The organism is Desulfovibrio sp. GTC20076 (genome assembly GCF_055385905.1).
This window is the reverse complement of record NZ_AP039366.1, coordinates 1887739-1945409: the sequence shown is the minus strand read 5'-3', so window position 1 is coordinate 1945409 and position 57671 is coordinate 1887739. Positions and strand designations below refer to the sequence as shown.

Sequence of the window (57671 nt, the reverse complement as noted above, 5' to 3'; positions counted from 1 at the left end):
GGCATGCCCAGGATACCGGCCAGTACCTGCAAAAAACGCCCGGTGCCTGCCGCGCATTTGTCGTTCATTACAAAGTCCCGCACACCGCCGTTTTCATCCAGACTGATGGCCTTGCTGTCCTGGCCGCCGATATCGAGCACCACGCCGGAACCGGGAAAAAGCCACGAAGCGCCGCGGGCATGACAGGTGATTTCCGTCACGGTTTTATGGGCAAAGGGCAGGGCGATGCGCCCGTAGCCCGTGGCCACGATGCGGGCCAGGTCGGCCCGGTCCACCCCGGCCTGCCCGCAGGCGGCAGCCAGCGCGCGTTCGCCCGCTTCCCGCGTGTTCCAGCCTGTGGGCAGCACAGTGCCGCCCGCCATGCTGCGGCTTGCCGTATCAAAAATGACGGCCTTGGCGGCCACAGAGCCTACATCTATTCCGGCTGCAAACATCGTTTGTCCTCCTGGGCATTGGGCATGCCGTGCGTGAGCGCTTCACAAGGATTCTCATGACATCCTCGCCGCAAAACAGGCACGGGCAAGCTGTGCCTGCCGCTGTGCGGCTGTATCACCAGGTTTGCCCGGGGACGGGCGCGTTACCGTGTGAGCCATGCCGTCACGACACTGCGGATGTACCGGCGGCGGGCATAAAAAAGCCCCGCATTTTTTGCGGGGCTGCGCTATGAAGAGGAGGACCGGCGGAAAATCTGAACCGCCGCTGTCGAAACAGGAAGGGCGCCGTTCAGAATTTCAGGCGGGACAACCTGCCCCACAGCGCCATGCTTCAGGTTACGCCAACACGCGTGCGGCGTTGGGCGGCAGACAAGACGCGGGCTGCGAGAATGCGTCCTGTGATGGGAGGCGTTGCATCCGCCGCCCTCAGGAATGCACCTGTCTGCATGGCCTGCCTTGCTGTTGTTTTCATAGATGGACTATCATCAAAAGAAACAGGACTGTCAATCGGTGGCCCGGCGGTCCGCGCTCGTGGTGTTTCGCGAAAGGTCATCTGCGCGGCGTTTTTCGTCTGTCGCTGCCGCGAGACCTGTTTTTACCGGTGCTGCGCACTGGACGTCTTTGCCGCCAGGCGGGAGCGATATGCTCCGCACAGCAGTTGCGGCCTGTTCACTGTCTGCCTGCTGTATGCAATATCCTGCTTGCCGCGGGGCGGCAGTTGGTTCAAAAAGAGGCCCCCTGTCCTGCAAGGGACAGGGGGCCTCCGGGTAGGCAGGTTATGCGTGTTTATTACTTCGATTGCTCTTTTTCCGGAGCGGAGGCATTGTCTGCGTTTGCCCTTTCGGCTTCCGGGGCAGCGGGGGCTTCTGGCGTGGCTGCCACAGGCTCTTCGGGCTGCGCGCCCTGAACCTTGGCATCATCTTCGCCAGCAACGGCGGCCTGTTCGTCCTGTGCCGCGTTGTCGGGCGCTGCTTCGGTTGCCGCGCCTTCAGTGGCGGAAGGTTCGGCTATACCCGGCACTGCCGCAGGACCGGGCGTGGCGGCGTCTTCCGCATCCTGTGCGGGGGCAGCGTTGCGTTTTTCCATTTCTTCGGCTGCACGGGCGTCGTAAGCGGCTGCTTCAGAAGCGGCTTTTTCCAGCGCTTTTTCAACGGGGCTTGCCGTGTCAGCAGGGGCGGCATGAGTCTGCGGCACCGCTGTTTCCGGCGTTGCCGGTTCGTGCGCGCGCTCTTCCGGCGCAGGGGCCACCGCTTCGGGGCTTTCTATTGCGGGCACGGGTGCGGCCTGGGGCTGCAACAGTTCTTCAAGGTGGCGCAGTTGTGCCTGCGGTACGGCCTTTAACTGCGGACCAAGCAGCATGGTGCCGGGCTGGGCCAGCAGGATCACAATAACGGCGCAGATAAGCAGTGCCCCGCCCATGCCCCCATGCGCGCCCTTGCGCACCATGCGGCTTAGAAGGACGGCGGCCACTATGCATATGCTGCCGAGAATGGGCAGAGCCTTGAGGCCGAGCACCATTTCCCGCTGTTCGGGGCTGAGGCTGAACTTGAAGAAGCCGCCCATCCAGTCCAGGGTGGGGCCAAAGCCGGCTGCCGCCAGAGCCATGCCCGCATGCAGAAGGCACAGGGCCGCAAAAATGAAGAACAGGCGGCCGCCGAGGCCGGAAAGGCGCAGCAGGGCCTTGCCCAGCAGGGGCGAGGCCAGGCAGATGATGGTAAGGGCAGCGGAGGCCGGGTCATAGGCAGCCAGACTCAATACGCAGGCCACAGCCAGGCTGATCCACAAAAAGGCAATGCCCGAGCGCTCCTTGCGGGAGGCTGCCAGATCGGCGGGGGCGGTGCGCAGCACACGAACCCACGAAACGCAGGCCATAATGGCGGCCCAGGGCAGCAGGCCCGCTGCCGCCACAAGCAGAGGCAGCCACCATTGGGCACTGGGCCAGGGCCAGAGAATAAGGCGTTCGCCCAGAAATTTGAGGTAGCCTTCAGGCTGTTGCCACAGCATGACGCCGCCAAGCCAGCAGGCCAGCAGCAGCAGGAGCAGCACAAAACCGGTCACACCGTCCATGCCCTGCGCCCGGCGGAAGGTTCCGCGCCAGCTCAGGAAGAAAACACTGGTCACAAGAGGCAGCATTAACTGAAAAATTCCGCCCGTAAGTCCGGCCAGACCCGCCAGGATGAAACCGGCGGGCAGGCTTGCCCAGGCGTGAGGCTTTTGCCAACCGTGGCAGAGCAGCGCCAGAGAAAAGAGCGTAAGGGCCGTGGCGAGACTTTCAGGCCCGGTAAAATGGGCCATAGGAACAAAGAGCGGCGCGGAAAGAAGGATCATGCCGCCGGCCAGCGCTGCCTGGGCGCCAAGACCAGCAACGCGGGCCAGCGTCCAGACGCTCATGAGGCAAAGCAGAGCGCCCGCCAGGGCCGCCATGGGAAAGAGCAGATGCCCGAAGCCGGGTCCTGCCAGAGCCACGAGGCTTTGCATGCCCGCAAGATACCAGTGGTACACAGGCCAGTGTGCCAGACCCGGTGCGGCCGGGGTCAGCCACAGACCGTTCTGGCTGGTCTGGCTGAAGATGAAGATGCTCTCCGCTTCGCGCGGGCAGTACAGGGCGTTGCCCATAAAAGCGGGCCAGGCCTGGGCCAGGAGGAGCAAAAGCAGAAAGAACGGCCCCACGCGGCTGGCGGCTTCAAAAAACTTCTGTGCGGCGTTTGGTTCCGGGGGTGTCATTGCTGCCTTGATACCGGCTGCCACGGCGTTTTGGGGCGCGGCGGCCCCGGTGCTGCGGGCGCCTTTGCCGCGCCAGGATGAGAACATGCCCCGCTTTTTGGCTGTACCGGCAGCCTGGCTGTCGTCGGCCGGGGGGTGGCCTGCCTGCGCTTCTTCGGGGTGGCTGCAGGACTGTTCATGCATGCTGTTTGGCACTGCATCCGGCATTGCGCCGGTTCCGGCGTCTGGCCTGGAGTCTGGCCCGGCATGCGGCGCAGCACAGGGGCAGTCTGCCGCAGCGTGCTGTTCATCCGTGTCCGCACTGGGGGCCGGACAGGCTGTTTCCTGTTCCCGGCCGGTCGCGGCTGCCTGAGTTTCCTGCCCCGGCCCGGAAGAAAGGTGCTGGTCGGCATTGTCCATGCGCTTGGGCTGGCCGTCCTCGGGCAGGGTGGAGTTCTGGGTCATGGGTTCGCTCCTTCAGGTGTTGCCGCCTGCCCCGTGAGCAGAATATGCCGGGACTGGCGGGAGTCTAGGTCAAGTTCCACAGTGCGCCCTTGCACGGGCAGGTTTGGGCCGGATGGTACTTCGTGTGCCGCGCGGGCCGCTGCGGGCAGTGCGCAGGCCAGACGCTGCCGCTTGCCGGAAAAGTTGGCGGCCAGCAGCCAGTAACCGCCGCCGGGCAGGGTGCTCAGCACGCCGATACAGCCCGGCGGCCCTGAAAATATTTCTGTCACCCGGCCGCCAGCCAGGCCGGCATCGCGACGGGCGCGTAAAAGAGCCGCCAGTTCATGAAGAAAACTCTGCCTGTCGGCCCACTGTCTGTCCAGAGAGCCGAAAGCCAGCGGCAGCGGCGGTATGCTGCCGGCGTACCCTGTCTGTTCGTCCCACAGGGGAACACTGCCCATACTGGCGGGCAGACCCGCCGGGGGACGTGCCAGATTGAGCGCTCCGGTCATATCCTGCGGGCTTATAAAAGCAAGGCCGGGCAATCCCACGCGGAAGGAAAGCAGCAACAGTACAGCCTGCCGCAGTGTTTTCGCCTGCTCCGGCCGCACTGCTGCCGTATCCAGCCCCAGAGCCAGCGCCGCAAGGCCGGCCTGCGTGGTCCACAATTCTGTGGCATCGGCAGGGGCCTGGGCCTGCTCCTGCGCGCGGCGCGCCATGTTCCGCCCTTCGGGCAGGGGCAGCAGGGGCCGCCAGTCCACGCTCTGCCTGTCTTTCTGTCCACGGGCCAGACGGCTGTGGTCCACGCCTTCGGCCAGCGATGCCCGCAAAAGTCCGGCAAGGGGGGCGGCATCGCCGCTCAGCAGCGCATAGGCCGCCGCCGGTTCCGTAATGGTGTCGCGTGTAAAATCCACAGACGTATCCAGCACCGCCCGCGTCAGGGAGGGCGGCAGGGCATCGTCCTGCATGGCCCATCCGCCGTAGCGGTGGATTTCGCCCGACAGGGCGTCCAGTGCTTCCAGGCCGGGCGTCAGTTCCATCAGTCGTTGCGCGTTCGCCGTACTGCCCGGCGCATTGTGCCGGGCCGGGGCCGTCCGCCGGGGCGAGGCAGGGCTTCGGGCGGCAGGCGCCGCATCGCCGGATGGCGGAACATCCAGCCCCATAAGGGCCTCCATGCGCAATCCGGCCAGGGTCTGCTGCTGCAGCCCCGTATGGCGGATGACTGCTGCGGAAAATATGCGTCGTGCCTGACCGGAGGGGTCCTGCCACAGCAGTACTGGGCGCAGGGGATGCCCGCTGTAGCGGTAAACCCACCGCCGCGCCTGCCCGTCCGCACCGCGAACTTCACCCGTGACCGCCCAGCCGCCGGGCGTGGTCCAGGTCATGCCGTCACGCACGAGACGTTCTGGTAAAATGCCGCGCTGGGCCAGTGCCTGCACGGCTTGCGGGCGCAGGGGCAGGCAGTCCCATTCGTCGGCGGTGACAGGCAGGACATCCCAGTCTTTTTGCGGCACGGCCATCATGGCATAGAGACCGTCAAAACGCGAGGCGTGCCGCGCCTGTAAAATAAAATCAGGCCCAAGACCCGTGGCCGAGGGCGGCAGTTCGCCGCCCAGCTGGAGTCCGATATTTTCCAGGCGGCCTGCGGCCCTGTCAAAATCTTCCTCACTGCCCAGGGCTGTGTCAAAACGCAGGGCGGTCACGTTGCCCCCGCCGGGGGTAAGCATTTTATAGCTGCCCCATATGTCACCCCTTTCGCCTGTGGGGGCTGCAAAAAAACCGTTCAGGCCCGCCTGTCCGAGCATGTCAGGCAGGGGGGACAGGCCGAGCGCCCTCCAGAAAGGTTGCCCTGATGTGACCGTGTGCGGGTTTACATCCAGCCAGGACGGAGCGGCGGAAAGCAGCAGGGGAATCCGGCGGGCCGCGGCGCTGTTGCGCCAGATAAGCCCTGTGCCGGACACCTGCGCCGTCAGGTCCTGGGTGGAACCCAGCATGGACTGGCGTTCAAGCCATTGCAGATAGCCCGGATCAGCCCGGGGCAGGGGACTTGCATGCGTTCCGGCCCGGGGGGTTACGCTCTGATCTGCCGTTTTTTGCGCGGCGATCTTCTGGCCCGGCGTACACGCACCAAGCAGAACTGCCAGCAGCAGGCAAAAAAGCAGCAGTGCGCCCGGAGGCAGAGCGCTACGAACCGCGCGCGGCGCAGCCTGACTGCCCGAAGGCAGCACACGAGACCCCGTATCTTGCGCGGCACGGCAGGCTGCCGCCACAGGGCGGCATGCCGCGCCGTTTTCGGCGGGTGCTGCAGCGTACCGGCTCAGGACCGGGCTTCTTCCTCTGCCTTGGCCGTATTCCACAGTTCGTCCTTTTCATCGAGGTTCAGGGCGTTGAAATCCTGCCCCTGGGTGCGGGCCAGCTCTTCCATACGGGTAAAGCGCTTCAGAAAACGGCGTGTAGCCAGATCCAGAGCCTCGCTGGCCTTGATGCCCTTGCGGCGGCCCAGTTCGGTAATGCTGAACAGCAGGTCGCCAAGCTCATGCTTCTGGGCTTCCCCGTTGCTGTTGGCGGAGGCGTCCAGCCATTCCAGCCATTCGGCTTCCACCTGCTGTTCCACCTCTTCGTCCTTGGTCCAGGTAAAGCCCACGCGGGCGGCCTTGGAATGAATCCGGTAGGCCTTGATCAGCGGGGGCAGGCTCTCGGGCAGGCTGTCAAACAGGCCTTTGGGCTTACCGTCTTCATCGGCGTGTTCGGCCCGCTTGATTTTTTCCCAGGCTTTGAGCTGTTCATCAAGGCTGTCAAACACCGTGTCGCCAAAAACGTGGGGATGGCGGCGGATCATTTTGGCCCTGTTGTTGTTCAGGGCATCGGCAAAAGTGAATTGCCCGTCCTTTTCATACAGCCGCGCCACAAAAAGCAGCAGAAAGGCCACATCGCCCAGTTCTTCGCGGATGTCGGCCACGTTGCCCGAACGGATGGCGCTGACAAGCTCGTGGCTTTCTTCAATGATATAATCGGCCAGCGTATGGGCGGTCTGCTCCTTGTCCCAGGGGCAGCCCTCGGGACCGGTGAGCGTGTCAATGATGCCCTGCAACTCTTCAACAGCGTTTTTTTTCATGAATTTTTATTCCTTGTGCCGGTTACGGATACGAAGGCCGGGAGCACCCTTGCGGCATGCCGGGCCTCAGGCTGCCGCACAGTGCGTTGCGCGCCGTCAGACGGCGCGGCTGCGACGGAAATCAGGCTTCCGGCCGCATTGCCTTTGAAAATATACAGCCCTTCAGGGACCTGCTCAGGGCAATTGCACGGCACATTGCTCTGACGGCAGCGTGAGCAGGCGTTCGCCGTGTAAGCGCAAGCGCAGTTTGTCTGCGCTGTCAAGCGCCGTAACGGGACTGTCTTGACCTTTGAGAACCTGCATTCTCAAGGGTAGTCTGCATCTAGAGGCCCAGGCGCGACACCAGATCGGGCGGCAGCCAGCCGCGGACCTGCGCCGTGAGAGCGTTAAAATAGGGCAGCACGCGGCTGTGCTGCATAAAGGCCGCCTGAGAAAAGAATTTTTGCAGCAACAGCATGCCCAGGGACCACAGCAGGGCGCCCTTGGCAAGGCCCAGCATGGCTCCGGCCATCCTGTCGGCCCAGGTGACGAAGGAAAAGGAAAGGATCTTTTGCAGCAGCCGTGCAATAAGCGCCACGGACACAAGCACACCGAGAAAGACCAGCACGTAGGCGGCCACGGTGCGCCAGCCGGGGTCTGTGATGAGCGTCAGGTGGGGTGAAAGCCTGTCGTGGTAGTTGTGGGCCGTCCAAAAGCCGCCCAAAAGCGATACTATGCCGGCAACTTCACCAACAAAGCCGTGCAAATATCCACGCCCGGCAAAAAACACCAGCGTCAGAACAACAATGAGGTCAAAAATATCCTGGCCCATGCCTTCTCCCTGGAAAGTGCCTGTATGCGGCTTCTGGCGCACGTTCCGCAGCCTCATGCGGACGGCGCAAGGCAGCATAGCAAAAGCGCGGGCGCGGCACAATGCACCGGGCCGCCCGCGAAGCCGCCGGTATTTCGCGGAACTGCGGTATCCTGCTGTCGTGCGGCGCGCCGGGGGTGCCGCGGTGCCGGCCGGCATGCCCGTGTCTTTGACAAGATGACGGCAGATATTACATGTCTTAACTGCGCGGTCCCGCACATGGCGGCAAAGCGAAAGCAACGGGGGAAACATGAAGAGCGAAAAAGGCCGGGTCGCCGGGGTTGTACTGGCAGGCGGGCTTTCAAGCCGTATGGGTACCGACAAGGCCCGACTGCGCCTGCCGGGTGTTTGCGACACGGCCTTTGACAGTTCCGGGGCGGCGGATATGCTGTTCACGGCCTGGGCGCTCGTGCGCTCTGTTTTGCCGTTCTGTCTTGTTTCCTGCCGCGCCGATGCGCCCCGGCAGGGCTATGACTGTGTTTTTGACGCCATGCCGGGCCAGGGACCGGCCGCCGGGCTGCAGGCGGCCTTGCGCCGTGCCGGGGAGCTTGGCTATACGGCTCTTCTGGCTCTTTCGTGCGACCTGCCCCTTATGGATGCCCTTACGCTGCGCAGGCTGCTGGCGGCCAGAGATGCCGCGCCACCGCAAACGCTGGTTACGGCCTATCGCGCGCGGGATACCGGCCGTGTGGAGTCCCTCACTGCGGTTTATGAGGTGACAGCCCTGCCGCACTTTAACGCGGCCCTTGCCCGGGGCGAGCGCAAGCTGGGCCTGATGGTTCCCGGTGAACTGCGCCTCTTCGTGGACTACGGGCCGGAAGAGTCTGAACCTTTTTTCAACTGCAACTGTCCCGCCGACCTCGAGCAGGCCCGGATCCTGCTGGCGCAAAAAAATGCACGCTTTACTGAAAAAGGGTGATTTTTGCAGTAACGTCCAATTGTTATAGCGCGTTAGCGCCTTATGCTGCTTTGTGCCCGAGCGCGTGAAAATCAGCGTTATTCGCGCGTGCGGGGCTTTCGGTACACAGGTGGAGAAAAGCGGCGCACAGGTAGCCAGAACAGACGAATTGGCTTACACAAGGTCAAAACAGCATTTGCATCCGCTCCCGCAGGGGCAGCAGCATTGGAGAAAAGCATGAATATTGGTTCCTATACATTCGACGAATTCCGGCGCCTGGCGGAAAATTTTCATGGCTATGCCGCGCCTGGCCTGCTTGTGGGCGGGTATATGGTGGAACTCGCCAAAAGGCATATCCCCGAAGGCACGCTTTTCGAGGCCGTGGTGGAATCCGGCAAATGCCTGCCCGACGCCGTGCAACTGCTCACCCTGTGCAGCATCGGCAACGGCTGGATGAAGATACACAATCTGGGGCGCTATGCGGTATCGCTTTTTGACAAGCATACGGGCGAAGGTGTGCGTGTAAGCCTGGACCCGGAAAAAATGGCCGCCTACCCTGAAATCAAGGCATGGTTTTTTAAGGAAAAGCCCAAGAAAGATCAGGATGTTCCGCGCCTTGAATCCGAAATAGAGCAGGCCGGCGACAGCATCTGCACTGTGGAGCCTGTGACCATAAAGCGCCGTTTCATCGGGCATAAGCACATGACACGCATTGTCTGCTGTCCCGGCTGTGGCGAGGCCTATCCGGTGGAAGACGGCCCCGTATGCCGGGGCTGCCAGGGCGAGGCCCCCTATGTGGTGGCACGGCGCGAGATCAAGGCGGCCCCCCGGCAGGAAACCGCCGGCATACGGGTAGTCCCTGTGGAAGAAGCCGTGGGCCATACCGTAGCGCACGACATGACCCGTATAGACCCAGGCCAGTTCAAGGGACCGGAATTCAAGGCCGGGCAGCGCATCAGCGTGGGCGATATATGTCGCCTCCAGCAGATGGGCCGCTTTCATGTGGCGGTTACGGACAGCCCGGTAGGGGAGAGTGATTTTGCCGCCTATGCTGCGCGAAGCGGCGATACGGTACACGAAAATGAAGCGGCCGAGGCTTTTGCCCGGCGCATGGCTGGTGAGGGCGTGGTTTTTTCGCTGCCGCCCCGCGAGGGCAAGGTAGAATTTACCGCCGGGCGCGCCGGTCTTTTTACCGTGGATGTGGAGCGCATGCGCCGCTTCAACCTGGTGCCCGAGGTTATGGTGGCCTCCCGGCAGGACGCCACTGTGGTCAAACAGGGCGGCCCGCTGGCCGGGACCAGGGCCATACCGCTTTTTATCAGCCGTGAGCGCCTCTCCCAGGCTCTTGAAACGCTGGAAGGCGGCCCGCTTTTCAGCGTACTGCCCCTGCGCAAGGCGCGCGTGGGCATTCTTGTGACAGGCACCGAGGTCTTTCAGGGCATCATTGAAGACAAGTTTATTCCCATCATCACGGCCAAGGTCGCCATGCTGGGCTGCGAGGTGGTCAGGACCGGCATCGTGCCCGATGACAGGGTCATGATGGGCAAGGCCGTGGCGGAAATGCGTACGACGGGGGTGGATCTGCTGGTGACCACGGGCGGGCTTTCCGTGGACCCTGATGATGTGACCCGCCAGGCCCTGCTGGACGCCGGGCTTGCCGATGTGCTGCACGGTGTGCCCGTGCTGCCGGGAACCATGAGCCTTATCGGTCGCATACCCGGTCCCGGTGGCGGCATGCAGGTGCTTGGCGTACCCGCCTGCGCCCTGTACTTCAAGACCACGTTTCTGGATCTTGTGCTGCCGCGCCTTCTGGCCGGGCGTGAGATTACCCGTGCCGAGCTTGCCCGCCTGGGTGAGGGCGGCTATTGCCTGGCCTGTCACACATGCACCTGGCCCAAATGCTGGTTTGGTAAATAGTGGAGTAAAATCCGCAGCTTCATATTCTGCTCAACGGCCTGTGAAAAAGTTTTCGCAGGCCGTTTTTTGGGCGCTTTTGCGGCCGGGGCCGCCCTGTTGACAACGGAAGTGGAAAAAATTGATGGATAAATAAAATGGTAAAAGAAAAATTCAGTGATTTCGGGCGATATTCCATACATGTTTTTTGTGATTTTTCAGCAAAAAATGGACAGCATCAAGGGGGAGTTTAAGTATCTGGCTGGAATGGTATGACAATTTGCCATCTAGGGAAAAATATCACAACCACGTGAAACTATAATATAAAATGTCGAACAATCTTGCGACATCACGATTTTTGGAATATGGTGATCGCAACTCTTTTTATTATCAAGGCGCACACATTGTCGCCAAAGCTTCTTTTGCGCGGCCGCCTGCCTCGGCCCCGCGCATGTGACAGGCACAAACAAGGAGAGGTCTCATGAAAAGCACTCGACGGAGTTTTCTCAAAGGTGTCGGTGCAGGGGTATTATGCCTTACGCTGGGGCACCTGGGTTTTGACCTGGGCGAGGCCCAGGCATACGCCGGCAAACTCAAGATCGAGGGTGCCAAGGAAGTATCGAGCATTTGCCCCTTCTGTTCTGTTCAGTGTCAGATCATCGCTTACGTCAAGGGCGGCAAGCTTGTCTCCACTGAGGGCGATCCGGACTTTCCCATCACCGAAGGCGCGCTCTGCGCCAAGGGCGCGGCGCTGTACTCCATGTACACCAGCGACCACCGCCTGATGAAACCCATGTATCGCGCTCCGTTCAGCGACAAGTGGGAAGAAAAAGACTGGGACTGGACCCTTGAGCAAATAGCGCGCCGCGTCAAGGACGCACGCGATAAGGATATGATCCTTAAAAACGACAAAGGGCAGACGGTCAACCGTCTGGAAACCATCTTCTGGATGGGAACCTCGCACGCTTCCAACGAAGAGTGCGCTGTTATCCATCAAGCCTTGCGCGGCCTGGGTGTTGTCCATATGGACCACCAGGCGCGGGTCTGACACAGCCCCACTGTTGCGGCTCTGGCAGAGTCGTTCGGACGCGGTGCAATGACCAACCACTGGATCGACATCAAGAATGCCGATGCGGTGCTTATTATCGGCAGTAATGCCGCTGAACATCATCCCGTGGCTTTCAAATGGATCATGAAAGCCAAGGACAACGGGGCCGTGCTCATGCACGTGGACCCCAAGTTCTCGCGCACATCCGCCAGGTGTGATTTCCATGTGCCCCTTCGCTCGGGTACGGACATCCCCTTCCTGGGCGGCATGCTCAACTACATCCTTGAAAACGGTTTGTACCACAAGGAGTACGTTAACAACTACACCAACGCGGCCTTTGTGGTGGGTGACGGCTACGCCTTTGAAGACGGGCTTTTCAGCGGCTATGATGCCGCCGCCCGCAAGTATGACAAAAGCAAGTGGGCCTTGGCCAAGGGGCCTGACGGCGGGCCTGTCGTGGATCCCACACACCAGAACCCGCGCTGCGTCATCAACCTCATGAAGGACCATTACTCCCGCTACACGCTTAAAAACGTCTCCGACGTCACGGGCGTTTCGCAGGACAACCTGCTCAAGGTGTACAAGAACTTCTGCGCTACCGGCAGGCCGGACAAGGCGGGAACCATTCTTTACGCTCTGGGCTGGACACAGCATACAGTAGGCGTGCAGAACATCCGCCTTTCGAGTCTTGTGCAGCTCTTGCTGGGCAACATAGGCATCGCCGGGGGCGGCATCAACGCGCTACGCGGCGAACCTAACGTGCAGGGCTCGACCGACCATGCCCTGCTGTACAACAACATTCCCGGCTACCACGGCACACCCCAGGCTCCGTGGCAGACCCTGGGCGAATACAACAAGGCCAATACCCCGGTAACGGTGGTGCCTAACAGCGCCAACTGGTGGGGCAACAGGCCCAAGTATGTGACAAGTCTGCTCAAGGGCTGGTTCGGCGATGCCGCCACCCCCGAAAACGACTTCTGCTACAGCCTGCTGCCCAAGCTGGAGCCGGGCGTGGACTATTCGTACATGTTCGTCATGGACAGGATCTATAACAAGAAGATCAAGGGCGGCTTCATCATGGGTGTAAACCCCATGAACAGCTTCCCCAACACCAACAAGATGCGGGCAGCCCTGGACAATCTTGACTGGCTGGTCTGTTCCGAAATCCATAATTCGGAAACCACGGATAACTGGCAACGCCCCGGCGTGGACCCCAAGACCAAGAAGACCGAGGTCTTTTTGCTGCCTTCGGCCCATCGCATCGAAAAGGCGGGAACCATCAGCAACAGCGGGCGCTGGCTGCAGTGGTTCGACAAGGCCGTGGAACCCGCCGGAGAGGCGCGCAACTTCGCTGACGTGGTCGTGCCGCTCTTCAACACCATCCGCCGCATGTACAAGACAGAGGGCGGGGTACTGCCCGAAGCCGTGCTGCAGATGCACTGGACGGACAAGTATGATCCTGAAGACTGGGCCAGGCGCATCAACGGTTTCTTCTGGGCCGACACCAAGGTGGGCGACAAGACCTATAAGCGCGGGCAGCTTGTACCCGCCTTCGGCGCGCTCAAGGATGACGGAACCACGTCTTCCCTCAACTGGATATACACCGGAAGCTGGACGGAAGAAGACGGCAACAAGTCGCGGCGGCGCGATCCCAGCCAGACGCCCATGCAGGCCAAGATAGGCCTCTTCCCCAACTGGTCGTGGTGCTGGCCGCTCAACAGGCGCATCCTGTACAACCGCGCCTCGGTGGACATGAACGGCAAGCCCTTCAACCCCAACAGGGCTGTTATCGAATGGGACGGCAGCAAATGGGTGGGCGACGTGCCCGACGGCCCCTGGCCGCCCATGGCTGACCCCAAGGGCAAGCTGCCCTTTATCATGGTCAAGGACGGCCTTGCCCAGTTCTATGGTCCCGGCCCGGCTGACGGTCCGTTCCCCGAGCACTACGAACCTGCTGAAACGCCCCTGGCGACCCATCCGTTCTCCAAGCAGCTCAGCAGCCCGGTATATAAATACCACAAGACCGACATGGACCAGATCGCGCCTCCGGCCGATCCGCGTTACCCCATAGTGCTGACCACCTACAGCCTTACCGAGCACTGGTGTGGCGGCGGTGAAACGCGCAACGTGCCCAACCTGCTGGAAACAGAGCCGCAGCTTTATGTGGAAATGAGCCACGAGCTGGCCAAGGAAAAGGGCATCAAGAACGGCGACGGGGTCGTGCTTGAAAGCGCGCGCGGCAACTGTGAGGCCATCGCCATGGTAACGGTGCGTATACGTCCCTTCACGGTTATGGGCAAAACTGTCCACCTGGTGGGTATGCCCTTTGCCTTTGGCTGGACAACGCCAAAAACCGGCGACTCCACCAACAGGCTTACCGTTGGCGCGTATGATCCCAATACTACCATTCCCGAGTCCAAGGCCTGCTGCGTAAACCTGCGCAAGGCTGATAAACTCACCGAAATAGGCTAACGAGAAGGGCGCGCCCTTACGGTAGGGCGCGCCTGACAAGGAGCATACTATGCCGAAAACATTCTTAGTTGACACCACGCGGTGCACGGCATGTCGTGGCTGCCAGTTGGCCTGTAAGGAGTGGCATGATCTGCCTGCCAACCACACCAAGCAGCGCGGCACGCACCAGAATCCGCCGGATCTGAATCCCAACAACCTCAAGATTGTACGCTTTCACGAATATATCAATGACGAAGGCAATGTGGTCTGGAACTTCTTTCCCGACCAGTGCCGCCATTGCCTCACGCCGCCCTGTGTGGATGTGGCAGACATGGCGGTGCCGGGAGCCATGATACAGGACAAGAAAACAGGGGCCGTACTGGCTACGGAAAAATCGGCCAAGCTCAGCGAGGACGACGCCCAGGCCATACAGGAGGCCTGCCCCTATAATATTCCCAGGCGCGATCCCGAAAACGGCCGCCTGACCAAGTGCGATATGTGCATCGACCGTGTCAGCGCGGGTATGCAGCCTATCTGCGTCAAGACCTGCCCCACAGGGGCCATGGTTTTCGGCGAGCGTGAAGAGGTGCTGCCCCTGGCCCAGAAACGTCTTGAAAACGCCAAAAAGCGTTGGCCCAAGGCTTTTCTGGCCGATATGGAAGATGTCAGCGTGATCTACCTGCTGGCCGACACCAAGGATAAGTATTACGAGTTCGCGGCCTTTATGTAGAGTGCTTCAGTCAGGTTTCAGTTTGGCATTGCCATAATTGTCAACTGAAATTATGCTGATGCACAGCGTTGCCGTCAGGCCTGTACCGTATTCAACGGCTTCCGGCGTTTTGCCGGAAGCCGGATTCACGGCACAGCCGGGCGGGGCACTTGTGCATATCTCCGGCGGAAACGCCTTTTCGCCGGAAACGGGCAGACCGCTTCGGCGGCAGGGCCTGCGATACGGCATCAAGTGCGGCGCGCGGGAAACAGCCCGCGCGCCGCTATCACCTTTCGGACGGAGGTTCCGGCCTCCGGGTTTGGGAGCATCAATGGCCTCATCCTGCCAAAGCGTGGCAAAAACCCTGGCGGAGGTGGTGGAATGCCGCCCCGTGCTGGAACCCGTGCTACGGGCGTTTGAACCCCTGCTGGCCGCCCAGGCCCAATTGGCCGATGATCTGGCCGACAGCATACGCGCTTCGGGGCTGGAACTGCCTGAAGCGCAGCCCGGCGCCCTGGAGCAGGGTCTTTCATTGCTGGCCGGCGTACCGTTGACGGGAGCCGCCGCCCCGTTGCGGCAAAGCGCCGAAAAACTGCTGCCGCTTTTGGCTACGCTGGAAACCATGGCTCCTCACCTGCCCGCCCTTGAGGCTTTTTTGCTGGCTCCGGCTGGAGCAGCAAAGAAGGGCAAGGGGGCCAAAACCAGGCAGGATCCGCGCGAAGCACTGGCCGAAGCCCTGCTGTCGGGTAACAGCGAAGAAGAAACCCGTCTGGCTGCCGCACATGACCTCGATCCTTCAATACTGCATTTTGCCTTCAGTTTTGTGCTGGCCCCGGTTTTACGCGCAATTGTGTCAGGGAGCCTGCCTGAAGAAGGGGACGCCCCCTGGGATGCGGGCAGCCTGTGGCGGCAGGGCTATTGCCCCGTATGCGGCAGTTTTGCCACCATCGCCTGGCTCGACAAACCCCTGGTTGACGAAAAAAATGCCTATCTGGCTGGCGGCGGCGGCAAGAAACATCTGCACTGCGGCCTGTGCGGCACTGACTGGAAATTCATGCGCGGAACCTGTCCTTCATGTGGCGAGAAGGGCAGCGGTGTCATCGAAATGCTGCGTGAAAGCGGCTCGGCTCACGGCGAGCGGCTGGACTGGTGCACCAAGTGTAAAACCTATTGCCCGACAGTGGACCTGCGTGAACGCGACGGAAAGCCGGATATGGACGCGCTGGCCTTGGGGATGATGCACCTGGATATGGTGGCGGCCCGTAAAAAGCTGCGCCCGCTCAAGGTTTCGTTCTGGAATACTTTTTAGGGCAGCGTAACGCTGAGACTGTTCTGAAGGATTGGGAGCAGACGCCCGCCGCAAGGGCGCTGGCCGCAAGCATGGCGGAGGCAATGGCAGCATGAGGTTCATGCGCCGTGAGCAGCCGCGAGCGCAAAGAGTTGTGTGTAAAAGGCCGGAAGCATGACGGGCCGGGCCAACGGGCAGAAGCGCGCCCGAAAGCCGCCGGGCTGAAGAGAAGCGCCAGCGGCGCGTCAGAGGCCAGGCTGGCCGGATGGTCCGGCATGCGCAGAGACACAAGGGAAACCGTTGCAGTAATGAGGATTTTTGCTCTTTGCCAAGGCTGGCGGCCCGGCAAAGCCTGATGCACCAAAACATGTATGAGGTTTTGCGGTGCGGTCTGCTGCGGGCAGAGAGCAAAGATGATCATTATTCAGGGCTTCCGAAGATTTACTACCTCAGGAGGAGCTTGTTCATGAAAACCCTGGTCATCACTCTTTTTGCCCTGACGTTTCTGTGGGCTGGCGGCGCGCAGGCCCGCAGCGTCAAAGAGATGTCGCAAGCCATCAAGGAACCCATTGAAATTGAAGCTTCCGGCTCCAAGCGCATGAACGTCATGTTTCCCCATACCGCACACAAGGGTATTTCCTGCTTCCACTGCCACCACGAGGAAGGCAGCGATGGCCGCTATGTGGCCTGTACCGAGTGTCACGCCACGCCCGGCGCGCGTGAGCGCGACCCCATGAGTATGTTCATGGCGTTCCACTCCAAAAACAGCGACCGCTCGTGCCTTGGCTGCCACAAGAAGCTTGCTGCTGAAAATCCGGGCAAGTTCCCGCAGTTCAAGGGCTGCCGTCCTTGTCACATGAGCCCCGCCGCGCGTGAAGCCGCCGAGGCCGCCAAGGCTGCCAAAAAATAGTTTGTATGCACAGTACGGCACTTGTGCCGGATGTTGGATGTCGGTCAGCCGGAGGTTGACCGGCATCCTTGCTTTTATGGACGAAAGCTTGCCGCATAACGGGGACTTCCTGCCGTTACTGCGGGCAGACCGGGATTTTTTACGGTTCTGCTGCGGTTTTTAGCCACAGATTGCCCGTCTGCTGTTCTATGCCTGCCTGGAGGCCCATCCTCGGTGCTGATTTTTGTGGCGGCGGAACGGGCAGCAATGCTTTTGATGAAGATGCCCGAAGGCGCACGGATAAAGCGATCATGGTAGGGCAGATTTTTTAATCTGGAAGCTATATGACTGTGAAGCAGCCATGAGTGGCGACATTTTGAGGAAAAAATAGTTTAATTAGCTTGTGCAATCTCTTCCTTTGTGTCACCGTAAACGATAATGAAATTGAATAATGAGATTACAAAGAAACAACGTGGTGAGATTGAACGTATTTTATCAAACTGGACAAACTATCTTAACAGTGTGCCGCCGGCTTCAGATGAAGTCAAAGTGCACAGATGGTTTGGAGCGAATACGCAGATTGTAAAAAAAGATGATTTTAATCAGGGGCTAAGAAGGATTATTGACGAAACAAGAATGAAGCTGGAGGCATCCTCGGTTCAGCATCAATAAAAAATTTGCGCCACTAATATGGATGGGCGAGGTCGTTCACACGACGTAAAAGCGGAAAAGCCGGGGTGATAACCTCGGCCCTTTTTTTGCACAGCACATCTTGGGCATGCCCGAACAGAGAGGGACCAACGGCGAGGATAAAGATAAAGACGGTGTGTCCACACATGCTGTTGAATAATAAAAAAGGCCCTTGCGGCGTGACCGTAAGGGCATGTTTTTTCTCTGGAGCGGGAAACGGGATTTGAACCCGCAACCTTCAGCTTGGGAAGCTGACACTCTACCGTTGAGTTATTCCCGCAAAAGTGGAGCGGGAGACGGGATTTGAACCCGCGACTTCAACCTTGGCAAGGTTGCACTCTACCACTGAGTTACTCCCGCATGGTCTGCGAAACGGCGAAGCGTGAAAATTTTTTGGAGGCGGCATCCAGATTTGAACTGGAGATGGAGGTTTTGCAGACCTCTGCCTTACCACTTGGCTATGCCGCCAGCAAAAAAAGTGGAGCGGGAGACGGGATTTGAACCCGCGACTTCAACCTTGGCAAGGTTGCACTCTACCACTGAGTTACTCCCGCTCAGCGAGGTATGCTTTTACGTGGATTGAGCCTGAGTGTCAAGCTTTGTTCCATAAATTTCGGCAAGATTTATTTTTTTCTGCTCTGCCGGTATGCCGAACCGGGCAAAAACTGCATGAAAAGCCGGGGCTGATAAAACGCAGGACGGGCCGTGGATAACGGCCCGTCTGAAGTCCTGCATCTGCCGTGTGCTACGGCTTTTCGCGCTGGTCCACGATGCGCTGGGCCTTGCCTTCAGAGCGCTGGATGGAGCGCGGTTCCATCAGGCGCACCTTGGCCGAAACACCCAGAAATTCTTTGATGCTTTTTTGCAGGCGGTTCTCAAGCATTTGCAGTTTGCGTATTTCGTCGGCAAACAGGGTGTCGCTGACTTCCACACGCACCTCAAGGGTGTCGAGGTTGTTGGATGTGCCCACAATGATCTGATAGTTGGGCGTAAGGCCGTCGCTTTCCATAAGCAGGCCTTCGATCTGCTGCGGAAAGACATTGACCCCGCGGATGATAAGCATGTCGTCGCTGCGGCCCTGAAGACGCGAAATGCGCACATGGGTGCGCCCGCAGCGGCAGGGGGTATAATCAAGGCTTGTGAGGTCGCGGGTGCGGTAGCGCAGCATGGGTATGCCCTCTTTGGTGAGGGTGGTCAGCACCAGTTCGCCGACCTGGCCCGGAGGCAGCTGCTCGCCGGTGACGGGGTCGATAATTTCCGGCAGGATGTGGTCTTCCCACAGGTGCATACCGTGCTTTGCCTCAACGCATTCCATTGCCACGCCGGGTCCCATTATTTCAGACAGGCCGTAGATGTTCATGGCGTCCATGCCCATCTTTTCCTCAATGTCACGGCGCATGGCTTCGGACCATGGCTCCGCGCCGAAAATGCCTGTGCGCAGCGACAGTTCGCGAAAATCCACCCCGGCCTCGTTGGCGGCTTCCCAGAGGTGCAGGGCGTAAGAGGGGGTGGCGCACAGCACGGTGGCTCCGAAGTCGCGCATCAGGTGCGCCTGACGGCGTGTGGCGCCGCCGGACGCGGGAACCACCGTGGCGCCGATGCGTTCCGCGCCGTAGTGCGCCCCAAGCCCGCCGGTAAAAAGGCCGTAGCCATAAGCTATATGTACCACATCCGAGCGGCTGACGCCTGCGGCGGACATGCTGCGGGCCATAAGTTCGGCCCAGGTTTCAAGGTCGCGGGCTGTGTAGCCCACTACCACGGCCTTGCCCGTTGTTCCGCTGGAGGCGTGAAGACGCACGATATGGTCGCGCGGCACGGCAAAAAGGCCGAAAGGGTAGTAGTCGCGCAGGTCCTGCTTTTCGGTGAAGGGCAGAAGCTTCAGATCGGCCAGCGACTTGATGTCTGCGGGGGATATGCCCGCTTCGTCAAAGCGTTTGCGGTAGAAAGGCACGTTGGCGTAAACGCGGTTGCACAGGTCGCGCAGACGACGCAACTGCAATGCTTCCATTTCCTCGCGGGGCAGGGTTTCCTGTTTGATGTCGAAAAGCACGGCCCTCTCCTTTAGCTGGCTTTTGGCGGCGGCCTTGGGCCGTCAATAACAAAGATGAAAAACGGCGTTGCCGTGTGCAAACCCTTTCCGGTATGCCGCAATGTCCGCAACTGGTCAACAAAAACAGGTCCGTGCACCGCGCCGGATCTGGCTGCCGCGGTGTTCTTTAGGGGGGCTTCCGGCGGCCGGGCATGAGGTTTTTCTGCCGTACTCCGCGGCCAAGCATACTCTTTTTACACCTAGGGGCGGCAGCCCGGGAAAAAGCGAAATCCTCCGCTCGGGCATGCCGCCACCCTGGCAAGCCCATTGCCCTTGACCCGGCTTTACGGTATGTGCTGGCTATGGAAAACAATCATCCCAATACACCCGCCGGGGGCCGCGCCCCCATACAGTTTTCAGATGTTCCCGCGAGCCGCAAGGCGGCGGATGTGGCCCAATGGCTTGAAGAGCACAAGGCGCTGCGCGTGGTCTGCCTTGACCTTGAAGGTGAAGGCAGCTTTGCCGACGTCCTTGTTGTGGCCGGCGCAAATTCGGTGCGCCATGCCCAGAGCCTTGCCGACGGCGTGGCCCAGCTATGCCGCGAACACAACTACGAATTTCTGCGTACAGAAGGGTATGCCACCGGGCAGTGGATTCTTGTGGATATGAACGATGTTATCGTCAACATCTTTCAGGAGCCGGTGCGCGAGCTCTACGCCCTTGAAGCCCTGTGGGGGCACGGTTCCGGAAAAGGCACGGCCGCTGGGCAGAACAGCGGAGAATAATATCATGACGCCAACACTGCTGCTGATACTGGACGGATGGGGCATTGCCCCTCCTGGGCCTGGCAACGCTCCGTCTGTTGCCCGTACCCCCAATCTGGATGCCCTGGCCGCCCGCTGCCCCCAGAGCCGCCTTGTGGCTTCGGGGCGTGAAGTGGGCCTGCCCGTGGGGTATATGGGCAATTCGGAAGTAGGGCATCTTAACATCGGCGCGGGGCGCGTGGTCTATCAGGACATGACCCGCATTGATGTGGCAGTGGAGGATGGCTCCTTCGCGACCAACCCGGTGCTTGGCGAAGTACTGTCCGCAGTGCGGCGCAGTGGCGGCAGAGTGCATTTTGTGGGCCTGCTCTCTGATGGCGGCGTGCACAGCCACATACGCCATCTTGAAGCCCTGTGCGCCATGGCCGCTGAGCAGGATATTCCCGTGCGCATCCACGCTCTTACAGACGGGCGCGACTGCCCCCCCCATAGCGGGGCGGACTTTGTACGCGCCCTTGCGTCCAGCATCAGGAACCAGCCGCAGGCACGCATTGCCAGCCTGGTGGGGCGCTTTTACGCCATGGACCGCGACAAGCGCTGGGAGCGCGTCAAGGAAGCCTGGGATGTGATCGTGCACGGCAAGGCCCCGCTGGCGTTTGATCCCGTGGCAGCGGTGGAAGCGTCTTATGCCGAGGGCATTACCGATGAATTTCTGAAGCCCGTGCGTTTTGATACAGGCGATGTCGCGCCCGGTCTGGCCGACGGCGATGCGGTCTTTTTTTTCAACTTCCGGGCCGACCGGATGCGGGAGTTGACCGCTGCCTTCATCACTCCCGGTTTTGAGGGCTTTGACAGGGGCAAAATGCCCGTGCTGTCGGCCCTGGCCTCCATGACCTCTTACGAGGCCAGCTTCAATCTGCCAGTGGCCTTTCCCAAAGAGGCGGTGGATCAGGGGCTGGGGCAGGTGGTGTCGCGTCAGGGCATGCGCCAGCTGCGGCTGGCGGAAACGGAAAAATACGCCCACGTGACCTATTTCTTCAATGGCGGCGTGGAAGAGCCTTTTACGGGCGAAGACCGCATTCTTGTGCCTTCGCCCCGCGACGTGGCGACCTATGACCTCAAGCCTGCCATGAGCGCCCCCCTGGTGACGGACGAGTTTATCAAGGCCTGGAATTCCGGCCAGTACGATCTTGTGGTCTGCAATCTTGCCAACGGGGACATGGTTGGACACACAGGGGTTCTTGAGGCCGCCGTTGCAGCCTGCGAGGTGGTGGACCGGTGCGTGGGGCGTATGGTTGAAGCTGTTGAAGCCCGCGGGGGGCGTATGCTCATCATTGCCGATCACGGCAACTGTGAGGTCATGCTCACGCCCGAGGGGCAGCCGCAAACGGCGCATACAACCAATCCTGTGCCTTGCATCCTGCTTGAGCCGGGCGGCAAGGTCAAAGCCTTGGCCGATGGCAGGCTGGCCGATGTGGCGCCCACGCTTCTGGCATTGTGGGGGCTTGCCCCCTCTCCCCTCATGACGGGGCAAAATCTGGCCCGCGAAGACGGGACAAAGCCGGACAGAAAGGAGAACGCCCGTGGCTGAACGTAAACGGCCCATAGAGCCTGTGGCCCCGGATGGCATGGAAATCCTTTTCTTTTACCAGTGTCCGGGCTGCGGCAAGCATGTCCCCCAGGCCAGCCCCACAGAGCCGCGCATGGTGCGTTGTCCGGGTTGTGGTCAGGGTTTTCCCATCATCCCTGTGGATGAGCACAGCCTGCATTATGTGCGCATCATGCTGGCCGAAGGCAAGGCCGCCGCTGATCCCGACTTTTTGTAACACAATTGTTTGAACCGCTCCCGGATTTTTGGGGGAGCGGGCCGGAAGAATCAGGCATGGAAAACGGCATTCGCGAGAGCGGATGCCGTTTTCCATGCCTTTTGAGGCGGCGCGATCACGCGCCGCAGCGAGTTTTTTACAGGCGGTTAAAATTTTTTGACGAAAATTCTTGCCACCGAAACTGAATCCGTGTAGAACGAATTTCAACCTAAATGTAGGTTGCTGTATTTTTCTATTTTGTGGGATGTTTTTTCAAAGAGAGGAAGGGTTATGAAACGTATCTGTACACTCGTGCTGGCCGCCGGCCTGCTTTTTGGCGCGGCCACCGGCGCCAGCGCCATCGACTTCAAGGCCAAGGGCCAGTGGCTCATGGGCTTCGGCGTGGGCGACGCCAACCCCATCAAGAATTTTCGTGACGCAAACACCGGCAAGAGCAGCAAGTTCAACAGCGACGACGATTTCCAGGCCGCCCAGCGCCTGCGCCTGCAGTTGGACGCCGTGGCTTCTGAAGCCCTGTCCGGTACCGTGTACTTTGAAATCGGCACCTCCCAGTGGGGCAAGGCCAGCAACGGCGCTGCCCTCGGTGCTGACGGCACCAACCAGATCAAGCTGAAGCGCGCGTACCTCGACTGGATCGTGCCCGATACCGACGCCAAGGTGCGTATGGGTATCCAGGGCGTGGCCCTGCCCAACGTGGCCGGCGGCTCCGCTGTGCTTGATGCCGACGCTGCCGGCATCACCGTCAACTACAAGTTCAACGAAAACGTCGGCCTGACCGCCCTGTGGGCGCGCCCGCTGAACGACAACTATGTTGACGGCACGAACTCCAAGCAGAACAACTACCTGGACAATATGGATCTGTTCAGCCTGATGGTGCCCCTGACCTTTGACGGTGTGAACGTGACCCCCTGGGCCATGTACGGCATGGTGGGCAAAAACGCCCTGAAGTCCTGGAATGAGAAAAATAGCGCGTATGACGGCGTCGGCACTGCTGACGGTAACCTGCACTACTCCCTGCGCCCCTATCCCGGCATCGGTGTCACCCACAGCGGCATCGGCAGCACCGGCAACGACTACGGCAACGCTTTCTGGGCTGGTCTGCCCATTGCCGTGACCATGTTTGATCCGCTGAACATTGAGCTTGACATCAACTACGGCTACATGCAGGGCATGGGCCGCTTTGACGCCACCAAGAATGGCAACGTGACCAAGCGTTCCAGCACCGAGCGTCAGGGCTGGCTTGCCAAGGCCCTGGTGGAATACAAGCTGGATTGGGGCGTACCCGGCATCTTCGGCTGGTATGCTTCCGGCGACGACAGCAATCCCAAGAACGGTTCCGAGCGCATGCCTTCCGTGGCCGCTTCCGGCAACTTCACCTCCTTTATCGGTGACGGCAACATGGGCTGGATCCGTCAGGACTACTCCCTGACCTATGACGGCACCTGGGGTATCGGCGCGCAGATCCGCGACATGAGCTTCATCGAAGACCTGTCGCACACCTTCCGCGTGGCTTACTGGGGCGGCACCAACAGCCCGACCATGGCCAAATACATGGACAGCGCCTACGCCTGGTCCGATGGCTGGGGCAACAACACCGGCCCTTACCTGACCACCAACGACGGCATGCTGGAATTCAACCTCGTGAACAGCTACCAGATTTACGAAAACCTCGAAATGAATCTTGAGCTGGACTACGTTGCCAACTTTATGGACAACAGCACCTGGAAGAAGGCCAACAACGGCGGCAGCTTTGACAAGCAGGATATGTGGAAGGCCCAGGTGGTCTTCGCGTACAGCTTCTAAGCTGCGCAGCCTGCCGCAAGGCAAGCATCGACTTCAAGGGGGAGCTTCGGCTCCCCCTTTTGCGTGGGAACCGCAGGCGCATGCAGGGGAAGCGGCTCTTTTCTGTACGGATAGGCCGCACCTGAGCTTGAAAGCCTTGCATTTTCAAAGCTGTTCGGTGGTTACCTCGGCGATTGGCAGCAGGTATACAGTCCTCTCGTATGCCCTTGCGGCGAACTTCTGTCGTCAGGCTTGCCACCGGCAACGGAATGCCCGGGAGTGGATCAAGGAGGACGGAGGCACTTCGGAGGCGTATCGCGCCTGACAGATATTTTTTGTGGTCCGCCTGCTGCCCGCCGCCCTACGGTTCCGGCGAAAGCAATGGGAGCATTTAAGGCTGCAACTGTTGTTGCCTGTGCAAGAAGCAGATCTGGCCTGTGCCTACGCTGTCCTTCTGTGCTGCAAAACGTCAGTCTGCCAGTCCGGCACGCCTCAAACGCGCTGCACGGCTTGCCTGCCGATGTGAAAAACGCCGCCCGCCACACTGGTGACGGACGGCGGAGTCAGGAGGGAGCGCCGGAAAGGCGGCAGGAAGAGCCAAAAGCAGGGAAAAATCAGCGTTTGCGCTGCAAGTGATCACGCAGCAGTATGGCCACCAGGTTCATGCCCAGTACCAGAAGCAGCAGTACAAGCCCGGTCCCGTATTGCAGGGGGCGGGTTTTTTCTATTTCCGTTCCGGCGGTTGCCAGCACATACATGTGATAGGGCAGGGCCATGACGGAACTGAAGATGGAGTCCGGAGTCTTGGGCGTATAAAAAACAGCCGCCGTAAACATGATGGCCGCTGTTTCGCCGGCGGCGCGCGCCACGCCAAGGATGGCCCCTGTAAGCATGCCGGGCAGGGCGCAGGGCAGCACTACGCGGCTGATGGTCTGCGATTTGGTGGCCCCCAGGGCCAGCGAGGCTTCGCGGTAGGTATCCGGCACGTTGCGCAGGGCTTCCTCGGCCGTGCCGATGATCACGGGCAAGGTAAGCACGGCAAGGGTGAGCACGCCGGAGAGGATGCTGACCCCTAACCCGCAGAAAGTCACAAAAAATGACAGGCCGAAAAGGCCGAAAACTACGGAAGGAACCCCGGCCAGATTGTTTACCCCCAGGCGCACATAGCGCGCGAAGGCATTGCGTTTGGCGTATTCATGCAGGTAAACGGCCGAGGCCACGCCCAGAGGAAAGGCCAGCAGCAATGCCCCCAGCGAAAGGATGGCCGTGCCGATAATGCAAGGCAGTATGCCCCCTTCGGTCATCATGCTTCGGGGGGACTGGCTTATGAATTCCCAGCTGAGGGCGGGCAGGCCGTGATAGAGCAGAAAGCCGCACACGGCCACAAGGGCCAGCACGTTGCAGGCGGCTACGCCCCGCAGAAAAATAAACATGATGTTTTGCGCGCGGCCGCGCGCCTTGCCGCTTGTGGGTGTAAAGCGTTTCTGCGGTGTGTTCAGGGGGCCGGTCTGGCCGGGCCATATGGGCTGTGACATGTTCTTTCCAGATTCCGTTGGCGTTGTTACAGGCTCGAGGTCCCGGCCTGACGGTGTTTTTCGGCGATATGGGCCGCCAGCATGTTAAAGGCCAGGGTAAGCAGAAAAAGTACGATGCCGATGGCGAAAAGCGCGTGATAATGGTCGCTGCGAAAGGGGGCCTCGGCCATTTCTGCCGCGATGGACGCAGGCATGGGCCGCACGGGGTCAAGCAGTGACGTGGGGATGATGCCTGCGCCGCCCGCCACCATAAGCACCACCATTGTTTCCCCGATGGCTCGCGACATGCCGAGCATGACAGCGGTGCCGATGCCCGAAAGCGCCGCCGGAATGACAACGCGCACCGTGGTTTGCCAGCGCGTGGCCCCGAGCGCTAGCGAAGCTTCGCGCAGGTCGCGTGGCACGCTGTACAGGGCGTCTTCAGAAACAGAGCAGATGGTAGGCACGCTCATGAAGGCCAGCACCACCGAGGCATTAAGCAGGTTCAGCCCTGTGGCCGCGCCCAGATAGTCCTGTAGGAAGGGGGCCAGCACAACCATGCCCAGAAAGCCCAGCACCACCGAGGGCAGGGCTGCCAGCAGTTCCACAAAGGGCTTGATGACACGGCGCACGGCAGGGTGGGCAATTTCCGTAAGGTATACGGCGGTGAGTACGCCCAGCGGCACTGCCAGCAGCGAGGAAAAAAACGTCACCGCCAGCGAGGCCGCCAGCAGGGGAAAAATGCCGAACAGGCCGGGATCTTCAGTGGGATACCACAAGCGGCCGAAAAGGAAATCCATGACCGGATAGTGTGCAAAGAGTGGCAGGCCCTCCATAAACAGAAATATGACAATGCCGGCCAGGGCCAGCAGCGAGCTGCCCGCCATGCCGGTGAGTATGTAGCGAACCAGTTTTTCTTTCAGGTCTGCGGAACGCATGGGCCGTTCTCCTGACGCGTTGGCTGCGTCCATTGCACTGTGCCGCACAGGCGGGGCAGGCCGGTTTGCGGTATCCGTCCTGCCCGCGCCCTGCAAGGATTTTTCTTCTGGCGCCTATTTGCTCAGGGGTACGTAGCCCACGGCGAGCACATCCTTTTGTCCCTTGTCGGGGGCCACCAGATATTCCACAAACTCTTTCACCGCGCCCTGGGGTGCACCGTTGGTGAAAATGTACAGTTCACGCGCGATGGGCCACTGCTTTGAAATGGCGGTCTCTGCGCTGGGGCTTACGCCGTCAACCGTCACAGGCCTGGTGGACTTGTCCACATAGCCCAGGCCTACATAGCCGATGGCGTTTTTGTTTTTGCTTACAGTCTGCACCACGGATCCGTTGGAAGCCTGCATGAGCGCTCTGGGGCTGACGCGCTCCTTGTTCATGACAAGTTCTTCCCAGGATTCAAACGTTCCGGAAGAAGTGTCGCGCGAGATGGCTACAATCTGGGCGTCTTCGCCGCCAAGATCCTTCCAGTTGGTGACTTTTCCTGTGTAGATGTCGCGCAGCTGCGCAAGGGTAAGAGCGCCCACCTTGTTGGCCGGGTGGACCACAGGCACAATGGCGTCAATAGCGATGGCCGTGCGCAGGGGCGTAATGCCGTTTTTGGCGGCGGCGTCCTTTTCCTTGTCCTTGATGTCGCGCGAGCTCATGGCTACATCGCACTGCTTTTCAATGAGAGCCTTGATGCCGTTGCCGGAACCGCCGCCGGAAATGCTCAGCTCCGTGCCGGGATGAGAGGCCATGAAGGCTTCTCCGGCTTTTTGCACCACGGGCAGCACGGTGGTGGAGCCGTTGATGATGACCTGCTGGGCGGCGAAGGCCGAAGCGCTCCAGCAAAGCACGGCCAGAGCGCAGGCCGCGAGCCTGCCGCTGTAACGGGAAACGCGTTTTTTGCAATCAAAAGACATGAGTTTCTCCTGGTTTTATCTATGGTGAGAACATTTCACCCGCGGCATCTTTTTGCCGTGTCTTTCTTTTGGCCCGCCTCTGTTACAGAATGATGACGGATACACGAAGACTGCGTGAAAGGAGGCCGGGCCGTTCCGGCCGTGCTGCCTCCACGCGGCATCCGGCTCTTTGGGGCTGCATGTGCGGTGTGGGGGCCGGTTTTTACGGAAAGTCGTTGTCCGGCGTGCGTGGCGTGCACCGGAGCATTTCCGGAAAAGGCATCAATTGATTTGCCACGGCCTGTGAGGCATGCTTTTTCAGGCGGTTCGCCATGTCACGAAATTGTAACAGAGCTACCATCACATTGGCGCAAAGAGGCGGTTTACTCGGGCTGCGTCACAGAGGTGTGCACTATGAGCCAACAGATATTGATAGTTGAAGATGAAGCCGACATTCGCGAGCTTTTGCGCTTTAATCTCGAGCGTGAGGGCTTCAGCGTTCTGGAGGCGGCGGATGGCAACGAGGCGCTCAGGCTGGCCCGCCAGCATCTGCCGGACCTCATGCTGCTGGATGTCATGATGCCCGGCCCGGACGGGTTCGAGGTCTGCCGCCTTTTGGGGGCGCAGGCTGAAACCGCCCATATCCCCGTGCTTATGCTGACGGCCAGAGGCGAAGAAATGGACCGCGTGGTGGGCCTGAGCCTTGGCGCGGACGATTATGTGGTCAAACCTTTCAGCGTGCGTGAGCTTATGCTGCGCATCCGGGCAGTGCTGCGGCGCGGGACGCGCAGCGGCGAAAGCCCGGTGCTGGAGCGCCACGGCATACGCCTGCGCCCCGATGCCCATACGGCGGAAGCGCACGGCGAAGAACTGCAGTTGACAGCCACGGAGTTTCGCCTGCTGGAAGACCTGCTGCGCCATGCCGGGTCGGTGCGCACGCGTGAGCAGCTGCTCAACAAGGTATGGGGCTATTCCTTTGAAGGATATGCCCGCACGGTGGATACCCACGTGCGCCGCCTGCGCGCCAAGCTGGGGCATGCGGCCTCCATGCTGGAGACCGTGCGCGGGGTAGGCTACAGGATAAAGGAATAGCCGCCTGGATCACGGGCAGGCTTGCCGGCCTGTGACGTGTCCGGGCAGATACGGCGGCACAGCCGCATTGGCGGAAGATATGCTTTCATTCAGAACCAGAATTTTTGGCGGCATGCTGGCCGTGGCCCTGGTTTCCATTGGTGTGGCCGTATTTTACGGCAAGGCCTGGTTTGAAAAGGTGCAGCTTGAGGCGGCGCGAGAACGCCTTGTGCGCGAAACAGCGCTGGCCGGAGTCATTCTGGATGGCCTTGGCGATCACACCGCCGGGCTGACGCGTCTGGCTGCTGTTCTTGATATGCCAGAAGAGCGCCTTTCGCTGCTGGATCCGCAGGGGCATGTGCTTGGCGATACCGCGCCGGATGCGCAGCCCGTGACCAGGCTGGACAACCATGCCGACAGGCCCGAAGTGCGCGAGGCCATGAGGGGGGCGCCGGGTTTTGCCATCCGTCCCAGCGGCACATTGGGCAAAGATCTGGCCTATGCCGCTGTGGTTCTGCAAAATGGCGATATCCTGCGCGTTTCTGTGCCCCTGGCGAGCCTCAGGCAGATTATCGACAGCCGCCTTGCCGTATTCACGCAGATCGGCGTGATCACCGTTATCCTTTCCCTGATTCTGGCCGGGCTACTTTCCGGGGCGCTGCGCCGCTCTTTGCGACAGATGGTGTCTGTGGTGGAGGGCATTTCACTGGGCAATTTTCAGCGCCGCCTGCGGCGCATCCCCGGTTGCGAGTTTGCCCCCCTGGCCGATGCCGTGAACCGCATGGCCGAAAACATTGAGGAACACGTGCGCACTGCGGCGGAACAGACCGCCCAGCTTGAAAGCATACTGGACACTATGAGTGACGGTGTGCTGGTACTTGGGCCGCGCGGGCGTATCCGTCGCTGCAACAGGGCGCTGGTGCGCGAATTTCCTGCTGCTGCATCGGCCCTGGGCGCCCAGGTGGTGGAGGTCATCCCCTCACCCCCCCTGCAAAACGCCGTGGACGAACTTATGGCCGAAGCCGAAGCCCATGCCGAAGCCCGTCAGCGGGCGGCGGTCCTGACTGCCGCGGCACGGCATATTACCGTTCAGCAGGATGACGAGGCAAGCTCTGGTTCTTCCGCTGCTGCGGTTTCTGTCTCTGCCCCGGTGGCCCAAGACCAGGCCTTGGCATCGTTCCCGACCTCCATCGGCTCCGCAGGGCCGGCCACGCATGGCGCGGAGGCGGAAAACGACAAAATTCCTGCTCACGACGAAGCTTTTACTGCGGAAGGCGGGCGCGTACAGCGCTATTTGCACCTTGAGCTGCCTTCGGGCCAGGCCATGTCGGTCTGCATTTCCCTGCCGCCTGCGGCGGAGATGGCGGGTGGAGGGCAGGTGGGTGCCGTGGCCGTATTCCACGACATAACGGAACTCATGCGGCTTGAACGTGTACGGCGCGATTTTGTTGCCAACGTGTCGCACGAACTGCGCACGCCGCTCACGGCCATACAGGGGTATGCCGAAACCCTCACCAGTCTTGACGGGCCACCGGAATGCCGCCGCTTTGGTGAAATAATCCTTAAAAACGGAGCCTGCCTTTCACGCATGGTTGATGACCTGCTGACGCTGGCCCGCCTTGAGGGCAAGAGCGGCAGCCTTGAGCTTGCTCCCACAGACCCGCGGGAGGCTCTGGCCCAGGCAACGGGCATGTGCCGCGAAGTGCTGGAGCATCGCCGCTGCCGGGTCGAGTCGCACCTTTCCGCAGACTGCCGGGTGATGGCAAGCCTGCCCCATTTGACGCAGGTTTTCCGTAATCTTCTGGAAAATGCAGGGCGCTACGCGCCCGAGGGCGGCAGCATCCGCGTGACGGCGCGTCAGGTGGGCGACAGTGTGGCCTTTCGCATTGCCGACGACGGCCCGGGTATACCCCGGCAGGACCTGGAACGGATATTCGAGCGCTTCTATCAGGTAGAGCGCCACCGGGGGCAAGCCAGCACCGGCCTTGGGCTTGCCATCTGCAAGCATATCATTGAGCGGCACGGCGGCAGTATCCGGGCGGAAAGCCCCGCCACGGACGGCAGCACGGCCCTTGTTTTTACTCTCACTTCCGCCCACGGAGCAGCATAGTCATGAAGGAATACCTGCAGGCACGCAACGTCAGCGTTTACTACGGGCAGCACAAGGCCCTGCATGAGGTCAGCCTGGACTTTGAGCCGTGCCGGGTTACGGCCCTCATCGGTCCATCCGGCTGTGGCAAGTCCACTTTTTTACGCTGCCTGAACCGCATGAACGACCTTGTGCCCGGCGCGCGCGTGGAAGGAGAAATCCTGCTGGACGGCAACGATGTGAACCGCCCGGATACAGATGTGGTTTCCCTGCGTTGCCGGGTGGGTATGGTCTTTCAGAAGCCCAACCCGTTTCCCAAAACAATTTATGAAAATGTTGCCTACGGTCTGCGCGTCAACGGTCTGCGGGACGAAAGCCTGATTGCAGAAAAAGTGGAATTTTCACTGCGGCGGGCCGCCATTTTTGACGAAGTGAAAGACCGTCTTCAGGCTCCGGCCCTGGGGCTTTCCGGCGGGCAGCAGCAGCGCCTGTGCATTGCCCGCGCCCTGGCCGTGGAGCCGGAAGTGCTGCTGATGGACGAACCCGCCAGCGCTCTGGACCCCATAGCCACACAAAAGATTGAAGAAAGCATACGCGAGCTGCGTGAATCACTGTCCATCATTATTGTCACCCACAATATGCAGCAGGCCGCCCGCGTGTCCGACACAACGGCCTTTTTCTATATGGGCGAGCTTGTCGAGCATAATGCCACGGACATCATGTTTACACGGCCCGGAAAAAAACAGACGGAAGACTATATTACAGGCCGTTTCGGCTAGAGTATTTTCATCCTTGAAAATGCTCTGGTGGTTGCGCGGGCAGGCGCTCGCCGTGGAGGCGCAAACGCAGCTTGTGTGCGCTGTTAAACGCCGTAGCCCGTAACTTTTGAAAGTGTATATTCCTAAAGCGAATCTGCTCTGGGACCGCCAGGCGATTTTTACCCATTCCATCGCATTTTTCAGGAGAGCACCATGCAACAGGCCAACTATCTGCAGCAACTGCTTGTAACTTTGCGTACCCGTCTGCTGGTCATGTGCGCCAGCGTGGGCATTGCGCTGGAAGAAGCGGGCAAAGCGCTTGCGGCCAACGATCCCGGCAGGGCCGCCGCGGTTATTGAAAGCGATGCGGCCATCGACGCCCTGGAAAACGAGATTGACGAAATGGCGTTGCGCCTGCTGGCTCGTTCGCAGCCTGTGGCCGGAGATCTGCGTTTTGTGGTGACATCATTGCGCATGGTGGTGGATCTGGAACGCATCGGTGACGAAGCCGTAAGCATGTCCGAGCAGGCCATTCTCATGCAGAACATGCCGGGTTTCAGCATCATATCTCACGTGCGAGAACTGTATGAGGGCGCGTGCGATGCCTTTGAAAGCGCTGTGCGGGTCTTCCGCGAAAATGACGCCCAGGGGGCGCTGGCCATGAGCCGGGGCGATGACGAGGCCGTGCAGAACGAGGTACGTATTATACAGGGCATTATGGAATGCCTCTCTGATCCGCATTGCAGCCTCAAACCGCACGTGGCCATGCATATCATTCTTGTTACGCGCTCACTGACGCGCATCTGGCGGCGGTCCATCAATATTGCCGAGCATGTGTACTTTATAAGCCGCGGCGAAAGCCTCAAGCACAGGGGTGACGGACGGGAAGAAGCGGCAGCCTCCGTGGTGGATGCAGCGCAGCCCGGCGTTCATGCCCGTAGGACGGCGGAGGCCCAGGATACGTCGGCAGAGGCAAAACAGCAGTTGCGCGGCAAGAAGGAAAAGCTTACCGATGATGGTTGAGCGCCGGGCTGTTCCGGCCGCAAAACAGTACTGGAAGCGCCATGCCCCTGATCCATCCCCTGCCTGACGAGGCCCTGCGCTACAGGCACAATGACAGGCAGCTTGAACGCCTTTACCCCGGCCTGCCCCTGTTGCTGGACGCCTATGCTGTTGTGGATATGGGGGTGAACGAGGCCGTGCTGGCCGACGGGCGTGCAACGGTGTGCCGCGCGGGTTGTTTTCAGTGCTGTTGCCAGCCCATACCCGTCAGCCCGCTGGAAGCCCTGGCCCTGCACTGGCATATGCGGCACAGGATGAAGCCGGAGATGCGCCGCTTGCTGGGCCACAGGCTTGCATCCTGCCGGGGGCGGAGTGAGGACGTGCTTTTGCCGTGTCCCTTTCTGTGGGATGGGGCCTGCCAGGTGTACGCCCTGCGCCCCGTTGCCTGCCGCCAGTATATGGTTTTCAACCGTCCCTGCGCTCCGGGTGAAGACGCCGCGCGCGACCGTCAGCAGGATGTGCTTGCGCCGCGTCATGACCGCATGCTGGAGGCCCTTGCCCGCACACTGCCCTGGTATGCCGGGCGTGAGCCTCAGCCCCCGTCGCAGCCTGCCAGAGAAGAAGTGCGAAATTTTTTTCGCTCCATCACCACCGTGATTCAGGCGATCCCCTGGGAGCGCTTTACGCAGGCCTGACGGCTCCGATAATGTGCGGTTATTTTTTGGCGACCGCGTTTGAGCAGCAAAAAATAAAAAACATATTGACTTTCCCCCTCACTGTAATGTTTTTGTGAAAGAAGCATCAGTAGATGACATGCCCGCCTGCACGGCGTGCAGCAGTGGGCAGACTGAAAGCACCAAGCTACAGGCAGCCCGTTTTCTGCCAAAGCCCGAGGTTGATTGCTCCAGATGCCAATGCCTTCGCAGGGTGGATGAAAATGCCTGCGCAAGGCCTATACACGCCAAAGGCCCGCACGGTTTGCCGCCGCGCGGGTCTTGTGTTTCCGGTGGTCAGTTTCTAGCCGTCTTCTGTCAGATTTTGCTGTTCAAGCAGGCCAAGAATATGGGCGACCATGCGTGCATAGGCGGGATCGTCCCTCTGCCGTGGGCGTGGCAGAGCCACATCAAAGCGGGCCACAATGCGCCCAGGATTTGTACCCATAACGATGATTTCATCGGCAAGATAGACGGATTCGTCAACGCTGTGGGTGACAAAGACGATTGTTTTACGGCTCTGTTCCCATACTTCAAGCAGGCGTTTTTGCAGGGTAATGCGGGTGAAGGCGTCAATGGCGCCAAAAGGTTCGTCCATAAGCAGCACATCGGGGTCATTGGCCAGCGCCCGGGCAATGGCTACGCGTTGCCGCATGCCGCCCGAAAGCTCATGGGGCATGGCAAGGGCAAATCTTTCAAGGCCTACCATGGCGAGATAGCGGCGGGCCTTCTGCTCGCGCTGGTTTTTATCCATACCGTGAAATTCAAGGCCTATGCCCGTATTGTCAATGACGTTCAGCCAGGGAAAAAGAGAATATTCCTGAAAAACCATGCCGACCTGGCGGCACGGGCCATGCTGTAATGCGCCGCGAAAGCGTATTTCGCCCCGCTCGCACGGGGTAAGCCCGGCCATCATGCGTAAAAGCGTTGACTTGCCGCAGCCGGATGGCCCCACCAGGCATATGAAGTGCGAGGCCGGCACGGTCATGCACACGCTACGCAAGGCCTCCACAGGGCCGCTCTTGGTGCTGAACACCTTGGATACGTTGTGGATGGCAATTTCCGCTTCTGCCTGCCCGGCGGCCTGCGCTGCTATTTGGTCAGTCGTTTCCATACAAATTTCCTGTCTTCATAAAATCTGAACAGCCTGTCCAGTAGCGCGCCCACAACGCCGATGCTGATCATGCCCGCGATAACCACATCGGTTCTGCCCACGGTGTAGGCATGCGTTATGAGATAACCCACGCCCGAAAGGCTGCCGGGCAGCATTTCCGCAGAAACCAGGCACATCCACGATACCCCGAGGCCGATGCGCAGGCCGTTGACAATGGAAGGCGCGGCGTAAGGCAGCAGCACCTTGCGGAAAATGTCCATCTGCCCGGCTCCCAGTACCCGTGCGGCATCGGTAAGCGTTTGCGGCACCATGCCCACGCCGTGTATGGCGCTGGTCAGGATGGGATAAAACCCGCCGATGAAGATGATAAAAATCATGGATACTTTTATGTTATGGAAATATGGATAGGCTGCGCCAATGGGGACGGAAAAAACGTCGGCCAGGCTGAGCATGCCGAACCACGCAAGCACCAGCGGAACCCAGGCCAGCGGCGGGATGGACCGGAACAGGCCAAGAAAGGTGCTGAGCGCCGTGTTCACGCCGGGCTTGTAGCCCATGACAATTCCCAGGGGAACGGCCAGCGCGGCGGCAATAAAATAGCCTGCAAAAACGCGCGCCAGGCTTATGAGGGTGTTGGCGGGCAGGGTCCCCATAGATATCACGTCTTCCTGCGGGCTGGTCATGAGGCTCCATACCTGCGGAATGCCAGGCAGAATGATGTCATTCTTTACCACATGGGCCATAATGTGCCACAGTAGCAGAAACAACAAAGGAAAAACCAGAGGCAGAATAAAGGCTTTGATATTTTTCATTGATGCCAGTTGCGCCCGAGTGATCAGCGTCTTGGTGATCCGCCCGGCACGCGAGGTGCCGCAGGTGACCGGCGGAATGGATATATGCGGGCCTTGCCCGGATTGTGCTGCGGGCCGGTTCCGGCCCGAATAGTGACCGGAACCGGCGGTAAGCGTGCTATTTGCCGTTCAGAAACTGCGGATCCACAAGAATGTTTTCTACTTCGCCAAAGCTTTTGTCTTTGAGCGCACCCTTGAAGTAACCGGCTTTGTTCAACTCGCCCAAATAGCCGTTGGCGCCTTCTTTCCAGCCATCAGTAAAGCTCTGCAAAAACCGCAGGTTGGAATTTTTGCCGATTTCTTCCGGCAGGCCTATCCATTTGGAACCGACAATGCCGGCGCGCTGGGCGTCTTCGTTGCACCACTGGCCCACGCCAGCCATCAGGCTTACAAAGTCGCGCAGAATGGCGGGGTGCTCGGCAATGATTTCGTCGCGGGCAGCGATAACGCAGCAGGGATAGTCCGACCACTGTCCCGCAGGGGGAAGGTCGCGCAGCATGCCGATATCGCAACCGGCCCCTTTGCCTGCGGCAGTTTGGGGGAAGGGTTCCGGCCCGACAACGGCATCAACCTGTTTACTGCTCAGCGCCGGAATAAGGTTGGACATGCCCTTCAGGTCCACCAGCACCACCTGCGCCTTTTGGTCAAGGGGATTGCTTGTATAGCTGATACCCTCTGCCTTGAGCGCGCTTTCCAGAATGATGATGGGCGCGCTGCTGGGCGAATGGTAGCCAATGCTTACCGGTTTGGAAGAGGATTTGATGTAAGCGGCAAACTCCGGCCAGGTTTTGGCCGGGACGGCATTGGAAACCACAACGCCGCCGCTGGCAAGCACCAGCGGGGAAACGATTTTTATGGGAATGCGCTTGTCGATGCCCGCCATGATGGCGGTAATGGAAGCCAGGCCGATATCAAGCTGCTTCTGGGCAAAGAGGGTGGCTGTTTCAGAGCCACTCTTGATGACGACAATGTCCAGCACGGCAACGGGCTTACCGTCTTTCATCAACTGGTATTTTTCCTTGGGAACCACGGGCTGCAGCCACATGCCGTTGACCGTGAGTTTTTCTCCCATATCCATCGCGGCCATGAGGGGCGTGTGGTTTGTGGTAAAAATATACCCCACCTTCAGTCGGGGCAACTCTGCGGCGTGGCTCGCGGCTGCCAGGGAAAGAACAAAAAGAGCTGCAAGAACTTTACTGAACAGGGTTCGCATACTGTCTCCATCAGGTTACTGGTGTTGCAGGGTATTCAACCTTGACCGTGTGCATCCGGGCAGGTCTGCGCGTATACCGCGTATGGTCTGGGTGGATGCAAGATTTTAAAAGCCTGCGGCGTTTCACTGACCGCAGGCATGAAGTTTCCGGTGTGCGGGCAGCGGCCCGTGGCAGACATCCTCCAGTTGTCCTTCTTCGCCAAGAAGGCCCAGCGCATCGGCGCGGCAGCGTGTGCAGTGGCGCATCTGGGGGATGAGTATGGCGGCCTCGTCCCGCAGGCGGCGCATCATTTGCGGGTCCGGTGAAGGCGTGCGGGCAAACCGGGTTCCCTGCACAGGCAACAGGGGAATGCAGTTCATAAGGTCTGCTCCCCAGGAAGACACCGCCTGGGCGACAGCCTGCACGTGCCTGTCGTTGATGCCCGGGATAACCACGGAGTTTATTTTTACGGTTACCCCCGCTGCCTTGAGGCGGCGTATTCCTTCTTCCTGCCGTTCAAGCAGCAGGGCCGTGGCGTCTGTTCCCGTCAGCCTGCGCGCGCCATCGCTCACCCAGGTGTAAATGTCTGCGCCAATGGACGGGTCAACCGCATTGACGGTAACTGTCACATGCCCCACCCCCAAAGACGACAGGGCCGCAGCATGCAGCGGCAGGGCAAGGCCATTGGTGGACAGACAAAGCAGAATGTGGGGCAGTGCCTTGCGCAATGCTTCCAGTGTGTGCAGTGTGCGCCTGGCGTCTGCCAGGGGGTCGCCGGGGCCGGCAATGCCGATGACGCTCAGGTGCGGCATCTGCTTTACGGCACGCAGGGCGGCCTCAAGGGCTTCTTCCGGCTCCAGCAGCCGGGCTGTAACGCCCGGGCGCGATTCGTTGACGCAGGAATAGCGGCGGTCGCAAAATCCGCACTGCACATTGCAGCCCGCAGCTACAGGCAGGTGCGCCCTGCCGAAGGAGCGGTGGGCCTCGGCATTGAAACAGGGATGCCGCGCACTGTCGGCCTGGGCTATGGTCATGCCTTGCTCCCCGGTTTTATGCCGAACCGTATACAGTCCTTGGGGCATGATCCCACGCAGTCGCCGCAATTCGTGCAGTTTTCTTCATCAGGCCGTGTGCGCATGAGACAGGCGCGCTTACACTGGTCACAATCGTTGCATTCCTGTGTTTTATAAAACCGGAAAAAGGAAAACCGGCGCACCAGCTCAAGGGCAGCGCCAAAGGGGCAGGCAAAGCGGCACCAGCACATGAGCACGCCAAGGCCCAATGCCAATATCGCTACCGTGATCACAAGGCGCAGTTGCCACATGGGAAAAGCGTGTTCCCACGTCAGCCATACAGACGGCCAGAATTCGCCAATCCGCAACGGCACGTTTACGCGGGGCTGCCCCATGACGAACCATATGGTCAGACCCGCAGCCAGCATGAGGTATTTTGTCCATTTATAGCTGCTTATGCCGGACGGATTGGCCTTGAAGCGCAGGGGGTTGAGGGCGAGCGCCCGGTTGACCAGGCTGCCGGGGCACAGCCAGCCGCAAAATGCCCTGCCGAAAAACAGGGCCACAGCCAACCACACTCCCCAGAAGCCCCAGAACAGGCGTGACATCTGGCCGGGGCAGGTTATGACAGGGCAGTTTTGGCAACTGACAAACGGCACGACAAAGGGGCAGCGAAATGCGCCGTACAGCCCCCATTCACCGATAAAGAGGGTAGAGGCAAAAAGCGCCGCCCTGTTACACCAATGCAGCATCCGCAGTTTGACGCTGGGCCTGGCGACTATTTCATGCAACATCTTTGACCCCCAGCTTTTCGATCATTTCCTGGCCCTTACTGGAAAGGGCGGGGATGAACCCGGCATGTTCAAAAAAGGCCTGGCCCTGTGGCCCGGTCAGCCAGTCTATGTAGGCGGCAGCCATGTTTTTATCCGCAGCGTCCGCCATAAGCCCCACTGTGAAGGTCAACGGCCCGGCAGGAAAAAATTTCTCCGGGATCTCGACCACGTCCAGATGATCGGCAAAGCGCTGCATGCGGCATATGCGCCGCTCGACGATCATTGCATCGGCATTGCCACTGGTGACGTTTTCTACAGAACGCTGCACGCAGGTTCCCTGCTCAGGCACATTTGCCAGTACCTGCTGTGTGAGGCCAGATGCCTTGAGCAGCCCCATAACCGCCTGGCCGCCGGGGGCGGAAGCGTCTTTGGCCATGGCAACGCGCACGCCGGGGCGGGCGAGGTCGTCAAGAGCCTGTATTCGGGCCGGATTGCCCCTGGGGACGGCGATGACGTAGCTTGTAAAGCACAGGGGGCGAAAACTGAGCATTTTCCCCGCCTTGCGCAGGTTCTGCGCGAGGGCAAGCACCCGTCCGGCAAAAACCTCGGTGTGTCCGCTGCCCGTGAGCAGGGATTTGCCGAGGGCTGCGGCAAAAGCGCCGGTATAGACGATATTGACGCCGGATTGACTGGTGTACTCCTCATGTGCCGGACACATGGCCTCGGCAAGACCGCCGCACGACCAGACCTGGAGCGTGCCGCCTGTTGCCGCGGCGGCAGCCCGGGGAGCGATGACCGCAGCTCCGGCAGCCCCCAGGGCCAGCGATTTTATGAAACTGCGACGTCCGTTTTCTTTCACATCCATAACAGTCTCCATAAACATATGTTGGAACCGATGGCTTGCCGCAGCCGTGAGGGGCTTGCAGGCGAACAGTTGTACACTCATGGAAAAACCGCGTTCGCACTCTTGTTTCCGCTGCCGTACGGTTGGCGGCAGATGTTTTCCGGCCTGGAAAATAAAAAAAGTTTCGCATGGACATGCGAAACTTGCGCTGTGAAAGATGATTATCGCACCCTGTCAGGCAGGGCTAAAGATATGGCTAACCGGAGGCCCTGCGTGAAAGATGATGCGAGACAACCTGCCTCACAGCGCCGGTACGTCAGGTTCCGCCGGTTGCGATGCTATAATGCCGCAGAAACAGCGCCGCCGTGGTGCGGGCGGGGCTGAAAAGAAGCGGCATATGGGGTCGGTTGTTCACTTTCATTTCAGAAAACAGGGGTGTTATCCTGTCACAGGGCAGAGCGCTTCGGGCAGGGAGTCTGGCGTATGCTACTGTGAAAAAAATGTTCCAGCAAGGGGCATTAGCCGCGCTGCCGGAATTGACCGGCGCAGTCTGGATAAAAAATTTTGTGCCATCGCGTATGGGCCTGCCAGTAGGCGTACATTTTGGCCGTATGGCTGAACAGCCGCTGCGAAGGGGCCAAAGTGCGCAGCGTGCAGCATACTGCATTTCTGGCTGGTGCTGAAGGGACCGGGCCTGCCCAGAGGACAAGGCTTCAGGCATATCGCCTGGGCGGCTGTCCGGGCATAAATCGTATCCCCCGGCGGCTGGCCGCCCCTGCCGCAAGACAGGGCGGTCAACCGCCGGGGGATGTTTTATTGCATGCTTGTCAGCAGCCGGAGCTGCGTTTTGCTATTCAGCCGTAAAGGTGAGGGCCTCGTCCTTGACGTCCACGTTCACACGCTGGCCGTCGCGTATCTTGCCGCCCACAATCTGGCGCGCCAGCGGCGTTTCCACAGCCTGCTGTACATAGCGCTTGAGCGGCCGTGCCCCGTAAACCGGGTCATAACCCGCCTCGCCGATGAAGTTTCTGGCGGCATCGGTCATGTCGAGCCTGATCTTGCGGTCTTCAAGGCGCCTGCGCAGGCGGGCCAGTTGCAGATCCACAATGCGGCTGATCTGGTCGCGCCTGAGCGGCAGAAAGACCACGGTTTCGTCCACGCGGTTCAGGAATTCCGGCCTGAAATGCGCCCGCAGTTCTTCCATGACACGTTCGCGCGCGCCTTCTTTCAGGGCGCCATCCGCTTCAATACCGTCCAGAAGGTGCATGGAGCCGATGTTGGACGTCATGATGACAATGCAGTTGCGGAAGTCCACGGTACGCCCCTGGCTGTCAGTGAGGCGGCCGTCATCCAGCAGTTGCAGCAGCGTGTTGAACACGTCCGGGTGGGCTTTTTCTATTTCGTCAAAAAGGATGACGGAATAGGGCTTGCGCCGCACGGCTTCGGTAAGCTGGCCGCCCTCGTCATAGCCCACATATCCGGGAGGCGCGCCGATGAGGCGGGATACGGAGTGCTTTTCCATATACTCGCTCATGTCCAGGCGGACCATGTTGTCTTCAGTATCAAAGAGCGCCTCGGCCAGGGCCTTGGAAAGCTCTGTTTTACCCACGCCCGTGGGACCGAGGAAAATAAACGAGCCGGTGGGCCTGTCCGGGTCGGAAAGCCCGGCACGGGCGCGCAGCACCGCATCAGATACCGCATTAACGGCTTCGTCCTGGCCAACTACGCGCTGGTGCAACTGTTCGGGCAGGCGCAGCAGCTTTTCTCGTTCCGACTCCAGCAGGCGGGTGACAGGTATGCCTGTCCACTTGCCCACAATTTCAGCCACATCGTCGGGCCGCACTTCTTCCTTGAGCAGGCGGGGGCCTTCAGCGCCGCTACCGTCGGAATTTTCGGCTTCAGCCAGTTTTTTTTCAAGCTCGAGCAGCTTTGAGTATTTCAGTTCGGCGGCCTTGTTGAGGTCGTATGCGCGTTCGGCCTGCTCGATGGCCAGCTTGGTCTGCTCGATCTGCTCCTTGATTTCGCGTACCTGGTTGATGGAGCCTTTTTCACTTTCCCACTGCTTGCGCAGGTCGGCCTGCTCGATGCGCAGATCGGCCAGTTCATTTTCAAGCTTTTCCAGCCGCTCACGCGAGGCCGCATCGGTTTCGCGCCGCAGGGCCTCACGCTCGATTTCAAGCTGCATGACCTTGCGGTTCGCTTCGTCAAGATCCGCGGGCAGAGAGTCAATCTCGGTGCGGATAAGGGCGGCGGCCTCGTCTATAAGGTCAATGGCCTTGTCGGGCAGCTGGCGGTCAGTAATGTAGCGGTGCGAGAGCATCACGGCCTCTACAATGGCCGAGTCGCTGATACGCACGCCATGATGCACCTCAAAACGTTCTTTCAGGCCGCGCAGGATGGAGATGGTGTCCTCCACCGTGGGTTCTTCCACCATGACGGGCTGAAAGCGGCGTTCAAGCGCGGGGTCTTTTTCGATATACTTGCGGTACTCGTCCACAGTGGTCGCGCCGATGCAATGCAGTTCGCCGCGCGCCAGCATGGGTTTGAGCAGGTTGCCCGCGTCCATTGCGCCTTCGGTTTTGCCCGCGCCCACAATGGTGTGCAGTTCGTCAATAAAAAGAATCGTCTGGCCTTCACTCTTTTCCACTTCATTGAGCACTGCCTTGAGGCGCTCTTCAAATTCACCGCGGTATTTGGCCCCGGCGATAAGCGCACCCATGTCCAGGGCAAAGAGTTTGCGGCCCTTCAGCCCTTCGGGTACGTCACCCTTGACGATGCGGAAGGCAAGCCCCTCAACGATGGCTGTTTTGCCCACGCCCGCCTCGCCGATGAGCACGGGGTTGTTCTTGGTACGCCGCGAAAGAATGCGGATGACGCGGCGTATTTCCGCATCACGGCCGATGACCGGATCCATCTTGCCCTGGCGCGCCGCCTCCACAAGGTCGCGCGCGTACTTGGTCAGGGCCTCGAAGGTGTCTTCGGGGTTGGCGCTGGTCACGCGGGCGCCGCCGCGCATGTCTTCCATGGCGGCCACAAAGGACGCGCGGGTAATCTTGTACTCTTTAAACACTTCGCCAAGGGGCGTGGAAGGCGGCACTTCGGTCAGTGCGGCAAACAGGTGGTCAACGCTGACGTATTCGTCCTTCATGCGCTTGGCTTCGTTCTGGGCGTCGTTCAGTACTGTGGCCAGGCGCTGGGTGATCATGATCTTGGTGGGATCGATACCGCCGCCGGACACGGAAGGACGCTTGCGCACGGCGCCTTCAAGAGCCACCGAAAGAGCGCGGGGCTGTACGCCCATCTGTTCAAGAATGCGCGGCACGATGCCGTTTTCCTGCTGTGTCAGGGCCAGCGCCAGATGCTCGACATCTGTTTCCTGATGTCCCATACCCGCAGCGAGGCTTTGGGCTTCGCTGACGGCTTCGCGTGCTTTTTCCGTAAATTTGTTGATATCCATAAAGGGTCCTCCAGACAGTGCCGCATCTTGCAGGCGGCAAAATATTCGTAAGGCGTTATTATTTGAAATGCTATAACAGCCCGGGTCTTTTCCTGCGGGTCTCCCGCGCTGTGACCATTCTGGCCTGTGGGGCGGCTGTTTTTCCGGCCCATCGTGCCTGCGGGGTCTGTCCACCAGCCGGGCGTGTTTTGCGCGGCAGGTTTTCTGCGCGCCGCTGAGCCGGGCGCCTTCAAGGTATTGAGAGGGATGTTCTCTCAATTCGAAAGTCGTTCAAAAATTCATGCAGAGCGTTTGCTTGCCTGCGAAGTGTTTTCTGCCGGGTTTGGTGCCGGATTCGTTTCCTGCCTTGCGGTAGTGGAAAACCTGTCTGGCGCCGGCCCTTAATCCTCAAAATGTTTCAGGCTGCGTACCGCCTGTTCCAGCGCATCAATGCGCTCCAGAAGGTCCACTATGATGGTGCCGCCGAGCACGGGCAGTTCAAAGTCGCAGCAGATACGCTCAAGCTTGCGCACGCGGTAAATATCCGCATCGCGGAAAAGATGCCGCCGGGCAGTGTTGCCCCGGGCTTCAATCCAGCCGAGGGCCAGCAGCTCCTGCAGCCGCTCGGGGTCTACGCCCGTCACCTGAACAAATTCTTCCCAGACCATAACCGTGGAAGGCGCGGGCAGGGTGGGATGCTTGGGTGTCATGCTCATGCTAAAACCTCCACCAGTTGCTATGCGCGGGCCTTGAATGCTGATGTTTCGGCCAGCTTTTGCCAGAGTTCGCGCTCATCGTCGGACAGTTGCGCCGGGGTTTTGATCATGACCCTGGCAAGCAGGTCGCCGCGTTTTCCGGATGCACCCAGCCCTTTGCCGCGCAGGCGAAATTTGCGCCCCGAACTGGACCCGGCGGGAATCTGCATTTCAACGTTGCCTTCAAGGGTGGGTACTTCCACCTTGCCGCCGAGCACTGCCTCCCAGGGGGCCAGCGCCACATCGCATTGCAGGTTTTCGCCGTCCACCCTGAAGGTGGCGTGCGGCAGATAGCGCACCCGCAAAAAGAGGTCACCTGATGTGCCACCGGGGGCGGGATCGCCCTGACTTGCCAGGCGCAGCTTTGCACCTTCGCGGATACCGGCGGGCACGTTGACTTCCAGCGTTTTCGGCCCCTGCGGTCCCTGCAGCGAGACAGTGCGGCTGCCGCCTTTCTGCACCTCTTCAAGCGTCAGGGGCAACTCGGCCTCAACGTCACGGCCCCGTCGCGGGCGGGAAGAAAAGCCGCCGAATGGGTCGGGACCGAACTGGGTGCGGCCGCCGCCCTGCCCGCCAAAAGGCCCGGCCTGCCCGCCGAATTGCGCGCCGCGCGCACCTCCGAACAGGGTTTCGAAAAAGTCTGAAAAGCCCGAGCCGTCAAAGTTTTTGCCATTGAAGGTAAAGTGCACGTTTTCAAAACCTGGTTCGCCCTGAAACTGCTGGCCGTGCTGCCAGTTGGGGCCGAGCTGGTCGTAAAGCCTGCGCTTTTCAGCATCTTTGAGAACCTCGTGGGCCTCGTTGATTTCTTTAAATTTTTCTTCTGCCTGCTTGTCGCCGGGATTCAGGTCGGGGTGGTACTGGCGCGCCAGCTTTTTGTAGGCCTTGGAAATATCCTCGGTCTTGGCCGTGCGCTCCACTCCCAGAAGTTTGTAATAATCTTTGTAAGATACTGACATTCTGCGCTCCCCCGTGCGAATCGTACTGTCGAGCGCAGCCCGTGTGCGGGCGCGCTTCGGAACCGCAGGCCTTTTTGTGGCTGTGGTTCAATATGCAAGAATAAGGCCGTTCTGTGTAAGGTCAATGCCCGGCATTGGAAAAACAGTATACATTTTTGCGCAAAAAGCCAAAGGGCAGGGCTGAAGGCCGGTGAGGCAACGGCCTTGATTTTTCAGGATTGTCTTTGAGGGGAGCACGTTTCACCAGGCTGCGTGTCGGCCACTATTGGGCAAAGGCCTGCTCACAAGCGCAGCTGGCGGCAAAAGAAGGCGTGTGTGACTGCCCGGGTAAAGCAGCCCCTGTGGAGTGCAGGAGCCTTGCTTCTTTGTCTGGAACGAAAGCAGCCGTGCACATGTGGGCCTGCGTACACGCCACATGCCCTTTGGGGATGCTCCGCCCGTTATACGAAGGAAACTACGGGTGGAGGCAGGTGGAGGCAACAGAGAGGTCCGGGCAGCGCTGTGTATCACTGTGCAGCGAAGCTGCCCCGGCCTGTGCGGGAAATGCGCGCAAAAACGGCAACCGGCTAGCGCAGACCGGACAGTTTTTCCAGCAGCATTGAGGCCTTGGCCGGGCCAATGCCAGGAATTTTGCGCAGATCTTCCTGCGTGGCGGCACACATGGCCTCCACACTGCCGAAATGGTCCCACAAAAGGCGCGCCGTGGCCGGGCCAACGCCGGGCAGACGCATGAGTTCGCCTGCAAGGGCTGCTCCACGCCGGGCCTTGCGGTGGCGGCCGATGGCGAAACGGTGGGTTGTATCACGAATGTTTTGCAGAAAAAGCAACTCCTGGCCGCCTTCGCGCAGGGGCAGGGCATTGGCGCGGTTGGGTACAAAAATGCGGTCGGCCACATTGCCCGCGCGGCGGTCGGCGTGGCCCTGCTCATCTCTGGCTTTGGCAATGGCCGCCAGTGCGAAAAGGTCGGGCTGGCCCGCTTCTTCAAGGGCGCGCTGTATAGTGCGCAACTGCCCACGGCCGCCGTCAATAAGCAGCAGGTCGGGCCAGGGAGGGCCGCTTTCAAGCCTGCGGGCAACCCAGGCGTACAGGGTGGCGTAGTCGTCACCGCTGTCGGGCATGCTGTAGGTGCGGTACTGCGGGCGCGCGGGCTGGCCGTCTTCAAAAACCACCATACCCACACGGGTCTGGCGGCCGCCGGTATGTGACACGTCCACACATTCGATGCGGCTGGGCGGCCCGGAAAGGTGCAGGGCGCGGGCCAGCCTGTCCAGAATGTTCATTTCAGATTTCTGCTCCTGGCGGCGCGCTTCCTCGCGGGCGTTGGACTGGGCCATGTCCACCAGCTGGTTGTCTCCGGCATGCTGTGGCGGCACAATGCGCACCGCGCCGTCCCGGCGGTCGGCCAGGGTCTGCTCCAGCAGTTCGCGCCCGGTCAGGGGGGCGGAGGAAAGCACGGCGGCCGGAACAGAAGGCAGAGCGTCATCCGGATCAGAATGCGGGACAGATGATGGCCCGGAAGGCGGGCTAGACGCGTCCGCAGGGGGACTTGCCGCAACCGGAGGAAGGTCAGCGCCTGTCCCTGACGGTATGGGCGTCAGCGGGGCAGCTTGTGTGCCAGCACCAGCGTTTATGCCTTCGCCCGTACTCTCGCTATCTTCCGCGTCCTCCACGCGTTCTGTATCGGGCGGCAGCCAGGGCAGCAGTATGCGCGGCGGCGGCGTGATCTGACTGTAATACTGGCTTACAAAGCTCCAGAGCAGTTCGGGGGCGTCTTCAAATGTCAGGCCCGGCCAGTAGAAGGCGCGCCCGTCCGTGACGGCACCGCCGCGGACAAAGACTATGCCCAGAGCAAGGCCTTTCTCCGCCTGGTAAAGGCCAACAGCATCCATATCACCGCCGCCGGGCAAAACAGCAGCCTGCCGCTCCACCGTGCGCTCCACAGCGCGGATCTGGTCACGCAGCACTGCGGCTTTTTCAAACTCCAGATCTTCCGAGGCCTGCTCCATAGCCTCGCGCAGACTATCCAGCAGGGGGGCCGCACGGCCTTGCAGAAGATCGCAGACTTTACGCACGTTTTCATTGTATTGCTGCGGAGTTACCAGGTCCATGCACGGGGCGGGGCATTGCCCCATAAAATGATACAGGCAGGCGCGCACACGGTTTTTCATGGCCCTGTCGGAGCAGCGGCGCAGGGCAAAGGCCCGGTGTATGAGTTTCCAGGTTTCGCGGGCAGACAGGGCGGAAGTGAACGGGCCGAAGTAGCGTGCACCGTCTCGCCTTGCCTGGCGTACAACTTCAAGACGCGGAAAAGGGTGCTTGGGGTTGAGCCGAAACAGTACATACTGTTTGTCGTCCCGCAAAACGATATTATAGCGGGGCCTGTGCTTTTTGATGAGGCTCGATTCCAGAAGCAGGGCCTCTTTTTCCGTTGTTGTGGTGAGGTACTCTATACTTCCGGCATGAGAAAGCATGGCTTTTGTCTTGGCGGGCAAGCCTTCGGCCCTGAAGTAGGAGAGCACACGGCGGCGCAGAATACGGGCTTTGCCCACGTAAATGATGCGTCCCCGCTCATCCTTGTACAGGTAAACGCCGGGAGAAAGAGGAATGCTGGCTGGTTCTGGCTTTTGCATAGATAAATTTTACGTTGATAGTGCTCTGACCGCTGCGTGAACCGGCGTTCGCCATGCGGGGGCGATACAATAGCTTTTTTGTGCAGTTTTTTGTGCAGTTTTTTGCGCAGGCTGTCAGTGCGGGGGCGGCGCAGTTTGTTTGGGCAGCCAGATGTGAGGGCACCTTGCAAGCTCGGGGCGACAGGTTTGCAGCGGCAAGGTTTTTCGAAATATCTGGGACCCGCATGCCTTGCTGTGCCGTTGCAGTCTGTTGTGTTACACCACATATAACCATCCCCACCTGACTTGCCAAGCCAAAGCCGCGCAAGACGCGGGAAGAGTGCAGGAGCCTTGCCTCTTTGTCTGGAGCGAAGCGGGAACGGCGTTTTCAAGATATTGTTTTGAAGTCTGTATATCACGCCTTTTGTTCTGATGATCGGCGTGGGGTATCGTCTTGAATATATGTTGCTTGTTATACGAATTCTGATTGGACGCGACAGTCACCGGGTGGTGGGGACCATTCAGATTTCACGAACGTAGCAGGGCGGCCCATCGCCGGGCGCTCTACGCCGAAGTCGAAACAGGTTTTCTATGTTTTATTATTGCTATTCTATATTGCGTAACGCCTGAACTGTCCAAAGGTTTTGCCGACACAAAAAAGAACCTCTCCCATACGGGGAGTGCGCACAAAAAAGGGGGAAGCCTTGCGGCTTCCCCCTTTTTATAGCTGAATCAGAGATCGTGTTTTTCTTAGAAAGAGTACACGAAGCTCAGGTTGACGTTCCAGGGGTCACGCACTTCGTCGGACTTGCCGTTCATCTTGCTGTTGCCCCATACGGACTTGGACTGGTCAAGCCAGGTAGCCAGGTAGGCGGCGTCAAGCATGATGGTGAAGTTTTCGTACATCTGGTAGGTGCTGGTCAGGCCAACTTCCATCGCGTAGTCTTCGGTGGTCATGTACAGGGGGTCCATGCCAGGCGTACCATTGCCGCCGCTGTTGGCAGCGAGGCCCCAGTTGTCCTTGGACATTTTTTTGGCCATGGAGGGGCTGTTGGTGCCGCCGATGAGGTTCACGCGGAAGGTGTGCTTCAGGTCTTCAAGGAAGCTCATGTCCTTCAAGCGCGCGCCCACGCCCCAGGTACCGGCCATGCTGTAGCCAAGGGTGGCTTCGCGGGCAATGTAGGGGTTGCCGTTGAAGGCAAAGTTGGAGAAGCCGTTGTTATTGTTGTTCACGCTCAGGCTGGGCATGCGGCCGGAACCGTCGGACGGATTGTCGCTGTCGCCGGAACCGTACCAGCCGTAGATGCCGGGGATGGCCCAGTCAAGTTTGTATTCGGCAAGCAGAGAAGCCAGCCAGCCGGAGCGGGTCAGGCGGCTCTGGTCATATTCAGCGTGGCCGTAGTTGAAATCCCACGCAATGCGGATGGGGTCAAACATGGTCACTTCGCCGGTCAGGCCGGCCCAGATGGCGTTGCCGTATTCGTCCAGCTTGTAGTTAACCGGGCTACCGTCCTTATGACGGGCGCCACCCACGGGAACCATACCAGCGCGGGGGTACTTGCCGGAGGTGCCGGAGAAGTTGTTGAGATAACCATTGTCATTACGGAAAGCGTTGGGGCCGATGGCAGCGTACATGACCCAAGGGGTCACTTTCACGCCGTCAAAGGTCAGGGGCACGAGCAGGGCGGCAACGTCCACGTTATCCATATAGTTGCTCTGGTTGCCACTGTTGTCGGTGTTGTAGTTGTCGTTCCAGGGGCGGGCCCACAGGGCGGTCACGCCAACGTTTTCGTTGAACTGGTAGGAGGCGGTGATGCCGGCTACGTCGTCGTTGAACACGTTGCTGCCGGTGGTGAAGCTGGGCAGGGCCATGCCCTGGATACCCATGCGCACCTTCAGGTCAGTCTGGGGAACGATCCAGTCAAGGTAGGCGTTCTTGACTTTGATGACGTTGTTGGCGTCAGCACCCAGCGCGCCGCCGGAGCTATTCTGGCCCCAGGTCTGCTTGCCGATTTCAAAGAACACGGTACCGGACAGGGATTCGGAGGCTACGGCGTCCAACTGCAGGCGCACACGCTGGTTGGCTTCGAACTCGTCTTCTTTACCGTTGTAGCCGGTCTGGCCGTTGCCACCGGTAAAGTTGCCGTTCATGCCGTAGTCAAAGCTCATGATCCACTGGCCCTTGGCCTTGAAGTCGATGGCGCTGGCGCCTGTGGCAGCGCCGAACACCAGACCGGCCGCCAACAGAAGAGTAGCGATCTTTTTCATGGTTAACCTTCCTTTATTTTGCCCAAAAGGGCATGTTTTACTATACACGCCTGTGGAGCGGATGTCCGCTTCGGGCCAACTATAGGAAAGGCCCGCACACTTTGCAAGCATATTCGTGCAAAAATTTTAACCCGCCAGAGGGTATAAAAAGAAAAAAAGATCAATCATCCGGAAAATCTACAGGTTAAAAAAAATCTAGAGAAAAAACTTTTTTTCCGGACACGGCATTTTTTTACCCGGCAGCGGGCATAATTTGTAAGGGTTTAGCAAAAACAGCCCGTTATGGAATAATGCATGGCGGTATAAAATTTTTCGTCTCATACGAGGAAAGCCGGGGACGCATCCCCGGCTTTCCTGATGTGCCGTATGACCTTTACGGGCGTCAGGCTGATGCGCAGCGCCGTTTTGTGGTGTTTTTTTCTGCCGGTGCCAATTTGCAGGGGCCATTGCACGACGGCGTTGTCCCCTCTGGTATTTTTTTACAGGGGCCGACAGCCACTGGCCGGTGGCTTTCAGATTTCGCCTTTTTCCATCATTTCCGCTACTTGTGCCACATCCTTGTCTCCCCGGCCGGAAAGGTTGACCAGCAGGATGGCATCCTGCGGCATGCCCGGGGCCATCTTGATGGCATGTGCCAGGGCGTGGGATGATTCAAGTGCCGGGATGATGCCTTCGTGGCGGGACAGGGTGAAGAAGGCTTCCAGGGCTTCCTTGTCGGTAATGCTGACATATTCGGCGCGGCCCGCATCCTTGAGCATGGAGTGTTCCGGGCCTACCGAGGGGTAGTCCAGTCCTGCGGATATGGAATACACAGATCCGGCATCGCCTGCGGCATTCTTGATCATATAGGAATTAAAGCCGTGCAGTACGCCCGGTTCGCCAAGGCAGAGCGAGGCCGCGTGCTGGCCGTAGTCCGTGCCGTGTCCGCCGGGTTCCACGCCGATAAGGCGCACGCCGGCGTCATTCACAAAGCCGGAAAAAATGCCGATGGCGTTTGAACCGCCGCCCACGCAGGCCAGCGCCGCATCGGGCAGACGGCCGCAGGCTTCGAGCATCTGCTCGCGGGCCTCGCTGCCCACCACAGACTGGAACTGGCGTACCATATAAGGATAGGGGTGCGGTCCCACAGCAGAGCCCAGCACATAAAACATGGCATCGTCCGCCACCCACAGGGCAAGGGCTTCGTCCACGGCTTCCTTGAGCGTGCGCTGGCCGGATGTGGCCGCCACGACGTCGGCTCCGAGCATGCGCATGCGGATGACGTTGAGGTGCTGGCGCTCCATGTCCACTTCGCCCATGCAGATGGTGCACTCAAGTCCCATAAGGGCGGCTGTGGCGGCTGTAGCCACGCCGTGCTGCCCCGCGCCGGTTTCGGCGATGATGCGGCTTTTGCCCATACGCTTGGCCAGCAGGCACTGGCCGAGTGTATTGTTGATCTTGTGCGCCCCGAGATGGTTGAGGTCTTCGCGCTTGAGCCATATCTGCGCGCCGCCCAGTTTATGGCTCAGGTTGGCGCAGTGAAAGACAGGGCTTGGACGTCCTGTATAATGGATGAAAAGGTCGTTGAGTTCCTGCATGAAGCCGGGGTCGGCCAGGGCAGACTCCATAGCCGCAGTCAGTTCATCCAGGCGGGCCTTGACTGGTTCGGGAACATACTGGCCGCCGTAAGCGCCGAAAAAGCCGTTGCTGTCCGGTTTGTCGTGGGGTGCGGAATGCTGGCTCATGCGATCTCCTTGCTGCTGATGCTGTGTCGCCGTCATGCTACCTGGTCTGCGGCAAAACGCCGTTCTGCCGTGCCCGGTTCTGCGCCCGGCGTGGGCGGCTTCGGGACCGGTAAGCCTGAAAAGCGCAAAGGCTGAAAAACGGTTCTCACTCTGGCGTTTTGGGCGCTCTGTGTCAAGGCGCTTTCCTGTCTTTGCCGTATGCGCTGTATCTATGGATGCCCTTGTGATTTTGTGTTCTTCTTGCCGTGGCTTCCTGTTTCGCTTATGCTTGATGCGCGCACGCAATTTTGCGGCAAGGAGTTGAAATGCTGGATGAAAAATTTACCGGAAACGGCAAGGTCGTGCTACTGGCCGGCGGCGGCAAAATCTATACAGACATCGCGGCGCGCTTTGTGCGTAGCGAGAGGGACCTTGAAGACATTGTGGCTTCGCCCTATTCCAAAAAAATAGTGGAGAACATCCTGTCATCGGGGCACAGGGCCGCGCTGGAGTTTGATTTTTTCATTTTCGGCCTTGAGGGCTACTCCCGTGTGACCGAAACCCAGCTTGTGCGCAAGCGTCTGGCCTCTTACCTTATCAAGTCGGGCCGGGCGGAGCTTGGCGGCAAGCGCCGTTATTCTGTGGTGTACCCTCGCGGCGTGGCGGAGTTCACCGCGCCGGTGACCCTGCCCGGCGGCGCAACGGTGAACCTGAGTGGGCGCGACCTCGCCGATCTCGGCCGTCAATGGTATGAGGCGGGGCTTGATGCGGACCTGCCGGAAGAAGATCTGCGTTATCTCAAGCCGCAGGCTACGGAGTTCAAGGCCATTGTGGGCATGAATGCCCACGCTCTGCTGGACTGGTTTTCCATCCGCTGCTGCCGTAACGCCCAGCACGAAATACGGCACCTTGCCTGGCAGATGCTGCGCCTGTGCCGCAAGGCTGCCCCCGATCTTTTCGCAGGGGCCGGACCCAACTGCGTACAACTGGGCTATTGTCCGGAAAATGCCCTTCAGAATGCCCGCTGTAGAGGCCGCATCATTACCAAGGACGAGGCCATGGCCTTGCTGCGCTCTGCCCGGGGGGCCGCAGCCGCACCTCCGGTTCAGGATGAGTTTGCAGGAGACTAGGCCTCGCGCCTGCGTACTTTTTTTGCTGGCTGTGGCAAAAGACCTTTTTGCTTCTGTCGGGTGCAGCAAGAGCAGACTTTTCGGAAAAATTCTTTTGCCTGCCTTGGCACAAACTTTTTTCTGAGAGCAGTTTTTGCTTTGAGGCTGTTACGGAGGGTGCGCGGGCCAACGGCCGCCGCCAGTGCGCAAACCGGCTTCAGTCGTTGCCGAAGGGCTTGGGGTGAAGGCCGCCGCGCTGTTTGTCGCGCGGGTTTGGTTGTGGTTGAGGGCGCAGGTGCTCAGTGGCAGCAAATTTTTGCAGCAATATCTGGGGAGTGTCCCTGAAGCTGCTGCACCCGGATGGGTGCAGCAGGTCTGTGTGTGGCGCCGGTGTGGTGCTGCTGTGCAACGCGTATTGTGCGAAAAACCGCATTTTTAGGGGTTACATGCGTTCCCGAAAGGGTGTACTGTTTGAAAACGGATCTTGAAGATTTTATTTGCCTCAAGTTCTTTGTCAATAATATGGTCTGCTGCTGCGACCTTGCAGGCCGTGGATGTTGTGCAGGCGGGCAGGCTGCCGGTGTCGGCGCGGTGTCTGGACGGGGCCGCCCCGGCGGTATGCAGGAGCGGAAGGCTTCACGTGCCGGTTCCAGCCCGAAACGTATCCCGCCGCGCGTTTTTCCGCCTGCCAGCCGGTTGTTGGTGAGTGTGCGTTACGCGCCGTCTGTTTTTGTTCCCGCCATTTCCGCCGCTGTGGAAAGGCCGTCCGGCCTGCCTGCGGTTCTCGCATCATCTGCCTCTTTCCGGCCTGCCGGTCCGTTGACGACCGCGCCGATCATGACGCCCAGGTGGCACATGGCCAGAGCCAGCCACCAGACCCTGTAAAAATCGTGGCCGAAAATGCCGTTAAAAAGCCAGGCCACAAAGCCCATCCAGAAGCAGGCCGTCATGTGCCAGTAAATACCTTTTTTCTCGCGGGTACGCTCAGCCTGCAGGCGTGGCCTGATGCGCGTATATCCCCACCAGGAGAAACCCAGCAGGAAAATCATGCCCAGGGCAAAACCCACAAGCCCGTGCGCGTACAGCATGTCCAGATAGATATTGTGCGGGTGGCTGATGGTTATGGCGTCTTTTTCCGGGCTGAGGCCCAGGCTGCGAAAAGCGGCATTATACTGCCCGGCTCCGGCGCCGAACCAGGGGTGCTCCAGAAAAACGCGCCAGCCGAGCTTCCACAGGCTCCAGCGGCCGTCTTCCACCACAGCGTCCAGGCGGGCGCGGCCTTGAGCCACAAGAATCAGAAGCAGGGCGGCTGCGGCAAAAAGCGGGCCTTTCCAGCGGACCGAAGAGCTGCCCGTCAGGAGCAGCCACAGCCCCATGGCGGCGGCGATGGCCAGCGCTCCGCTGCGGCTGCCGGCGCCGGCCAGCAGGAAAAAAGCTGGCCAGAGAACGGCTGTGCTCAACAGCAGTGACGGCAACCGTGAAAAAAACTGCCGCAGGATGAACCAAAGGCCGAATGCCGGTATGAGGGCGAGGGCAATGTAGTTGCCTACTTCGTAGTCGTCAAAACTGCCTGTCAGCCGCCCGCTGTGGAGCGGGTAGCCCATGAGGAAATCCCTGCCTGTCTGCGCCTGCCACACACCATCAAGTCCCTGCCAGAAAACGGCCAGCACGCTGGCCCATACCAGGCGGCGCAGATCTTTTTCTCCACGGACGCACTCCATGGCGATGAACGGCAGAATGAACCCCTTGTTGAGGCCAGACCCGGCATGCAGCAGGGATGCGCCGGGGCTTTGCGAAAAGGCCACGCCTATAAAGACCATGAGTCCGAGGCAGGCGAAGAGCGGCCATGCCCCCAGCCTGCGCAATACGCTGTGACGCCAGTTGCAGCGGTAATACAGGGTGAGAAAGATCAGGCAGACCACCGGCATGATATCGCGAATGGCATAGCCCGAAGGAAATGTGACCAGTGAGACCCAGAACGACCAGAAAAGACAGGAGAACCAGCGCTCGGCGGGCGGCATCTGCCGAAAAGCCGCTATGGCGGCATGCAGACCGGTTATCTGGCCTTTGCCATATTCCAGCAGGTTTCGCACAGTCCCTCCCGAGCGATGTTACAGAAAAATATCTGCTTGATATTAAGAAGCTTTTATATCCCGCACTCTCTGTTTGTTCAAGTGCGGCAAAAACCTTGCCATGCGTTGGCATGCAAAATATACTGAGATAGTTCGTTATCTTACCATGAGGATAATATGGCACGATTTACAGGGTTTGATGAAGTTTACAGCGCTCTTTATGTTGATTTTGACAACATTTTTACCCGTTTTCTTGAAATCGACCCGGAGGCGGCCCGTGCCTTCGGCGCCACGCCGTACCGCTGGGTGCGCTGGATCGAAAACCACGCCTTGCGCATTCTTTACGGTGAGGGCGTGCGCCGCCGCATCCTGAAGCGCATGTGTTATCTCAATCCGCAGCGGTATCAGGAGTTTCGCAACTCTTTCATCCGCAGTGCCTTTCAGGTGGTGGATTGCCCGCCCCTGACATCCCGGGGCAAAACCAGCACGGATATTCATCTGGTCATGGACTGTATGGATGATCTTTCGCATTCCACCAAGTTTGACGAGTTTATCATACTTTCCGGCGATGCCGACTTTACTCCACTGCTCATCCGCCTTCAGGAACACGCCCGGCGCACCCTTGTGCTTTCAGTGGGGTATTCTTCTCCGGCCTATACGGCTGCGGCTTCTTGGCGCATCCGTGAAGACTGGTTTTTGCAGCAGGCCCTGCGCGATGACCGTGATGACCTGGATGGAGATACCGGTGATGTTTCAGGCAAGCCATCCCCCCATGCCACACTGGTGCAGGCGGCGGCCCGTGCGCCCGAAGGCCATAACGGCTACGATAATCGCGATGATGCCTTTCCCGCAGATGATGCCGATAACGGCGAAGGACCATCGCCCGGCAACGCCTGGTAAAAGATCTTGCCCAATCGGCGTGTTCCGCGGCGTTGGCGCTTGACGCAGGACGCGCCCGAAGCTAAAGATGATCACGCTTTCTTTTGGTTGCCCGCCCCGTTCAGGGGCACTGCGCATTCCGGCGAAAAATTCAGCCGTGGCCTTCCGCCGCGGGGAATATCCCGGGGCAGGCTTTTCCACTGGCGCTGTGGGCGGCGGGCTTTGACGGAAACCATTTAAGGAGGTCCCATGCTTCGCCGAATGACACTCGCCTTCGCTGGTTTTGTTCTGATGTGCAGCTCTGCTATGGCCGCTGAAAAAATCGTGGTCGCCAGCGACTGTACCTGGCCACCCATGGAAATGCTTGATGCCAACAAGAAACCCGAAGGGTACTCCAGCGATTACCTGCGGGCCGTAGGCAAGGCCGCAGGTCTTGATATGGACATCCGCAACGTGGCCTGGGACGGTATTTTCGGCGGTGTGGCCACCGGGCAGTACGATGTTGTGGCCTCTTCCGTCACCATTACGCCCGAACGCCAGAAACAGTTTGACTTCACCGAGCCTTACTATGAGGTTGTGCAGGCCGTGGTGCTGCCCGAAGGGCAGAGCGTCAAGAGCCTGGCCGACCTCAAGGGCAAAAAGGTGGGCGGCCAGATCGGCACCACCGGCATCTTTGTGACCCGTAAGGCCGATGTCGGCGCTGACATCAAGGAATATGACGACGTGGGCCTGGCTATTCAGGACCTGGTCAATGGCCGCATTGATGCGGTGGTCTGTGATGACCCGGTAGCCATGTACTATGTGAACAAAAAGGCCGACACCGCCGGCAAGCTGAACCTTTCTTACAAGACCAACGAAAAGGAATACTACGGCTTTACCGTGCGCAAGGGCCGCAAGGACCTTTTGGACAAGCTCAATAAAGGCATCAGAGAAGTAAAGGCATCCGGTGAGGAAGCCAGGATAATTGAAAAGTGGATGGGCAAATCCAACTAGCCCACAGGGGACGCGCCGGTACTTCCGGCGGAGTCCGTCGCATGAAGGAGGTTTCATGATACGTCGTTTTGCTTTCGCCCTGCTGGTTCTGACCCTGTTTTGTGGTCAGGCTTTGGCCGCTGAAAAATATGTTGTGGCTACCGACTGCACCTGGCCGCCTATGGAGCTTCTTGATGAAAACAAGCAGCCCGTCGGCTTTGACGTGGATTTTATTACTGAAGTGGGCAAGGCCGCCGGTTTTGAGGTGGACGTGCGCAATATCGCGTGGGACGGTATTTTTGGCGGCGTAGCCACCGGCCAGTATGATATTGTGGCTGCTGCCACAACCATCACGCCCGAGCGCCAGAAGCAGTTTGATTTTTCCGATCCCTACTATGAGGTGGCCCAGGCTGTGGTGCTGCCTGCGGGGCAGAACATAAAGAGCCTTGACGACCTCAAGGACAAAAAAGTGGGCGGCCAGATCGGCACCACCGGCGTTTTTGTTATCCGTAAGTCCGGTGTGCCTGTGGATCTCAAGGAATATGACGACGTGGGCCTGGCTATCCAGGACATGCTCGGCGGCCGCATTGACGCCGTGATCTGCGACGAGCCTGTGGCCATGTATTACGCTAACAAAAAGGCCGACACTGCCGGCAAGCTGAACCTTTCGTTCAAGACCGCCGAAAAGGAATACTACGGCTTTACCGTGCGCAAGGGCCGTACGGACCTGGTGGAAAAACTCAACAAGGGTATCAAGGCCGTCAAGGCTTCGGGCGTAGAGGCCGAGCTGCTTGAGAAGTGGATGGGCAAGGCCGACTAAACCGGACCAGCCATTATGGTTTCATGGGAGTCCGGGCCGTGCGGCCCGGACTCCGCAGCCGTATTGATCTGAAGGATTGTGATGCACGATAAAAAAGACGGAAGCAAGGGCAACATCATTATGGTCACGGAGGGGGCCTCCATCCCTGACCCCCGCGAATGGCGGCTCATCAATGCCTGGTCCATTGCCCTTGTCGGGGCCATTTCCACTCTGTTCGCCCTGTGCCTGCTCTGGCCCGAACCCTATTTGCGCATTTTGCTCTATCTGCCGGACGGCGTTCTTATCACCTTCAAGATCACCGTTCTTTCCATCTGCTGTGCCGTACCTCTTGGCCTGCTCACCGGCCTCGGGCGTATTTCAAACAATCGCCTGATCAACCTTATTGCTTCCACCTATGTGGAAGTGATCCGCGGCATTCCTTTGCTGGTGCAGATTTTTTACATCTACTACGCGCTTTCACGTTTTGTGCAGGTCAGCGGCGTTACTTCCGCCGTGGTGGCCATCAGTTTTTGCTACGGCGCGTATATGGGCGAAGTATTTCGCGCGGGCATTACCGCCATCAACAAGGGGCAGAGCGAAGCTGCACGCTCGCTGGGCTTCAACGGCTTTCAGACCATGCGTTATGTGGTCCTGCCGCAGGCCATGCGCACCATTCTGCCGCCCGTGGGCAATGAATGCATAGCCATGCTCAAAGATACCTCGCTGGTGTCCATTATGGCTGTGCCCGATATCATGCAGCGTGCCAGAAGCTTTGTGGGAACCACCTATCTCTATTTTGAAACGTATACGGTGGTGGCTCTTCTGTATCTTGTCATCACGCTCATCCTTTCAAAAACCGTGAGCATCATGGAAGCCAGGCTGAACTATTATGACGGAAAGTAGCACCACGGCCACGCAGGCCGCCCCTGCGCCCATCATTACCATCAGTAATGTATGGAAGTACTTCGGCTCGCTGCCCGCCCTGCAGGATGTGAGCCTGGACGTGGCTACCGGCGAGCGGGTGGTTATCATCGGCCCTTCCGGCTCGGGAAAATCGACCCTGCTGCGCTCCATAAACCGCCTGGAAGAAATCGACCAGGGCAGTATTGTGGTCAAGGGGCAGAATATAATGAGCCCGGACAACGATATTAACCTGGTGCGGCAGAATCTGGGCATGGTGTTTCAGCAATTCAACCTTTTTCCGCACAAGACCGTGCTGGAAAACCTGACGCTTGCACCCATCAAGTTGCGCAAGCTTTCGCGCGAAGAGGCTGAGTCCCGCGCGCTGGGACTGCTGAAAAAAGTGGGCATCAGCGACAAGGCCAATGTGTACCCGGCCATGCTTTCCGGCGGGCAGCAACAGCGTGTGGCCATTGCTCGCGCGCTCGCCATGCAGCCCGATATCATGCTGTTCGACGAACCCACTTCCGCCCTTGATCCGGAAATGGTGGGTGAAGTGCTGGACGTTATGGTCAAGCTGGCTGA

The 57671-nt window shown here is 59.6% G+C and carries 44 protein-coding genes and 4 tRNA genes (2 of these 48 only partly in view); 22 read left to right on the top strand and 26 right to left on the bottom strand.

The features are described 5' to 3' along the window. The 5 genes from ACZ495_RS08585 to ACZ495_RS08565 form a co-directional block, all read right to left on the bottom strand. A protein-coding gene (locus ACZ495_RS08585) for an acyl-CoA dehydratase activase (RefSeq protein WP_072312148.1) crosses the window boundary here: on the bottom strand, positions 1 to 434 show its 5' portion. It extends 358 nt beyond the left edge of the window; only the first 434 of its 792 coding nucleotides appear in the window; its start codon is at positions 432 to 434; its stop codon lies beyond the left edge, outside the window. A gap of 789 nt (positions 435 to 1223) precedes the next feature. Further along, entirely contained in the window at positions 1224 to 3602 is a 2379-nt protein-coding gene (locus ACZ495_RS08580) for an ArnT family glycosyltransferase (protein ID WP_464262055.1), read from the bottom strand. After that, positions 3599 to 5938, bottom strand: coding sequence for a hypothetical protein (locus tag ACZ495_RS08575; RefSeq protein ID WP_143142637.1), 2340 nt, complete (start codon positions 5936 to 5938; stop codon positions 3599 to 3601). Before ACZ495_RS08575 ends, ACZ495_RS08580 begins: the two co-directional genes overlap by 4 nt. After that, on the bottom strand, positions 5899 to 6696 hold the full coding sequence (mazG, locus tag ACZ495_RS08570; protein ID WP_464262054.1) for a nucleoside triphosphate pyrophosphohydrolase: 798 nt from the start codon (positions 6694 to 6696) through the stop codon (positions 5899 to 5901). Before mazG ends, ACZ495_RS08575 begins: the two co-directional genes overlap by 40 nt. Positions 6697 to 7018: 322 nt before the next feature. Continuing rightward, entirely contained in the window at positions 7019 to 7507 is a 489-nt protein-coding gene (locus tag ACZ495_RS08565; protein WP_012624189.1) for a CvpA family protein, read from the bottom strand. Between the two features lie 289 nt (positions 7508 to 7796). Here ACZ495_RS08565 and mobA point away from each other — a divergent pair, with 289 nt between their 5' ends. The 7 genes from mobA to ACZ495_RS08530 all read left to right on the top strand — a co-directional run bounded on the left by mobA (position 7797) and on the right by ACZ495_RS08530 (position 17394). After that, on the top strand, positions 7797 to 8465 hold the full coding sequence (gene mobA, locus ACZ495_RS08560) for a molybdenum cofactor guanylyltransferase (protein WP_394026298.1): 669 nt from the start codon (positions 7797 to 7799) through the stop codon (positions 8463 to 8465). Between the two features lie 216 nt (positions 8466 to 8681). Continuing rightward, positions 8682 to 10361, top strand: coding sequence for an FmdE family protein (locus ACZ495_RS08555; protein ID WP_464262053.1), 1680 nt, complete (start codon positions 8682 to 8684; stop codon positions 10359 to 10361). Between the two features lie 457 nt (positions 10362 to 10818). Then, positions 10819 to 13857, top strand: coding sequence for a formate dehydrogenase-N subunit alpha (fdnG, locus tag ACZ495_RS08550; RefSeq protein ID WP_012624192.1), 3039 nt, complete (start codon positions 10819 to 10821; stop codon positions 13855 to 13857). Positions 13858 to 13906: 49 nt separating this feature from the next. Next, entirely contained in the window at positions 13907 to 14566 is a 660-nt protein-coding gene (locus ACZ495_RS08545) for a 4Fe-4S dicluster domain-containing protein (protein WP_012624193.1), read from the top strand. Between the two features lie 310 nt (positions 14567 to 14876). After that, positions 14877 to 15854: a formate dehydrogenase accessory protein FdhE gene (locus ACZ495_RS08540; RefSeq protein ID WP_012624194.1), complete on the top strand. Its 978-nt coding sequence runs from the start codon at positions 14877 to 14879 to the stop codon at positions 15852 to 15854. A gap of 445 nt (positions 15855 to 16299) precedes the next feature. Then, entirely contained in the window at positions 16300 to 16743 is a 444-nt protein-coding gene (locus ACZ495_RS08535) for a cytochrome c3 family protein (protein ID WP_012624195.1), read from the top strand. A gap of 417 nt (positions 16744 to 17160) precedes the next feature. Further along, positions 17161 to 17394, top strand: a complete 234-nt coding sequence (locus ACZ495_RS08530) for a type VI secretion system contractile sheath large subunit (protein ID WP_150083000.1) — start codon at positions 17161 to 17163, stop codon at positions 17392 to 17394. A gap of 223 nt (positions 17395 to 17617) precedes the next feature. Here ACZ495_RS08530 and ACZ495_RS08525 read toward each other — a convergent pair. From ACZ495_RS08525 to ACZ495_RS08505, 5 genes are all read right to left on the bottom strand, one after another. Further along, positions 17618 to 17692, bottom strand: a tRNA-Gly gene (locus ACZ495_RS08525). A 5-nt stretch (positions 17693 to 17697) separates the two neighbouring features. Further along, a tRNA-Gly gene (locus ACZ495_RS08520) sits at positions 17698 to 17772 on the bottom strand. 34 nt (positions 17773 to 17806) lie between these two features. Continuing rightward, positions 17807 to 17880 (bottom strand) — tRNA-Cys (locus ACZ495_RS08515). 11 nt (positions 17881 to 17891) lie between these two features. Continuing rightward, a tRNA-Gly gene (locus ACZ495_RS08510) sits at positions 17892 to 17966 on the bottom strand. A 191-nt stretch (positions 17967 to 18157) separates the two neighbouring features. Continuing rightward, positions 18158 to 19420, bottom strand: coding sequence for a phenylacetate--CoA ligase family protein (locus tag ACZ495_RS08505; protein WP_371261793.1), 1263 nt, complete (start codon positions 19418 to 19420; stop codon positions 18158 to 18160). A gap of 383 nt (positions 19421 to 19803) precedes the next feature. On the opposite strand from ACZ495_RS08505, the gene rsfS reads away from it, so the two are divergent. The 4 genes from rsfS (at position 19804) to ACZ495_RS08485 (ending at position 23834) form a co-directional block, all read left to right on the top strand. Next, a complete protein-coding gene (gene rsfS / locus ACZ495_RS08500; RefSeq protein ID WP_041723865.1) occupies positions 19804 to 20226 on the top strand; it encodes a ribosome silencing factor in 423 nt (140 codons plus the stop codon). 4 nt (positions 20227 to 20230) lie between these two features. After that, positions 20231 to 21796: a 2,3-bisphosphoglycerate-independent phosphoglycerate mutase gene (gpmI, locus tag ACZ495_RS08495; protein ID WP_072311674.1), complete on the top strand. Its 1566-nt coding sequence runs from the start codon at positions 20231 to 20233 to the stop codon at positions 21794 to 21796. Further along, the gene (locus ACZ495_RS08490) at positions 21789 to 22031 is read left to right on the top strand and encodes a hypothetical protein (protein WP_012624199.1); all 243 of its coding nucleotides are present in this window, start codon (positions 21789 to 21791) and stop codon (positions 22029 to 22031) included. The genes gpmI and ACZ495_RS08490 overlap by 8 nt, the downstream gene beginning before the upstream one ends. A gap of 270 nt (positions 22032 to 22301) precedes the next feature. After that, complete coding sequence (locus ACZ495_RS08485) at positions 22302 to 23834, top strand: outer membrane homotrimeric porin (protein ID WP_464262052.1); 1533 nt, start codon at positions 22302 to 22304, stop codon at positions 23832 to 23834. A 593-nt stretch (positions 23835 to 24427) separates the two neighbouring features. Here ACZ495_RS08485 and pstA read toward each other — a convergent pair. The 3 genes from pstA to ACZ495_RS08470 form a co-directional block, all read right to left on the bottom strand. Next, complete coding sequence (pstA, locus tag ACZ495_RS08480) at positions 24428 to 25246, bottom strand: phosphate ABC transporter permease PstA (protein WP_049757393.1); 819 nt, start codon at positions 25244 to 25246, stop codon at positions 24428 to 24430. A 128-nt stretch (positions 25247 to 25374) separates the two neighbouring features. Further along, complete coding sequence (pstC, locus tag ACZ495_RS08475; RefSeq protein ID WP_012624202.1) at positions 25375 to 26265, bottom strand: phosphate ABC transporter permease subunit PstC; 891 nt, start codon at positions 26263 to 26265, stop codon at positions 25375 to 25377. Positions 26266 to 26379: 114 nt separating this feature from the next. Beyond that, on the bottom strand, positions 26380 to 27228 hold the full coding sequence (locus ACZ495_RS08470; protein ID WP_464262051.1) for a phosphate ABC transporter substrate-binding protein: 849 nt from the start codon (positions 27226 to 27228) through the stop codon (positions 26380 to 26382). Between the two features lie 393 nt (positions 27229 to 27621). On the opposite strand from ACZ495_RS08470, the gene ACZ495_RS08465 reads away from it, so the two are divergent. The 5 genes from ACZ495_RS08465 to ACZ495_RS08445 all read left to right on the top strand — a co-directional run bounded on the left by ACZ495_RS08465 (position 27622) and on the right by ACZ495_RS08445 (position 32822). Further along, positions 27622 to 28299 (top strand): response regulator, encoded by a 678-nt coding sequence (locus ACZ495_RS08465; RefSeq protein ID WP_072311676.1) that lies wholly within the window; start codon positions 27622 to 27624, stop codon positions 28297 to 28299. 79 nt (positions 28300 to 28378) lie between these two features. Further along, positions 28379 to 30388: a sensor histidine kinase gene (locus ACZ495_RS08460; RefSeq protein WP_012624205.1), complete on the top strand. Its 2010-nt coding sequence runs from the start codon at positions 28379 to 28381 to the stop codon at positions 30386 to 30388. A 2-nt stretch (positions 30389 to 30390) separates the two neighbouring features. Continuing rightward, complete coding sequence (gene pstB, locus ACZ495_RS08455) at positions 30391 to 31146, top strand: phosphate ABC transporter ATP-binding protein PstB (RefSeq protein ID WP_012624206.1); 756 nt, start codon at positions 30391 to 30393, stop codon at positions 31144 to 31146. Positions 31147 to 31338: 192 nt separating this feature from the next. Further along, a complete protein-coding gene (gene phoU / locus ACZ495_RS08450) occupies positions 31339 to 32148 on the top strand; it encodes a phosphate signaling complex protein PhoU (protein WP_464262050.1) in 810 nt (269 codons plus the stop codon). 41 nt (positions 32149 to 32189) lie between these two features. Further along, a complete protein-coding gene (locus ACZ495_RS08445; RefSeq protein ID WP_072311677.1) occupies positions 32190 to 32822 on the top strand; it encodes a YkgJ family cysteine cluster protein in 633 nt (210 codons plus the stop codon). A gap of 322 nt (positions 32823 to 33144) precedes the next feature. On the opposite strand, the gene ACZ495_RS08440 is transcribed toward ACZ495_RS08445, so the two are convergent. The 12 genes from ACZ495_RS08440 to trpB form a co-directional block, all read right to left on the bottom strand. After that, positions 33145 to 33954, bottom strand: coding sequence for an ABC transporter ATP-binding protein (locus ACZ495_RS08440; RefSeq protein ID WP_464262049.1), 810 nt, complete (start codon positions 33952 to 33954; stop codon positions 33145 to 33147). Continuing rightward, positions 33933 to 34766, bottom strand: coding sequence for an ABC transporter permease (locus ACZ495_RS08435; protein ID WP_394026285.1), 834 nt, complete (start codon positions 34764 to 34766; stop codon positions 33933 to 33935). The genes ACZ495_RS08440 and ACZ495_RS08435 overlap by 22 nt, the downstream gene beginning before the upstream one ends. Before the next feature lie 157 nt (positions 34767 to 34923). Then, complete coding sequence (locus ACZ495_RS08430) at positions 34924 to 36018, bottom strand: ABC transporter substrate-binding protein (protein ID WP_394026283.1); 1095 nt, start codon at positions 36016 to 36018, stop codon at positions 34924 to 34926. Between the two features lie 123 nt (positions 36019 to 36141). After that, a complete protein-coding gene (nifB, locus tag ACZ495_RS08425) occupies positions 36142 to 37032 on the bottom strand; it encodes a nitrogenase cofactor biosynthesis protein NifB (protein ID WP_464262048.1) in 891 nt (296 codons plus the stop codon). Next, positions 37029 to 37805, bottom strand: a complete 777-nt coding sequence (locus ACZ495_RS08420; protein WP_464262047.1) for a 4Fe-4S binding protein — start codon at positions 37803 to 37805, stop codon at positions 37029 to 37031. Before ACZ495_RS08420 ends, nifB begins: the two co-directional genes overlap by 4 nt. After that, positions 37795 to 38649, bottom strand: a complete 855-nt coding sequence (locus ACZ495_RS08415) for a substrate-binding domain-containing protein (protein ID WP_296985661.1) — start codon at positions 38647 to 38649, stop codon at positions 37795 to 37797. The genes ACZ495_RS08420 and ACZ495_RS08415 overlap by 11 nt, the downstream gene beginning before the upstream one ends. An 829-nt stretch (positions 38650 to 39478) precedes the next feature. Then, the gene (clpB, locus tag ACZ495_RS08410) at positions 39479 to 42085 is read right to left on the bottom strand and encodes an ATP-dependent chaperone ClpB (RefSeq protein WP_012624215.1); all 2607 of its coding nucleotides are present in this window, start codon (positions 42083 to 42085) and stop codon (positions 39479 to 39481) included. Between the two features lie 380 nt (positions 42086 to 42465). Continuing rightward, complete coding sequence (locus ACZ495_RS08405; protein ID WP_012624216.1) at positions 42466 to 42780, bottom strand: chaperone modulator CbpM; 315 nt, start codon at positions 42778 to 42780, stop codon at positions 42466 to 42468. A 20-nt stretch (positions 42781 to 42800) separates the two neighbouring features. After that, the gene (locus ACZ495_RS08400) at positions 42801 to 43775 is read right to left on the bottom strand and encodes a DnaJ C-terminal domain-containing protein (protein ID WP_464262046.1); all 975 of its coding nucleotides are present in this window, start codon (positions 43773 to 43775) and stop codon (positions 42801 to 42803) included. Positions 43776 to 44341: 566 nt separating this feature from the next. Then, entirely contained in the window at positions 44342 to 46405 is a 2064-nt protein-coding gene (uvrC, locus tag ACZ495_RS08395; protein ID WP_072311685.1) for an excinuclease ABC subunit UvrC, read from the bottom strand. A 729-nt stretch (positions 46406 to 47134) separates the two neighbouring features. Further along, entirely contained in the window at positions 47135 to 48652 is a 1518-nt protein-coding gene (locus tag ACZ495_RS08390; protein ID WP_012624219.1) for an outer membrane homotrimeric porin, read from the bottom strand. 512 nt (positions 48653 to 49164) lie between these two features. Continuing rightward, the gene (trpB, locus tag ACZ495_RS08385) at positions 49165 to 50376 is read right to left on the bottom strand and encodes a tryptophan synthase subunit beta (RefSeq protein WP_012624220.1); all 1212 of its coding nucleotides are present in this window, start codon (positions 50374 to 50376) and stop codon (positions 49165 to 49167) included. A 305-nt stretch (positions 50377 to 50681) separates the two neighbouring features. Here trpB and ACZ495_RS08380 point away from each other — a divergent pair, with 305 nt between their 5' ends. After that, positions 50682 to 51485, top strand: coding sequence for an FAD-dependent thymidylate synthase (locus ACZ495_RS08380; protein ID WP_464262045.1), 804 nt, complete (start codon positions 50682 to 50684; stop codon positions 51483 to 51485). A gap of 692 nt (positions 51486 to 52177) precedes the next feature. On the opposite strand, the gene ACZ495_RS08375 is transcribed toward ACZ495_RS08380, so the two are convergent. Beyond that, the gene (locus ACZ495_RS08375) at positions 52178 to 53557 is read right to left on the bottom strand and encodes an O-antigen ligase family protein (protein WP_407844745.1); all 1380 of its coding nucleotides are present in this window, start codon (positions 53555 to 53557) and stop codon (positions 52178 to 52180) included. 156 nt (positions 53558 to 53713) lie between these two features. On the opposite strand from ACZ495_RS08375, the gene ACZ495_RS08370 reads away from it, so the two are divergent. The 5 genes from ACZ495_RS08370 to ACZ495_RS08350 all read left to right on the top strand — a co-directional run. After that, positions 53714 to 54436 carry an NYN domain-containing protein gene (locus tag ACZ495_RS08370; protein WP_012624223.1) on the top strand — a complete coding sequence of 241 codons (723 nt, stop codon included), beginning with the start codon at positions 53714 to 53716 and terminating at the stop codon, positions 54434 to 54436. 228 nt (positions 54437 to 54664) lie between these two features. Beyond that, entirely contained in the window at positions 54665 to 55408 is a 744-nt protein-coding gene (locus tag ACZ495_RS08365; protein WP_464262044.1) for a basic amino acid ABC transporter substrate-binding protein, read from the top strand. 55 nt (positions 55409 to 55463) lie between these two features. Further along, positions 55464 to 56207: a basic amino acid ABC transporter substrate-binding protein gene (locus ACZ495_RS08360; RefSeq protein ID WP_464262043.1), complete on the top strand. Its 744-nt coding sequence runs from the start codon at positions 55464 to 55466 to the stop codon at positions 56205 to 56207. An 81-nt stretch (positions 56208 to 56288) separates the two neighbouring features. After that, positions 56289 to 57089, top strand: a complete 801-nt coding sequence (locus ACZ495_RS08355) for an amino acid ABC transporter permease (RefSeq protein WP_012624226.1) — start codon at positions 56289 to 56291, stop codon at positions 57087 to 57089. Beyond that, a protein-coding gene (locus tag ACZ495_RS08350; protein ID WP_012624227.1) for an amino acid ABC transporter ATP-binding protein crosses the window boundary here: on the top strand, positions 57076 to 57671 show its 5' portion. Its footprint extends 172 nt past the window's final position; the window shows 596 of its 768 coding nt (coding positions 1-596); it begins with the start codon at positions 57076 to 57078; the stop codon falls past the right edge of the window. Before ACZ495_RS08355 ends, ACZ495_RS08350 begins: the two co-directional genes overlap by 14 nt.

Excerpts from the sequence above, each read along its gene's own strand:
- ACZ495_RS08430 (WP_394026283.1), bottom strand. The coding sequence starts at position 36,018 with ATGCGAACCCTGTTCAGTAAAGTTCTTGCAGCTCTTTTTGTTCTTTCC.
- ACZ495_RS08535 (WP_012624195.1), top strand. The coding sequence starts at position 16,300 with ATGAAAACCCTGGTCATCACTCTTTTTGCCCTGACGTTTCTGTGGGCT.
- ACZ495_RS08465 (WP_072311676.1), top strand. The coding sequence starts at position 27,622 with ATGAGCCAACAGATATTGATAGTTGAAGATGAAGCCGACATTCGCGAG.
- ACZ495_RS08530 (WP_150083000.1), top strand. The coding sequence starts at position 17,161 with ATGAAATTGAATAATGAGATTACAAAGAAACAACGTGGTGAGATTGAA.
- nifB (WP_464262048.1), bottom strand. The coding sequence starts at position 37,032 with ATGACCATAGCCCAGGCCGACAGTGCGCGGCATCCCTGTTTCAATGCC.
- ACZ495_RS08540 (WP_012624194.1), top strand. The coding sequence starts at position 14,877 with ATGGCCTCATCCTGCCAAAGCGTGGCAAAAACCCTGGCGGAGGTGGTG.
- mobA (WP_394026298.1), top strand. The coding sequence starts at position 7,797 with ATGAAGAGCGAAAAAGGCCGGGTCGCCGGGGTTGTACTGGCAGGCGGG.
- phoU (WP_464262050.1), top strand. The coding sequence starts at position 31,339 with ATGCAACAGGCCAACTATCTGCAGCAACTGCTTGTAACTTTGCGTACC.
- ACZ495_RS08445 (WP_072311677.1), top strand. The coding sequence starts at position 32,190 with ATGCCCCTGATCCATCCCCTGCCTGACGAGGCCCTGCGCTACAGGCAC.
- ACZ495_RS08405 (WP_012624216.1), bottom strand. The coding sequence starts at position 42,780 with ATGAGCATGACACCCAAGCATCCCACCCTGCCCGCGCCTTCCACGGTT.
- ACZ495_RS08380 (WP_464262045.1), top strand. The coding sequence starts at position 50,682 with ATGCTGGATGAAAAATTTACCGGAAACGGCAAGGTCGTGCTACTGGCC.
- trpB (WP_012624220.1), bottom strand. The coding sequence starts at position 50,376 with ATGAGCCAGCATTCCGCACCCCACGACAAACCGGACAGCAACGGCTTT.
- ACZ495_RS08440 (WP_464262049.1), bottom strand. The coding sequence starts at position 33,954 with ATGGAAACGACTGACCAAATAGCAGCGCAGGCCGCCGGGCAGGCAGAA.
- ACZ495_RS08580 (WP_464262055.1), bottom strand. The coding sequence starts at position 3,602 with ATGACCCAGAACTCCACCCTGCCCGAGGACGGCCAGCCCAAGCGCATG.
- pstC (WP_012624202.1), bottom strand. The coding sequence starts at position 26,265 with ATGCGTTCCGCAGACCTGAAAGAAAAACTGGTTCGCTACATACTCACC.
- ACZ495_RS08355 (WP_012624226.1), top strand. The coding sequence starts at position 56,289 with ATGCACGATAAAAAAGACGGAAGCAAGGGCAACATCATTATGGTCACG.
- uvrC (WP_072311685.1), bottom strand. The coding sequence starts at position 46,405 with ATGCAAAAGCCAGAACCAGCCAGCATTCCTCTTTCTCCCGGCGTTTAC.
- ACZ495_RS08545 (WP_012624193.1), top strand. The coding sequence starts at position 13,907 with ATGCCGAAAACATTCTTAGTTGACACCACGCGGTGCACGGCATGTCGT.
- mazG (WP_464262054.1), bottom strand. The coding sequence starts at position 6,696 with ATGAAAAAAAACGCTGTTGAAGAGTTGCAGGGCATCATTGACACGCTC.
- ACZ495_RS08435 (WP_394026285.1), bottom strand. The coding sequence starts at position 34,766 with ATGAAAAATATCAAAGCCTTTATTCTGCCTCTGGTTTTTCCTTTGTTG.
- ACZ495_RS08420 (WP_464262047.1), bottom strand. The coding sequence starts at position 37,805 with ATGTTGCATGAAATAGTCGCCAGGCCCAGCGTCAAACTGCGGATGCTG.
- clpB (WP_012624215.1), bottom strand. The coding sequence starts at position 42,085 with ATGGATATCAACAAATTTACGGAAAAAGCACGCGAAGCCGTCAGCGAA.
- rsfS (WP_041723865.1), top strand. The coding sequence starts at position 19,804 with ATGGAAAACAATCATCCCAATACACCCGCCGGGGGCCGCGCCCCCATA.
- ACZ495_RS08485 (WP_464262052.1), top strand. The coding sequence starts at position 22,302 with ATGAAACGTATCTGTACACTCGTGCTGGCCGCCGGCCTGCTTTTTGGC.
- ACZ495_RS08365 (WP_464262044.1), top strand. The coding sequence starts at position 54,665 with ATGCTTCGCCGAATGACACTCGCCTTCGCTGGTTTTGTTCTGATGTGC.
- ACZ495_RS08555 (WP_464262053.1), top strand. The coding sequence starts at position 8,682 with ATGAATATTGGTTCCTATACATTCGACGAATTCCGGCGCCTGGCGGAA.
- ACZ495_RS08370 (WP_012624223.1), top strand. The coding sequence starts at position 53,714 with ATGGCACGATTTACAGGGTTTGATGAAGTTTACAGCGCTCTTTATGTT.
- pstA (WP_049757393.1), bottom strand. The coding sequence starts at position 25,246 with ATGTTTATTTTTCTGCGGGGCGTAGCCGCCTGCAACGTGCTGGCCCTT.
- ACZ495_RS08360 (WP_464262043.1), top strand. The coding sequence starts at position 55,464 with ATGATACGTCGTTTTGCTTTCGCCCTGCTGGTTCTGACCCTGTTTTGT.
- pstB (WP_012624206.1), top strand. The coding sequence starts at position 30,391 with ATGAAGGAATACCTGCAGGCACGCAACGTCAGCGTTTACTACGGGCAG.
- ACZ495_RS08505 (WP_371261793.1), bottom strand. The coding sequence starts at position 19,420 with ATGGAAGCATTGCAGTTGCGTCGTCTGCGCGACCTGTGCAACCGCGTT.
- ACZ495_RS08390 (WP_012624219.1), bottom strand. The coding sequence starts at position 48,652 with ATGAAAAAGATCGCTACTCTTCTGTTGGCGGCCGGTCTGGTGTTCGGC.
- ACZ495_RS08460 (WP_012624205.1), top strand. The coding sequence starts at position 28,379 with ATGCTTTCATTCAGAACCAGAATTTTTGGCGGCATGCTGGCCGTGGCC.
- ACZ495_RS08400 (WP_464262046.1), bottom strand. The coding sequence starts at position 43,775 with ATGTCAGTATCTTACAAAGATTATTACAAACTTCTGGGAGTGGAGCGC.
- ACZ495_RS08470 (WP_464262051.1), bottom strand. The coding sequence starts at position 27,228 with ATGTCTTTTGATTGCAAAAAACGCGTTTCCCGTTACAGCGGCAGGCTC.
- ACZ495_RS08565 (WP_012624189.1), bottom strand. The coding sequence starts at position 7,507 with ATGGGCCAGGATATTTTTGACCTCATTGTTGTTCTGACGCTGGTGTTT.
- gpmI (WP_072311674.1), top strand. The coding sequence starts at position 20,231 with ATGACGCCAACACTGCTGCTGATACTGGACGGATGGGGCATTGCCCCT.
- ACZ495_RS08415 (WP_296985661.1), bottom strand. The coding sequence starts at position 38,649 with ATGGATGTGAAAGAAAACGGACGTCGCAGTTTCATAAAATCGCTGGCC.